This window comes from Streptosporangium sp. NPDC053982 (genome assembly GCF_055585205.1).
Genome location: NZ_JBVJKQ010000008.1, coordinates 55,638 through 112,412 on the forward strand (window position 1 = coordinate 55,638; position 56,775 = coordinate 112,412).

Genomic DNA, 56,775 nt, shown 5'->3' on the forward strand with positions numbered 1-56,775 from the left:
TATCTTAAGAACGGCGTACCGATTGTTGAACGATGTTCTCTAGGAGAACAGTGATCGGCTATCCTGAACACTGTTCACCAATGCTGGACGTCGTTCCCGCAGATCCCTGAGGAGTCCCCCGTGGCCGCAGAGCTGACCACCCCCGCTCCACCCGAGGCGGAGGCGCCCGCCTACCGCTGGCGCTGGGCCGCCCTGTTCGTGATCCTCGCCGCCGAGGTGATGGACCTTCTCGACGCGATGGTCACCAACATCGCCGCACCCACCATCCGCGCCGAGATCGGGGGCACCGCCGCCACGATCCAGTGGCTCGGCGCCGCCTACACGCTCTCCATGGCCGTCGGCCTGATCACCGGGGGACGGCTGGGCGACATCTTCGGCCGCAGGCGGATGTTCCTCATCGGCGCGGCCGGGTTCACCGCCGGCTCGCTGCTGTGCGCCGTCGCCCAGACTCCCGAACTGCTCATCGCCGCACGGGTCGTGCAGGGCCTGTTCGGCGCGGTCATGCTCCCGCAGGGGCTCGGCATGATCAAGGAGATGTTCCCGCCGAAGGAGATGGCCGCCGCGTTCGGCCTCTTCGGGCCCATCATGGGCCTGTCCTCGGTGGGCGGTCCCACCCTGGCGGGATGGCTTGTCGAGGCCGACCTCCTCGGGACGGGCTGGCGCATGATCTTCCTGATCAACCTGCCGCTCGGCCTGGCCGCCGTGCTCGCGGGACTGCGCTTCCTGCCCGAGTCGCGCTCGCCGCATCCGCTCCGGCTCGACGTGCCCGGCGTGCTGCTGGTCTCCGCCGCGAGCTTCCTGCTGGTCTACCCGCTGGTCCAGGGCAGGGAGAGCGGCTGGCCCGTCTGGGCCTTCGTCATGATGGCCGCCTCGATCGCCGTCTTCGCCGTCTTCGGCTGGTTCGAGTCCCGCAGGAGCCGCGCCGGCGGGGACCCGCTGGTCGTGCCCAGCCTCTTCCGCAAGCGGGCCTTCACCGGCGGCCTGCTGACCGGCATGGTCTTCTTCTCGTCCATGACGGGCTTCACGCTGGTGTTCAACCTCTACACCCAGATCGGGCTCGGCTACTCGGCGCTCAAGGCCGGCCTGGTCATGATCCCCTGGTCACTGGGCATGATCGCGGGTTTCGGCGCCGCCCAGGCGGTGCAGCGGTTCGGGCGCCGGGCGCTCCAGGGCGGAATCGTGATCATGACGCTCGGCACGCTGGGCGTGCTGCTCACCGTCGCCCTGGCGGGCCAGACCGTGACCGCCTGGCAGTTCGTCCCCGCCCTGGTGGTCACCGGATTCGGCATGGGCCTGCTGATGGCGCCGTTCTTCGACATCGTGCTCGCCGGGGTCGAGCAGCACGAGACCGGCTCGGCCTCCGGCACGCTGACGGCCGTCCAGCAGCTCGGCGGCTCCTTCGGCGTCGCGCTGCTCGGCACGGTCTTCTTCAACCTGCTGACCTCCGGCACCGACATGGGCACCGCGATGCGGACCGTGCTGTGGGTGGTCGCGGCCATGCTCGTGGCGACCCTCGTGACGTCCTTCCTGCTGCCGAAGCAGGCCCGCGAGGGGGAGCCCGCCGGCCACTGATCCCGATCCCGCCCGGCTCGGGCGGGACCTCAGCGAGGGGAGTCCCCCGGCGGGGACTCCCTTCCCGGCCCCCCGGCGATCTCCGGCCCCTCGGTTCCCCCGGGCGTGCCGGCGGCCCCCGGCCCCCCGATTCCCGCCAGCCTCCCGGCGATCCCCGCCGTACGGGGGCCGACACCCAGACGCAGGGCCGCCCGCAGGTCGTCGGGGGTGTCCACGTCCCGGCGGACCGAGTCGACCCCGTACAGGCACAGTTCCTTCGCGCCGCGCCGCAGGTGCCGGTCCCGGGACGGGCCGCCGAATCCCGGGGTGAACGGCACGCCGGGGCGCACGCCGTAGAAGGTCGTGCCGACCTCGACGGCGTCGGGGAGGAAGGACTGGTCGAACTCCCCGGCGGCGGCCAGCACGAGCGCCAGCTCCGCCGGGCGGAGCGCGGGAAGGTCGGCCTGGAGCGCGCCGACGGGGCCGCCGGGCGCCAGCCGTACCGCCTCCAGGCAGCCGTGCCGCAGCGCCGCGTTCAGCCCCGCCTCCGGGTCGCCGGTGACGTGGGCGCCCACCTCCGCCAGCGCCGGGGCCGCCACCGGGTCGCCCGTCACCACCACCACCCGGGCCACGGCGGCGCAGCGCAGGGCCGCCTCCACCGTGTCGCAGGCGATCGCCACGGCCAGCGCCGCCCGGTGCGGCCCGGCCGCCTCCGACAGGCGCGTCTTGGCCGCGACGAGTGTCTTGACCGGCACGACCAGGGTCCAGCCGGGGTTCTCCGCAGGAGGCATAGCCTTAGCATCCCGCCTCGACACCTCCCGCGGCCAACCGGGACACTTGGGGCCGCACCACACCTACATGGAGGAGCTATGAGACGCCCTGGATGGCCTTCCCGGTTCTGGGTCGCCCTGGCGGTCGTGATCGTCAAGCCCGTCTCGTGGCTCCTGGTCAGGAAGGACTGGCGCCGTGCCGACCGGCTGCCCAGGACCGGCGGGATCATCCTGGTCGCCAACCACCTGTCGTGGGTGGACCCCATCCTGATCTCCCACTTCCTCGTCAACAACGGCCGCTGGCCGACGATCCTGGCCAAGTCGGGTCTCTTCTCGGTGCCGCTGCTCGGGCACGCGGTGCGGTCGCTGATGGCCGTGCCGGTGTACCGGGGCAGCGCCGAGGCAGCCCGCTCGCTGGCCGAGGCCGAGCGCAGGCTCGCCGAGGGGGCGTGCGTGCTGTTCTATCCCGAGGGCACCTGCACCCGCGACCCGGACCTGTGGCCGATGGAGGGCAAGACCGGCGCGGCGCGGCTGGCCCTGGCCACCGGCGTGCCGGTCATCCCGGTGGCACACTGGGGTGCCCAGGAGATCCTTCCGTACGGTTCCAAGAAGCCCAGGCCGCTGCCGCGCAAGACGTTCCGCACGCTGACCGGGCCGCCGGTGGACCTGTCGAGGTACGAGGGGCGGCCACCGCACGCCGACGTCCTCCGCGAGGCGACCGCCGACATCATGGCGGCGATCACGGCGCTCCTCGCCGAACTGCGCGGGGAGGAGCCGCCGGGGACGCCGTACAAGAGACCTGCGCACCACTGACTTCGACGTACGGTGATGAAATGACCAAGGCGGCTGTATTCGGTACGGGCTCATGGGGCACGACCTTCGCGATGATCATGGCGAGGGCGGGCACCCGGACGACGCTCTGGGGCCGCAGGCCCGAGATCGTCGAGGCGATCGACCGCCGCCACGAGAACCCCGACTACCTCCCGGGCGTGACGCTTCCGGAGTCGCTGCACGCGACGACCGACCCGGCCGAGGCCCTCGACGGAGCCGACTTCGTGGTCCTCGCGGTGCCCTCCCAGACGCTGCGTGAGAACCTCACCCGCTGGACGCCGCACCTGCCGCCGGAGACGGTGCTGGTGAGCCTGATGAAGGGCGTCGAGCTGGGCACCACCAAGCGGATGAGCGAGGTGATCCGCGAGGTCGCCGGGGTGCCCGGGGAACGGGTCGCGGTGGTGTCCGGCCCCAACCTGGTCGGCGAGATCGTCCGGGGCCAGCCCGCGGCGACCGTCGTGGCCTGCACCGACGAGCACGCCATGGAGCGCCTCCAGGAGGCGTGCCACCTGCCGTGGTTCCGCCCCTACACCAACCCCGACGTGGTGGGCGTCGAACTCGGCGGGGCGGTGAAGAACGTCATCGCCCTCGGGGTCGGCGTCGCGGCCGGCATGGGCCTCGGCGCCAACGTCGGCGCGATGCTGATGACGCGCGGGCTGGCGGAGATCTCCCGGCTGGGCGCGGCGCTCGGCGCGGACCCGCACACCTTCGCCGGCCTCGCCGGGATGGGCGACCTGGTGGCCACCTGCACCTCCCCGCTCTCCCGCAACCGCACCTTCGGCGAGAACCTCGGCCGGGGCATGAAGATGGCCGAGGTCGTCGCCGCGACGAAGCAGACCGCCGAGGGCGTCAAGTCGTGCGAGTCGGTCCTGGCGCTGGCCAGGAAGCACGACGTGGAGATGCCGATCACCGAGGTGGTCGTGGCGATCGTCCACGACGGCATGCCGCCGGACGAGGCGGCGGTGCTGCTGATGTCCCGGACCCCCAAGCCGGAGCGGTACGGCGTCTGACGCCGCACCGCCCGCGCGCCGTTCCCGCCCGGGAGGCCCGCGCCCCGGCGCCCGCCCGCGCTCGCGTCCCGCCCCCGGTGCCTGCCCCGCCGACGCTCGCGTCACGCGCCCGTCCGGCCGCGCGGCCGGACGCCGGGGCGGCCCGGCCCGCCCACCAGCGCGTCAGATAACCGGGACGACCCGCTGGAGACGGTACATTCGGTCATCATGAGCGAGCAGCACGAAACCCGGCCCCGGGTCGCGGTCGTCTTCGGCGGCCGTAACTCCGAGCACTCCGTCTCCATCCTCGGAGCCGGGAGCGTGCTCGACGTCATCGACCGGTCCAGATACGAGGTGATCCCCGTGGGGATCGCCCAGGACGGGCGCTGGGTGCTCGTCTCCGACCGGCAGCGGTACGCGATCGAGGGCCGGGAGCTGCCGTCCGTCGACGCGGACGGCACGGCCCTGGCACTGCCCTCCGGCAGCGGCGCGCTGGTCTCCTACGAGCCGAGCCGCGTCCCGGAGGAGTTCGGCGAGGTGGATGTCGTCTTCCCGGTGATGCACGGGCCGTTCGCCGAGGACGGCACCCTCCAGGGACTGCTGGAGATGGCCGGGGTCCGCTACGTCGGCTCCGGGGTGCTGGCCAGCGCGGTCGGCATGGACAAGGGCTACATGAAGCTGGTGCTGGCCGCCGCGGGGCTGCCCGTCGGCCCCTACGTCGTGATCCGCGACCGTGACTGGCGGACCGACCGCCAGCGCGTCCTGAAGGAGGTCGAGGAGCTCGGCTGGCCGGTCTTCGTCAAGCCCGCCCGCGCCGGCTCAAGTCAGGGCATCTCCCGGGCCACCGATCTGGGCGAGCTGGAGCGGGCCGTCGAGTTCGCCCGGGAGCACGACCCCAAGGTGCTGGTGGAGGCGGCGATCCCCGGGCGCGAGATCGAGTGCGCGGTGCTGGAGTCCCCCGGGGACGAGGCGCCGAGGGCCAGCCTGGCGGGCGAGGTCGTGGTCGCCGGCGACCACGACTTCTACGACTTCGAGGCCAAGTACATCAGCGACGCCACCTCCGTGGCGGTGCCCGCCGACGTCCCCGACGACGTCGCCGAGAACCTGCGGGCGATGGCCGTGCGCGCCTTCGAGGCGCTGGACTGCGAGGGCCTGGCCAGGGTCGACTTCTTCTACACCCCGGACGGCCGGCTGCTCGTCAACGAGATCAACACCATGCCCGGCTTCACCGCGACGTCGGTCGCGCCCCGGCTGTGGGCGGCCAGCGGGCTCTCCTACCCCGAACTGGTCGACCGGCTGATCCAGCTCGCCCTGCACCGCGCCACCGGCCTGCGCTGACCCGGCCCGGGGTACGGTCCCGCCGATCCGCGCCGCCCCGCCGATCCGCGTCGTCGGCTCGCGCCGGCCCGGCCCGGGGTACGGCCCCGCGCCGCCGGCCCGCGCCGGCCCGGCCCCGTGTCATCCCCGGGAAAGTGTCCGCCGTCCCCTGGGCGGCGGGCCCACGCCCGCGATGCGGCCAGGCGCCATGTTGGCGTGCACCTGCCCGGGGCCGAGGCCGTGCCGTTCGGCGAGCCGGTCGGCGACGATCCCGGTGGTGAAGGCGTAGACGCCCTTGTGCAGCAGGTCCACCACGAGTTCGCGCCGGGGCCAGGTCCACGGCGGGGCGCCCGCGCCGGTCGCGTTCTCCAGCGTCTGGTCGTTGGTGAGCCGTACGACCCAGAACATCGCCGAGGACCACGGGCCGCGCAGCCCGGCGGTCGCCATCACGCCGCGCAACGCGCCGAGCAGGCATCCCTGCCCGAGGTGCATCGCCAGATTGAGTGGGACGGGCTGCCGGGCGGGCGCCTCCGGCAGTCCGGTCAGCCGCTCCAGCACCCGAGCCGGCACGTGGGAGTCGGGCCGGCCGGTGAGGCGCTGCTCCACCTTCTCGGCGAGGGTCATGGCGACCGCGCCGGCCGCCCCTGCCACCAGTCCTTCGAATACCGCTTTTCCCCACATTCGTGCTGGATGCCCGCTTCGGGTCGGGTTAAGCGGCCCGCGCGGGCGTCCCCGCGTGGCCGGGGACCTCTTCCCGCTCACGGCCTCCGGGCTGCGGCCTCCAGGCTTCCGGCCTCCGGGAGAACGGGCACGCGGCCCCGGCGGGTCACCCGGTCTGGGGCAGCGCCGCCTTGATCGGGGCCGCGAGGTCGACGAGAACGCTCTCGGGCACGTGCTTGCGGGAGACCGTCACCTCGACGTACGCCTCCCGGCCGATCGCGGTGAACAGCAGGGGCCGGGCCGGGTCGGAGAACCACGCCACCCCGTCGATCTCCGGCACCTCGGCGGTGGCCGACATGGACGGCGGCCTGGGCACCCCGCAGCGCAGCGCGATCTCGCCGCCGCCCCAGACCGCGACGTACGGCGACGCGGGCTCCGACTCCGTCCGCTCCGCGCCGTCGAGATCGGCGGGAAGCCGCCCGCCGAGCGCCCGGCATCCGGCGGCGGCCTCGCCCTGCGGGACGGGAGGTTCCACCCGGACCGGGCCACCGCACCCGGCCAGCGCCAGGAGCGCGCAGGCGGAGGCGGCCCAGCGGGCGGACCGGAACGGCGTCCGGCGTCTCCCCGTGACGCCCGGACCCCTCATGACGCTCGTGCTCCCCGTGCCGTCCGGGCCCCCCGAGAGCCCTGGGCCTCCGGCGACGCCCGGTTCTCCCGCGGCGCCGGAACCCCCGATGACGTTCAGACCTTCCGTGACGCTCGGCTCCCCGTGACGCTCAGATGTGGACGATGGGGCACGTGAGCGTGCGCGTGATCCCCTCGACTCCCTGGATCCTGGCCACGACGAGCTTGCCCAGCTCGTCGACGTTCCGGGCCTCGGCGCGGACGATCACATCGTAGGGCCCGGTGACGTCTTCCGCCTGCGTGACACCGGGGATTCCGGAGATCTGCCCGGCCACGCTCGCGGCCTTGCCGACCTCGGTCTGGATAAGGATGTAGGCCTGCACCATAACGTCCTCCGGGGCGATTGGATCAGTGCCGAAGGGCCACCGTACCCTGTGATGAACAGGAGGTGCGTCATCACAGTCGGAGATCTCGGCGAATTCGGGATTGTTTCACGTATTTCCGGACGCTTGCCACAGGGAGGGACGGTTTTACTCGGTCCCGGTGACGACGCGGCGCTGTTGCGGGCCCCCGACGGGCGGGTCGTCGTGACGACGGACCTCCTGATCGAGGGTAGGCACTTCCGTCGCGATTGGTCCAGTGGCTACGACATCGGCCGCAAGGCCGCCGCGCAGAACCTCTCCGACGTCGCGGCGATGGGCGCCCGCCCCACCGGCATCGTGGTCGGCCTCGGCCTGCCCGCCGGCGCGTCCACCGACTGGCTGGACGACCTCACCGACGGCTTCCGCGACGAGTGCGACCTGGTCGGCGCCAGTGTGGTCGGCGGCGACATCACCCGCTGCGACCCGGTGGTGATCGGGGTCACCGCCCTGGGAGACCTGGGCGGACGCCCGCCGGTCACCCGCTCGGGGGCGCGCCCTGGAGACATCGTCGCGGTGACGGGACGGCTCGGGCACGCCGCCGCCGGCCTGGCCCTGCTCGGCGCGGGACCGCCCGTCCCCGGGGAACTGGCCGGGCTCGTCGAGGCCCACCGCCGTCCCCTGCCGCCCTACGCCCGCGGCCCGGAGGCGGCCGCGCTCGGCGCGACGGCGATGCTCGACGTCAGTGACGGCCTGCTGCAGGACCTCGGCCACGTGGCGCGGGCCAGCGGCGTCGGCGTCGTGCTCGACCCCGGGCGCCTCCCCGTGCCCGGCACGCTGAGCCGGGCCGCGGACCTGCTCGGCGCCGACCCGCTGGAATGGGTCCTTTCCGGCGGAGACGACCACGCGCTCGCCGCGACCTTCCCGGACGGCGTAGCGTTGCCCCCGGAGTGGACCACGGTCGGCCGGGTCGTCGAGGGCGGGGGCGCACGGGTCGAGGGACGTTCGGTGGAGCACGGCGGCTGGGACCACTTCCGCGAGTGACGCGTGCCACTGGTGTGACCCCAGTGAAATTTGCCCTCAAGGGTTACTGAACTGGTATGAAGATGTGCTGTCGGAATTCCTGGTGGAAGGGGCGACATGGGCCGCCATGGTGGACATAGGGAGGACGCTCGCCGCGTACAGCGGGAACGTGACCCGGAGCTCCCCGAGGAGACCCGCAGTCTCGACACGCCGGTCGGCCGGCGCCTCCGGCCCGAGGAGTCGGCGGAGACGGTGACCGGCACGGACGAGACCGTCACCCGCACGGGCTTCCTGGGCTCGGGCTGGACGGCCACGTCCGAGATGCAGGAACCGGCCTGGCCGGAGGACCGCCGGCGGGCCGGGCGGGGGAAGAAGACCCTGCTCGCCGTCGCCGCGGTGACCGCGGTGCTGGGCGGGACCTTCGGAGGCGTCCGGCTGCTGAGCGGCTCGGAGACGGCGCCGGACGCGGCGTGCCCGCCGGGCGGCTGCCACGCGACGGCCTTCGACGAGACCGACGGGTCCGCCTCGCTCCCCCCGGAGGAGGAGAGCCCGCCCGCCGACGAACCGCCCGCCGAGGGGACGCCGGCCGCCACGGAGAGCGCGACCCCGTCCCCGGCGCCGCCCCGGATACCGCAGCACCGCTCCGGCCGCACGCCCACCGCGACGCCGCGGCCGGACGAGACCCGTGCCCCGCGCCGCGCCGAGCGTCCGCGTTCGGACGACGGGTCCGGCGACGACTCCACCGCCGGTCCGGGCGACCAGTCGCACGTCGTCGGCCCCACCACCGGTTCCCGGAACGACACACCGCAGACCCCGCAGGCCACCACCCCGCCGCCGGTCGAGCAGACCCCCGAGACGCAGTCGGCCACCGCGGAGCCGGCCGCCGCCTCCGTCCCGGGCGCGGCCCTGCGGGTCGGGTTCGGCGTCGTACGGCAGAGGCAGCAGGCCTACACCGCCCGGCTCGTGGTCGCCGCGGACGAGCGCCTGCCCCAGCTGGACCTGAGCCTTCCGGTCGGCGGCGAGGTCACCTCGGTCGAGGGGGCCGGCTGGCGGCAGGACGGCGACACCCTGGTGATCGAGTCGGCCGAGGACATGGACGCGGGGGAGAGGCTCGTCCTCACCGTCACCGCGCAGGGCCGGGCCGAGACGCCGAGGACCTGCCACAGCACGCAGGGGGAGTGCACGGTCACCTGAACCGGCCCGGCCCCGCCGGACCGTCACGCCACGCGGGGGGAGTGCGCGGCCACCCGGGCTCGACCGGGCCGTGGCGTGGTCCCGCGGGCCCGCCCGTCCTCCGGGGAGAGCGCGGTCACCCGGGCGGGACCTGGTTGGATGGCTGTATGACCGATTCGATCCCTCCCCGCGTGCTGACCGTCGCCGGGTCCGACTCCGGCGGCGGCGCGGGCATCCAGGCCGACCTGAAGACCATGCTGGCCCTCGGCGTGCACGGCATGAGCGTCATCGCCGCCGTGACGGCGCAGAACTCGCTGGGTGTGCAGGGATACTGGGAGCTTCCCCCCGAGGCGGTGCGCGCGCAGCTCGACTCGGTGCTGGGCGACATCGGGGCACAGGCCGTCAAGACGGGGATGCTCGCCTCCCCCGTGCTCGTCGAGACGGTCGCGGAGGTGCTCGCCGGGGTGGGCGTGCCGGTGGTGGTCGACCCGGTGGGGGTCTCCAAGCACGGCGATGCGCTGCTGGCGGCCGAGGCCGTGGACACGGTGCGGACCCGGCTGCTGCCGACGGCCACCGTCGTCACCCCCAACCTCTGGGAGGTGGCCCAGCTCACCGGGGTGAAGGTGGAGGAGGAGGGCGACATGCGCCGGGCCGCCGACGCGGTCCTGGAGATGGGGCCCGCCTGGGTGCTGGTCAAGGGCGGTCACCTGCCGGGCGCGCCGGTCGACCTGCTGACGGACGGCGTCCGGGAGTTCCGCTTCACCGCCGAGCGGCACGACAACCGGCACACCCACGGCACCGGATGCACGCTGGCCTCGGCCATCGCCTCCCACCTCGCCCTCGGCGAGGACGTCCCGGGGGCGGTGGGCAGGGCCAAGGAGTACGTCACGGGCGCGATCGCCCGGGGGTTCCCGCTGGGCGCGGGCATCGGCCCCGTCGACCACGGCTGGCTCTGGCGCTGACGCCCCGGCCGCCGCTCCCACCCGGACCCGCTTCCCTCGGCCCCGGCTCCGCGGCGGGCCGTGCCGGGTCCGGGTGAGGCGGGCCTGCCGCGACGGGGCCCGGCGGGCCGTGCCGGGCGGACCCGGGAAAGGCGGCAGCCCGCCGTTCCCTCGACGGGTACGACGGGCTGCGCGGGAGGTCCGACTAGCGGGCGACCTTGCCGGCCTTGATGCAGGAGGTGCACACGTTCATCCGCTTCGGCGTGCCGTTCACCACTGCGCGCACGGTCTGGATGTTGGGGTTCCAGCGGCGGCGGGTGCGGCGGTGCGAGTGGGAGATGTTGTTGCCGAAGGTCGGCTTCTTAGCGCAGACGTCGCAGACGGAAGCCACGATTCGCTCCTTAGATCGGTAGAGAGGCTCGATCCGCCTCGCTAGCGGGCGGTCATCGGGCACGCCGGGACGACCGGCTGGCCACACGAGGATATCCGATGTCCGGCCGTGCGTGCCAACAGGAGCCGTCACGCCTGGTCGAACGGAGATAATCTCCAGGACAACCGTAGCGCATCCCGGATGGGCAGCCTCCGCGATCCGCGGGGACGAGCAGGAGGGCGGGCATGTTGCAGGTTCTCGACGCGCCGGCGGTGCGACGCTGGTCCCGGCTGGCCGCGGAGACCCTGGGCAGGGCCCGGCGGGAGATCGACGCGCTGAACGTCTTCCCCGTCCCCGACGGCGACACCGGCACCAACCTGCACCTGACGATGCTCTCGGCGGCCGAGGCGCTCGACGAGCTGCCCGGCGACGCCGACACCGCGGCCACCTGGCAGGCGTTCGCCCGGGGCGCCCTGCTCGGGGCCCGCGGCAACTCCGGCGTCATCGTCAGCCAGGCGCTGCGCGGTCTCGCCGAGGTGCTGCGGACCGCCGAGGGCAGGGGAGCCGACCTCGGGCGCGGGCTGGTCAGGGCCGCCGAACTGGCCCGCGAGGCGGTGGCCAGGCCGGTGGAGGGCACGGTGCTCAGCGTGCTCACCGCCGCCGCCGGGGCCGTGCGGGGGCTGTCGGCCGACCTGACGGCGGACCTGGCCGCGGTGGCGGGGAAGGCCGCAGAGGAGGCGCGCGCGGCGCTGCGCCGTACGCCCGGACAGCTCGACGTGCTGGCCAGGAGCGGGGTCGTGGACGCCGGCGGGGCGGGCCTGGCCCTCATCCTGGAGAGCCTCGCCGCGGTGGTCACCGGCTCCCACCCCGCCCGGCTCGACATCCCCGCGCCGGCCCGCGGAGCCGTGCCCGGACCCGCCGCCGAGCCGCCGGGCGGACCCTGCTACGAGGTGATGTACCTGCTGGACGCGGGCGCGGACGCGGTCGGGCGGCTGCGCCGGGAGCTCGACGCGCTCGGCGACTCCCTGGTGGTCGTGGGCGGCGACGGCCTGTGGAACGTGCACGTCCACGTGGACGACGCGGGGGCGGCGATCGAGGCGGGCATGGCGGCGGGCCGGCCCCACCGGATCAGGGTGACCTACCTCGGCGGTCCCGGGCACACCCATCCGCCCGCCCGCAGCCGGGGCGTGGTGGCGGTGGCCGCGGGTCCCGCGCTGGGCGCGGTGTTCGGCGAGGCGGGGGCGGTGGTGGTGCGCAGGAGTCCCGGGTCCAGTCCGCCGCTGGCGGCCGTCCTCGCCGCGATCCGGGAGGCGGGCGAGGAGGTCGCGGTGCTGCCCAACGACGACGGCACGCGGGAGGTGGCGACGGCCGCCGCCGAGATCGCCCGGGAGGAGGGCCTGACCGTGGCGGTGCTGCCCACCAGGGCGTCGGTGCAGGGGCTGGCCGCGCTGGCGGTCCACGACCCGCTGCGCCGCTTCGACGACGACGTGGTCGCCATGACCGAGGCCGCCGCGCACACCCGCCACGGGCACGTCTGGGTGGCCGACCGGGAGGTCATGACGAGCGCCGGGCTGGTCGCGCCGGGGGACGTCCTGGGCGTGGTCGACGGCGACGCCGCGGTCGTCGGCGCCGACGTCGCCGGCGTCGCGATCGAGATCGTCCGCCGCATGGTGACGCCCGCCAGCGAGCTGGTGACCATGCTGGAGGGCGCCGGCGCGCCGCCCGGCCTGGCCGGCGCCGTACGCGACCACCTGGCCGCCGAGCGGCCCGACGTGGAGGTCGTCGTGTACGAGGGGGGCCAGGGCGGCTACCCGCTGCTCGTCGGCGTCGAGTGAGCCGCGCCCGATCCCGGCACGGTCGCGCGACGGCGTACGGCGCGACGGCGCGACGGGACGGCGGCGTACGGGACGGCGGCGTACGGGACGGCGGTGCGGCGTGCCGTACGGCACGGCGGGACCGGCGGGGCGGCGGCGAGCCGGTTCTGTCCGCCGGACGCGGTAGAAACGTGGGGTGACGAGCTTCGACGAGCCGCTGACGAAGGCGCTGGACCCCAAGACCTCCAAGCTGCTGGAGAGCGTTCTCGGCCTGCGCACCGTCGGTGACCTCCTGCGGCACTACCCGCGCCGCTACGCCGAGCGGGGCGAGCTGACCGACCTCGACGACCTGCAGATCGACGAGCACGTCACCGTGGTGGGCGAGGTGACCAGGCTCATGCGCAGGCCGATGCGGAACAAGGGCGGCACCTGGCTGGAGGTCGAGGTCGTCGACGGCCGCCGCAGCAAGATCTATCTCTCCTTCTTCGGCCGGGCGTCCCACATCGCCGAGACACGGCTGCGTCCCGGGCGGCGCGGCATGTTCGCCGGCAAGGTCGGCGCGTTCGGGCAGGGCGAAAAGCGCAGGTGGCAGCTCTCCCACCCCGAGTTCGAGATGTTCGACGAGACCGAGGCGGCCGCCGAGGAGTTCGCCGCGGCGCTGGTGCCGATCTACCCCGCGGGCAAGGACGTCACGCCCTGGGCGATCCGCCGGGCGCTGGGGGTCGTCCTCGACACCCTCGGCCCGCTCGACGACCCGCTCCCGGCCGACCTGCGTGCCCGCCACCGGCTGCCCGGCCTGGCCGAGGCGCTGCTGGCGATCCACCGGCCGCGCGACCACGCCGACGTCTCCCGGGCGCGCAAGCGGCTGAAGTTCGACGAGGCGTTCACGCTGCAGGCGGTGCTGGTGCAGCGCAAGATGGCGGCCGGATCCTGGCCCGCCACGCCCCGGCCGCCGCGCGGCGACGGCCTGCTGGCCGACTTCGACGCGCGCCTGCCGTTCCAGCTCACCGAGGGGCAGCGGGACGTCGGCGAGGAGATCGCCGACGACCTCGCCCGGCCCCACCCCATGCACCGGTTGCTGCAGGGCGAGGTCGGCGCGGGCAAGACCGTCGTCGCGCTGCGCGCCATGCTCCAGGTGGTCGACGCCGGCGGGCAGGCCGTGCTGCTGGCCCCCACCGAGGTGCTGGCCCAGCAGCACCACCGCTCGATCACCGCCATGCTCGGCGACCTGGCCACGGGCGGCATGTTCGGCGGCACCTCCGTCGCGCTGCTGACCGGCTCGCTGGGCGCCGCGGCCCGCCGCTCGGCCATGCTCGACGCGGCCTCGGGGGCGGCCGGCATCGTGGTCGGCACCCACGCGGTGCTCCAGGAGCGGGTGCAGTTCGCCGACCTGGGCCTGGTGGTGGTGGACGAGCAGCACCGCTTCGGCGTCGAGCAGCGCGACGCGCTGCGCGAGAAGGCCGGGGAGGGGCGGCCGCACGTGCTGGTCATGACCGCCACCCCGATCCCGCGCACGGTCGCCATGACGGTCTTCGGCGACCTCACGGTCTCCACGCTCTCCCAGCTCCCCTCCGGCCGCGCCCCGATCACCACGCACGTGGTGCCCGCCGCGGAGAAGCCGCACTTCCTCGACCGCGCCTGGACGCGGCTGCGTGAGGAGGTCGGGCTGGGCCGGCAGGCGTACATCGTCTGTCCCCGCATCGGCGACCTGGAGGGCGACGAGGGTGACCTGACGAAGGGCGACGACGAGCGGCGGCCGCCGCTGGCCGTGCTCGACGTGGCCCAGATGCTGTCGGAGGGGCCGCTCTCCGGCCTCCGTACGGCGGTGCTGCACGGCAAGCTGCCTCCCGAGGAGAAGGACGCCGTGATGCGGGCCTTCGCCCGCGGCGAGGTCGACGTCCTGGTGGCGACCACGGTCATCGAGGTCGGCGTGGACGTCCCCAACTCCTCGGTCATGGTGATCATGGATGCCGACCGGTTCGGCGTCTCCCAGCTCCACCAGCTGCGCGGCCGGGTCGGCCGGGGCGGGCTGCCGGGGCTGTGCCTGCTGGTGAGCGACGCCCCGGGCGGCACGCCCGCCCGGCAGCGGCTCGACGCGGTGGCCGCGACCCTCGACGGCTTCGAGCTGTCACGCGTCGACCTGGAGCAGCGCCGCGAGGGCGACGTGCTCGGCGTGGCGCAGTCGGGGCGCCGGTCGTCGCTGAAGATGCTCCAGCTCTTGCGTGACGAGGAGGTGATCCTCGCCGCCCGCGCGGACGCCGAGGAGATGCTTGCGGCCGACCCCGAGCTGATCGGGCACCCGGTGCTCCGTACGGAGATCGACCGGCTGCTGGCCGACGAGCGCGCCGAGTATCTGGAGAAGGCCTGACGGCGGCGTGCCCGGAAGGGCCGTGCCGGAACGGCGGCGCGGGATCGGCGGAGGCGAGGGTCCGGCGGCGCGGGGACGCGGAGGTCCCGAGGGCCCAACTGCGGGGACGGCCTCCCCCCGAATGCCGTCCCCGCTTGGGCCCACTCTCGGGTCAGGTGCCGAGAGCACCGGCGTGCGGAAGGGCTCACGACCACGCCGGTCGGCCTTCCCCTGGGACTGTCGAAGGCCGCAGGACTCATCATGCAAGGCGTGGGGGCCGGGGGGAACGACCCTTGCGGTTTCGTCGCCGCTCCTTGCCCACTCTTGACCTAGATCACCTGGCGAAACCCTTTTGACCTGCGGTTATGCGATGCGCCGCGACACGCCGGGGTGCGCCGCCGTACCGCTGCCGCGCTTTTCCGGCGACCGGTCGCCGGCCTGCCGGGAGGGGGCCGGGCGGCCGCGCGGCCGGACGCGCCGGGAGGACTGGGACAATGAGCCGGTGAGCCGAGTGATCGCGGGAAGCGCAGGGGGGCGGCGGCTGGCGGTGCCGCCGGGCCGGGGCACCCGCCCCACGAGCGACCGGGCCAGGGAGGGCATCTTCTCCACCGTGGGCTCGCTCCTCGGCCCGCTGGACGGCGCCAGGGTGCTCGACCTGTACGCCGGGTCCGGCGCGATCGGGCTGGAGGCGCTGTCACGCGGGGCCGCGCACGCGCTGCTGGTGGAGTCCGACGCCAAAGCGGTCCGGACGATCAGGGCGAACATCGCGAGCCTGGGCCTGCCCGGAGCCGAGCTCGCGGCAGACCGGGTCGAGCGGGTGCTCGCCAGGGGCGCGGCCGAGCCGTACGACCTGGTGTTCGCCGACCCGCCGTACGCGGTGGCCGACGCGGAGGTGCGGGCCGTCCTGGAGCGGCTGCGCGACCACGGCTGGCTGGCCGGGGACGCGCTGGTGGCGGTGGAGCGGGAGAGCCGGGGCGAGGCCCTTCGGTGGCCTTCGGGGTACGAAGAGGAGAGGGTCCGTCGCTATGGCGAAGCGTCCGTTTGGTACGGTCGCGCCGCCGGGAATCCATAGAGCAGGGGGTCGCGCCTTGCGTCGCGTCGTATGCCCGGGATCGTTCGATCCCGTCACCAACGGCCACCTGGACATCATCGGCCGGGCCTCCCGGCAGTACGACGAGGTCGTCGTATCCGTCCTGATCAACATCGAGAAGAAGAGCCTGTTCACGGTCGAGGAGCGCATCGAGATGCTCCGGTCCGTCACCAAGGAGTACGGCAACGTCCGGGTGGACAAGTTCCACGGCCTGCTGGTCGACTACTGCAGGCAGCAGGAGATCCCGGCGATCGTCAAGGGGCTGCGCGCGGTCAGCGACTTCGACTACGAGCTGCAGCAGGCCCAGCTCAACTACCGGATGTCCGGGGTGGAGACGCTGTTCATGGCGACCGGCCCGGAGGTGTCGTTCCTGTCGTCCAGCCGCATCAAGGAGATCGTCCGCTACGGCGGGGACGTGACCGGTCTGGTGCCGGAGCTGGTCGAGCGACGGCTGGTGGAACGGCTCAGGGGTTAGGCCCTGGTATTCTCTTGTTTTGCCTTGCACGACGGCGGTGATTCGCCATGCCTGATGAGAGTGACATGACTCTGCAGACCCTCGACCCCCGAGCCCCGTGGGTGATCTCCACCCATGATCTGGGGCGGAGGCCGGGAAGTATGCGGCAGATGTCCCTCACCCTTCCGGCACCGGCGAACCTCGGCGTCGAGATGATCGGCGTCCCCGTGGACGCCGACGTCGAGCTGGACATCCGCCTTGAGGCGGTCATGGAGGGCGTGCTCGTCACGGGCACGGCGCAGACCCCGCTGCGGGGGGAGTGCGCACGGTGCCTGGAAGAGATCACTTCGGAGACCGAAGTGGGCTTCCAGGAGCTGTTCTTCTACTCGGCGGAGGATGCCGCCGAGGACGACTCGCTTCTCGACGGTGAACTGTTCGATCTCGAACCCGTCTTCCGTGACGCGGTGGTGCTCACACTGCCGCTGAGCCCGGTCTGCAGTGAAGACTGCGAGGGGCTCTGCGCGGAGTGCGGGGTCAGGCTGGCGGACGCCGAGCCCGGTCACAAGCACGAGGTGATCGACGCCCGCTGGGCCAAGCTGCAAGGTCTGGTTCCGGAACATAACAACGATCAGGAGAGCTGACGTGGCTGTCCCCAAGCGCAAGATGTCGCGGAGCAACACTCGCTCCCGCAGGTCGCAGTGGAAGGCCGCCGCGGTTTCGCTCGTGAGCTGCCCCCAGTGCCGCTCGCCGAAGCGTCCGCACGTGGCGTGCCCGTCCTGCGGCACCTACAACCGCCGTCAGGTGATCGAGCCCTCCGCCTGATCGCGTTCTGACTGTACGGATGCCGGCCGGGTCCCCTTCGGGCCTGGCCGGCGTCTTCCGTTCCATCCGGCGCGATGGCGGCTCGCCCGCGGCTGTGGTGGACGCCGGGGTCACGGTGCCGTGCACCCTCCCGACGCCCACCACGTCTTCGGGCACTCCCGTCTCTCTTCGCCATCGCGCGTTCACCGTCGAAGAGCGAGGAGAAGACGTATGGGTGCGAGCGTCAAGCCGATGGCCGTCGAACTGGCCCGTGACGAGCTGGAGCGGGTCCTCGGGGTGCGGCTGGAGGCCGCGATCCTGGAGCGGGCCCTGACCCACCGCTCCTACGCCTACGAGAACGGCGGGCTGCCGACCAACGAGCGCCTGGAGTTCCTGGGCGACTCGGTGCTGGGCCTGGTGGTCACCGACACCCTCTACCGCAACCACCCCGACCTGCCCGAGGGGCAGCTGGCCAAGCTGCGGGCCGCGGTGGTCAACATGCGCGCCCTCGCCGACGTGGCCCGCACCCTGGAGCTCGGCAGGTTCATGCGCCTGGGCCGGGGCGAGGAGGGCACCGGGGGGCGTGACAAGTCCTCCATCCTCGCCGACACGCTGGAGGCGCTGATCGGCTCGGTGTACGTCGACAAGGGCCTCGGCGAGGCGTTCCGCGTCGTCCACCTGCTGTTCGACCCGCTCATCACGCGTTCGGCGTCGCTGGGCGCCGGGCTCGACTGGAAGACCTCCCTGCAGGAGCTGACGGCCTCCGAGTCGCTCGGCGTGCCGGACTACCACGTCGAGGAGAGCGGTCCCGACCACGCCAAGTCCTTCGCCGCGGTGGTCCGCCTCGGCGGCGAGGAGTACGGCTCGGGCTCCGGGCGTTCCAAGAAGGAGGCGGAGCAGCAGGCCGCCGAGGCCGCCTGGAACCGCATCCGCAGCGACCGCGACAGGCGCGAGGCCGGCACCGCGCCCTGAGCGCCCTGAACGTCCGGGGCGCGCCCTGAGCGTCCGGGGCGTGTCGGCCGGGCCCCACGGGTACCGTGGGCGCCTGAGCGGTCGGCGGCGCTGCGTCCCACCGTGTCTCCGCACGTCGCGCCGCCCGGCGCGGCGTCCGTGGCCAACGTCCTGAGAGAGGGGGCCGGCATGCCCGAGTTGCCGGAGGTGGAGGTCGTACGGCGCGGCCTGGAGCGCTGGGTGTCCGGCCGGGTCGTGGCCCGCGCCGAGGTGCTGCACCCCCGGGCGATCCGCCGCCACGTCCCCGGCGCGGAGGAGTTCGCCTCCCGGCTGGCGGACCGCACGGTCGGGACGGCCCAGCGGCGGGGCAAGTATCTCTGGCTGCCGCTGGACGGCTCCGACGCGGTGCTGGCCCATCTCGGGATGAGCGGCCAGCTGCTGGTGGTCGAGCCGGACTCGCCCCTGGAGAAGCACCTGCGGATCCGGATCGCCTTCGCCGACGGCGGCCCCGAGCTGCGTTTCGTGGACCAGCGGACCTTCGGGCACGTGCTGGTCACCCCGCTGGCCCGCGCCGGGGGCCGGGACGTCCCCGAGCCGATCGTCCACATCGCGGCCGACCCGTTCGAGGAGCACTTCGACGAGGACGGCTTCGCCCACCGGCTGCGCGCCCGGCGGACCGAGGTCAAGCGGGCGCTGCTCGACCAGTCGCTGATCAGCGGGGTCGGCAACATCTACGCCGACGAGGCGCTGTGGCGGGCCCGGCTGCACGGGTCGCGGCCCACCTCGGCGCTGACCCGGCCGGAGATCTCCGAACTGCTGGGCGCGGCCCGCGAGGTGATGTCCGCGGCCCTGGCCGTGGGCGGCACGTCCTTCGACAGCCTGTACGTGAACGTCAACGGCGAGAGCGGCTACTTCGAGCGGTCGCTGAACGTGTACGGCAGGCGCGACGAGCCCTGCGGGCGGTGCGGCGCGCCGATCGTCCGGGAGTCGTTCATGAACCGCTCCTCCTACAGCTGTCCCCGCTGCCAGCCGCGTCCGGGCGGGGTCGCGGCGTGAGCGCCGTCCGGCTGACCGCCTGGGTCAGGGGGGACGTCCAGGGGGTGGGTTTCCGCTGGTGGACGCGGTCCCGGGCGCTGGAGCTCGGCCTGGCCGGCTGGGCCAGGAACACCGCCGACGGCCGGGTGGAGGTCGTGGCGGAGGGTCCCCGGGAGTCCTGCGAGGAGCTGCTCACCCTGCTGCGCGGCGGCCGCACTCCGGGGCGGGTCGACGGGGTGGCGGAACGTTGGAGTGAGGCGAAAGGATCACCCGTCGGCTTCGCGGAACGTTAAACCATTTCCCTGATTCGCCAAATTAGGGTATAATTCAATGTCGAGAGTGCCCACAGGTGCATCCATAGGGAGCGTTCAGCTTGACCGTCTCTCTCGCCGGTGCGACTCTTGATAAGAACCACGCGCACCCCTCCCGCGGCAAGAAGTGCGCGAACCAGTCTGGTCACTCAGCGTGGAGGACCCTTAACATGGCGAAGGCTCTACTCGGCCACGTCGGCGGTCCTGACCCTCGGATGGTCTCGGAAATGCGCCGTCTCCAGCAGCGCATCCGTGATCTCGAGGCAGAGCTCACCCGGCTCCAGGCCCAGAACGCCGAACTCACGGGCAACCGTGATGAGGAGTTCACCCGCCTGCAGGATCGTGAGCCGGCTCTCACCTAGAGGCCGGGGCGAACACACATTGTCCAGGGACGCCTCTTGAGGCGTCCCTTGTCATGTCGCGGGCCGCACGCACCAGGCGGCCCGCCATGACGTCTCCCGTTCCGGGCCGCGTCCGACGCGGCCCTTTCCGGCGTTCCCCGCCGCGGATCACACCCGATCGGCCCGTAGCGGCGTCTTCCGTTCTGATGACGGTCGCGGGCACGTCCCCGGCCCGGCAGAGCGGAGCGGATGCCTACTTCCGTTGCGAGATCTCCGGCCGCGTGCGATGCGGCCCGTCCTGGCCTCTCCCGCTCCGGGCCGCCTCCCGCGCGTGCCCGTAGCGGTGTCTTCCGCTCACCGGCCGGCCGCGCCCCTCCCTCCCGGGGAACGGCCCGCTCTCCCGCGGGCGGACGCCGCCGAAGAACGGTAGTCTTCCCAGGCGGGAGCGGTGACCTCCCGGGCGGACGGGCGGAGAAGCCGAGCCGCCCGCGCGACGAGGGGCACCGGCACCCGCGCCCGACCCGCGCCGACGCGCGGCGTCCGGGCCGGTCATCACGCGGGAGGACGGGGGATCTCGTTGTACCTCAAGACCCTCACCCTGCGCGGTTTCAAGTCGTTCGCCTCGGCCACCACCCTGCGCTTCGAGCCGGGCATCACCGCCGTCGTCGGCCCCAACGGGTCCGGCAAGTCCAACGTGGTCGACGCCCTGGCCTGGGTCATGGGCGAGCACAGCGCCAAGTCCCTGCGCGGCGGCAAGATGGAGGACGTCATCTTCGCCGGCACCTCCTCCCGGGCCCCGTTGGGCCGGGCCGAGGTCACGCTCACCATCGACAACACCGACGGCGCGCTGCCCATCGACTACACCGAGGTCACGATCAGCCGCCTGATGTTCCGGGCCGGCCAGAGCGAGTACGCCATCAACGGCGACACCTGCCGCCTGCTCGACATCCAGGAGCTGCTGTCCGACTCCGGCATCGGCCGGGAGATGCACGTCATCGTCGGCCAGGGCCAGCTCGACCAGGTGCTGCACGCCGGCCCGGAGGACCGCCGGGCGTTCATCGAGGAGGCCGCGGGCGTCCTGAAGCACCGCAAGCGCAAGGAGAAGGCGCTGCGGAAGCTGGACGCGATGCAGGCCAACCTCACCCGGGTCCAGGACCTCACCACCGAGCTGCGCCGCCAGCTCAAGCCCCTGGGACGGCAGGCCGAGATCGCCCGCCGGGCCGCCGTCATCCAGGCCGACCTGCGCGACGCCCGGCTCCGGCTGCTCGCCGACGACGTGCTCACCCTGCGCGCCGCGCTGGAGCGGGAGGTCGCCGACGAGGCCGCGGTGCTTGCCCGCCGTACGGCGGTGGAGACCGAGCTGGAGGAGGGCCAGCGGTCCGAGGCGGAGCTGGAGGCCGCCGAGGCCGAGGCCCAGCCGAGGCTGGCCGCCGCCCAGGAGACCTACTTCGGGCTCGCCTCGCTGCGCGACCGGCTGCGCGGCCTGTCCGGGCTGGCCGCCGAGCGCCACCGGCACGCCAGTGACACCGCGGTGGAACGGCGCGGCCGCGACCCGGAGGATTACGAACGCGAGGCCGAGGAGGTCCGCGAGCAGGAACGGGTGCTGGAGGAGCTGCTCGCCGACGCCCAGGAGACGCTCGCCGCGGCCGTGGCCCGGCGCGCCGAGACCGAGTCGGCTCTCGCGACGGAGGAACGCCGGCTGGCCGCCGAGGCCAGGGCCGCCGCCGACCGGCGCGAGGGCCTGGCGGCCCTGCGGGGCCGCGTCGGGGCCGCCCGCAGCCGCGCCGAGGCCGCCGAGGCGGAGATCGGGCGTCTGGAGCGCTCCCTTGAGGAGGCGCTGCGGCGCGCCGAGACCGCCCAGGCCGAGCACGACAGCCAGGAGGGCTCCGACCCCGCCTCCGCCGACCCGGCCCTCACCGCCCTCGCCGAGGAGCTGGAGATGGCCCTCGCGGCCGTCGAGGAGTCCCGGGACGCCGTCGAGCGGGCCAGGGCGCTGGTGGACGACGCCAAGGCCGCCGTCACCGGCCCGACCTCCGCCCTGGGCACGGCGCGGGCCGCCCTCGCCGCGGCGCGCAAGGCCGAGGCGGAGTCGCAGCGGCAGGTCGCCGCGCTGGAGGCCCGCCGCGAGACGCTGGAGCTGAGCCTGGCCAGGGGGGTGGACGGCGGCGCGGCGCTGCTCGCCGCCGACCTCGCCGGTGTGCTCGGCCCGGTCGCCGCGATGCTCGCCGTACGGCAGGGCGCGGAGGCGGCCGTCGCCGCGGTGCTGGGCGCCGCCGCCGAGGCCGTCGCGGTGGAGTCGCTGCAGAGCGCGGCCGACGCGATCGACTTCCTGCGCGGCCGGGACGGCGGCCGGGCGGACCTGGTCATCACCGCCGACGGCTCCGGGGGCGGCTCCCCCCGCGACCCGGTGCCGGTCGCCGGGGCCGAGTGGGCGCTCGACCTGGTCGAGGTCCCCGCCGCCCTGAGCGCCGCCGCCGAGCACCTGCTGGGCGGCGTGCTGGTGGTCGACGACCTCGCGACCGCGCGCAAGGCGGTCGAGCAGTGGCCAGGGCTGCGCGCGGCGACCCGCGCCGGCGACCTGCTGGGCGCGCACGTCGCCCGGGGCGGTTCCGCCGACGGCGGCTCCGCGCTGCGGATGCGGGCCGCGCTGGACGAGGCCGCCGCCGACCTGGAGGAGGCCCGGCACCGGGCCGAGGAGGCCGCCGCCGCGCTGGAGGAGGCGGCCGAGGCCGAGGGCGAGGCGCAGCTCGCCGTCGAGGCGGCCCAGGCGCGGGTGGCCGAGACGCAGTCGGGCGTGCAGACCGCCCAGGCGGGGGTGAACGCGGCGCAGGCCGTACTGGACGAGCTGAGGTCCCGCCAGCGCGACGCCGACCAGCGGACCGCCGCCGCGGCCCGCCGCCTCGCCCAGCTCGACGCCGCCGCCGCCGCGGCCCGCGGCGAGTGCGAGCGGCTGGCCCGGGGCGTGGCGTCGGCCCGCGAGGCCCGCGACCGCGACGCGGCGGGCCTGGCCGAGCTGGAGGAGCGCCTCGCCGCCGCGGAGAGCGCCGAGGAGCTCACCGAGGAGCCCACCACCGAGCTGCGCGACGAGCTGGCCGAGATCTGCGCCGAGGCCCGGCAGGGGGAGATGGAGGCCCGCCTGTCCGTGCGGACGGCCGAGGAGCGGGTCAGGGGCATCGCGGGCCGCGCCGAGGAACTGGAGCGGGCCGCCGAGCAGGAGCGCGAGGAACGGGCCAGGGCGGCCGAGCTGCGGGAGCGGCGGCGCCGGCAGGCCCGCACGGCGCAGGCGGTCGTCCGGGGCGCCGAGCGGGCGCTGGCCGTGCTGGAGGTGTCGCTGGCGGCCGCCGCCGCCGAACGCGACGAGGCCGAGCAGGCGCGCGGGCGGATCGACGCCTCACTGAAGTCGATGCGCGTCCGGGTCCGCGAGCTGACGGCGGAGCTGGACAAGCTGGTCAACCGCGCCCACGGCAGCGAGGTGGCCCGGACCGAGCGGCGGCTGCGCCTGGAGCAGCTCGAAGCGCGGGCCACGGAGGAGTTCGGCGTCGAGACCGACGTCCTGGTCGCCGAGTACGGCCCCGACCAGCCGGTCCCGGCGGCCGACGGCGACCCCGTCCCCTACGTGCGCGAGGAGCAGGAGAAGCGGGCGAAGGCGGCCGAGCGGCAGATGACCCAGCTCGGCAAGGTCAACCCGCTGGCGCTGGAGGAGTTCGCGGCGCTGGAGGAGCGGCACGCGTTCCTGACCTCCCAGCTGGAGGACCTGAAGAAGACCCGCCGTGACCTGCTGCTCGTGGTCAAGGAGGTGGACGACCGGGTCGAGCAGGTCTTCGCCGCCGCCTACGAGGACGTGGCGCGGGAGTTCGAGCAGATCTTCACCCGGGTCTTCCCCGGGGGCGAGGGCAGGCTGCTGCTGACCGACCCCTCCGACATGCTCACCACCGGAGTCGAGGTCGAGGCCCGCCCGCCGGGCAAGAAGGTCAAGCGGCTGTCGCTGCTGTCGGGCGGCGAGCGGTCGCTGACCGCGGTGGCCTTCCTCGTGGCGATCTTCAAGGCCCGGCCCTCGCCGTTCTACGTGATGGACGAGGTCGAGGCCGCGCTCGACGACACCAACACCCAGCGCCTGCTGACCCTGTTCGAGGAGCTGCGGCAGACCTCCCAGCTCATCGTGATCACCCACCAGAAGCGCACGATGGAGATCGCCGACGCGCTGTACGGCGTGTCGATGCGCGGCGACGGCGTCTCCCACGTCATCAGCCAGCGGCTGCGCGAGCAGGAGGACTGACCCGGGGTCCGGTCGCGGGCGCGCGGCCGAGCGGTCGAGCCGTACGGGCGGCCGAGCCGTACGGGCGGCGGTCCGGCCGCGGGACCGACGCCCGGACGAGGGGGCACGGGGCCGGTTCGGGCCCCTCGGGGTACGGAGCATCACCCGCCGTCTGGAAAACTGTGGTCTTGTGGAACCCATCGGCATAATCGCGATCGTCGTCGCCATCCTTGTGCTGGCGGCCGGCAGCATGGTCCTGCTGCTCCGGCCGCGTGGCAAGGCGGCGCCTCCGCCGGTCGAGCCGCCCGAGGTGCGGATCCCGGAGGAGACACAGGCACCGCCCAGGGCGGCGGTGGAGGACCAGGAGGCGACGACCACCGTCCCGCCTCCGCGGACCACGCCGGCCGAGCCGATGGTCGTCCCGCCCCCGGCGGTGGAGGTCCCGCCGCCGTCCGCGGGCCGGATGGTACGGCTGCGCGCCCGGCTGGCCCGCTCGCAGAACACCTTCGGCAAGGGCCTGCTCGAACTGCTCTCCCGTGACCGTCTCGACGACGACACGTGGGACGAGATCGAGGAGACCCTGATCACCGCCGACGTCGGGATCGCCCCGACGCAGGCGATGGTCGAGGATCTGCGGACGCAGGTGAAGATCCTGGGCAGCCGCACGCCCGACGAGGCGCGCGCCCTGCTCCGCAAGGAGCTGCTCACCCAGATCGGCACCGACCTCGACCGCACCCTGCACGTCCAGCCGCACGGCGAGCGCCCGGCCGTGGTGCTGGTGGTCGGCGTCAACGGCACCGGCAAGACCACCACCACCGGCAAGCTGGCCCGCTCCCTCGTCGGCGACGGCCGCTCGGTCGTGCTCGGCGCGGCCGACACGTTCCGCGCCGCCGCCGCCGACCAGCTCCAGACCTGGGGAGACCGGGTCGGGGCCGAGGTCGTGCGCGGCCCGGAGGGCGGCGACCCCGCCTCGGTCGCCTTCGACGCCGTCGCCAGGGGCACGGCCGACAAGGCCGACGTGGTGATCGTGGACACCGCCGGCCGGCTGCACACCAAGACCGGCCTGATGGACGAGCTGGGCAAGGTCAAGCGGGTCATCGAGAAGAAGGCCACGGTCGACGAGGTCCTGCTCGTCCTCGACGCCACCACCGGCCAGAACGGCATGCGCCAGGCCCAGGTGTTCGCCGAGGTCGTGGACGTCACCGGCATCGCCCTGACCAAGCTGGACGGCACCGCCAAGGGCGGGATCATCATCTCCGTCCAGCGGGAGCTGGGCGTCCCGGTCAAGCTGGTCGGCCTGGGCGAGGGCCCGGACGACCTGGCGCCGTTCGACCCCGAGGTCTTCGTGGACGCGCTCCTCGGCGACTGATCCTGCTCACACGAGACGGCGGACGCCCCCGGGACATCCCGGGGGCGTCCGCCGTCCCAGGACCGGGCCATGGGCCATGGGCCATGGGCCGGCCGTTCCGGCCCTTGCACCCGAGGATGTCTCGCTGAGGGAACCTCGATTGAGACGGTCGACACCGCGGTCACACTTCATGGTGGCCGGCGACATCTGTCACCGCGGGTGACCGCGTCGGCGATCGGTGGGTGTTCACGTCACACGTTGTCCTCGAGGAGTTGTCGTACGCGGGTGAGGAATGCCTGGCGGACCTCTTCTGGGTGCAGTATTCGAAGTGGTCGGCCGAGGCTGAGCAGGTAGCGGGCCAGGCCGTCGGCGTCCGGCCCGCCGATGTCGATGATCGTTGCGTCATCGCCGTCCGGGTGGTGGACGCCGACCGTCGACGGCACCAGCCTGCGCGCCTCATCGGCCGGTACGGCCAGGCGGATGGTCACCCGCACCGGGTGGGGCCTCAGCGCGATGCCCGTACCGACCATCTGTGCCGGATCCGGCGGGTCGGGCAGGGCGGCGGCCTGCCCGGTGGCCGTGGCATCGATGATGCGATCGGTGCGGAAGGTGCGCCAGTCCTGCCGTGTCAGGTCGTAGGCGAGGAGATACCAGCGGCGGCCGGTGTAGATGAGCCGGTGGGGGCCCACTCGGCGGGTGGACGTCGTTCCGGTCCGGTCGCGGTAGGTCAACCGGGTGCGTTCGCCTCGCCGGCACGCGGTGGCCAGGTCGAGGAGCAGCGCGGGGGAGATCTGGCTGTCGTCGGGTCGTGCGGTGTGGGTGAACGCGGTGTCCAGCCCGCCGAGCCGGTCGGCGATCCTGGCCGGCAGCACCTGGCGTAGTTTCAGCAGCGCCGACAGGGCTGCCTGGTCGCTGCCGGAGACTCCGCTGAAGGCGGCGGTGCGCAGCCCGACAGCGACTGCGAGGGCCTCCTCCTCGTCAAGGATCAGTGGCGGAATGCTGGTTCCGGGCCCGAGGTGGTAGCCGCCCCATGGGCCCATCTCGGATTCGATGCCGTAGCCGAGTTCACGTAGCCGGGCGATGTCCCGGCGAACCGTCCGTTCGGTGATCTCCAGCTGGGCGGAAAGATCAGCGCACGTCCAGGACCGCCGCGTTGACAGCAAAGACAGCAGCCGCAGCAGCCGTGCCGAGGTGTTGACCACGGCTCACAGTCTGCTCGATGACCAGGACCGTTTCTGACCGGGTCATACCGTAACGTCACCGCGTGGCCGGGAACTCCTCGGCCGAGAAGTCCATTACGGCGATGACCTCCGCCAGGGCGCCTCAGATGACGGGCCAGGGTGGGCGCACGTAACCGATGAGGGGCAGGATCCATGGAAGCACGTATGAAGAGCGTGGCGAATCCCGATGTGATCACGGCGATTCAGCATCTCCAGAAGGCGATTCACGCCGGTGGCGTCGACCCGCTCGTGCTCGAGCTGGTCCATCTGCGGGCCAGCCAGGTCAACGGCTGCAGCCCGTGTGTGTTCGCCGGCGTCCAGTCTGCGAAGAAGCATGGCGAGACCGAGGAGCGGCTGCACAACGTGGTCGCCTGGCGCGAGGCCCCGTTCTTCACCGAGGAGGAGCGGGCGGCGCTCGCGCTGACCGAGGCCGCCACCCGGATCCAGGACGGCGCGCCGGGGGTGACCGACGAGATCTGGGATGCCGCCGCCACCTACTTCGACGAGAACCAGATGTCGGCGATCATTCTGAACATCGCACTCACCAACTTCTTCAACCGGATCAACCACACGATCCGGGAGCAGGCCGGCAAGGCCTGGTGAAGGCGGGCGGGCGCCATCCGGCCAGAGGCCGCGGTGGCGGCGTGGTGAAGGACGTGATCGGCCGGCTCCTCGCCGGCCGATCCGGCGCCGCTTCCGGCAGGTCCCCGTCCTGGGCTTCCACCTTCGGGTGACCGCCGGCAACCATCCCTTCTATGATCATCAGGGGCGCATGACGATGAGCGACGAACCACCGGAACTGACCGTCACCGATGCCCGAGCCTGGCGGGAGTGGCTCGGCAGGCACCACGACAGCTCGGCAGGGGTGTGGCTGGTCCTCGCCAAGCGAAACACGACCCGGCCCACCAGCCTGACCTATGACCAGGCGCTCGACGAAGCCCTCTGCCACGGCTGGATCGACGGTCGGCTACGACGGCGGGATGAGATCACCTTCTGCCGGCGCTTCACCCCTCGCGGAAGGCGAAGTCCCTGGTCGGCGCGGAACGTTTCCATCGTCACCCGTCTGATCGGCGAGGGCCGGATGCATCCGGCCGGAATGACCGAGGTCGAACGCGCCAAGGCCGACGGCCGCTGGGAGGCGGCCTACGCGGGACAAGCCGGCATCGAGGTGCCGGCCGACCTGGCCGCCGCACTGGCCGCGAAACCCCAGGCACAAGCCATGTTCGACATCCTCACCTCCCAGAACCGCTACGCCGTTCTCTATCGGATCACGAACGCCAAACGCGCCGAGACCCGAGCCCGCCGTATCACCCGGCTCGTTGACATGCTCGCCCGCGGCGAGGCGATCCACCCGCAAAAGCGCGCCCTCGGCGGTTGAACGCCGGCCCACCCCTCGCTCCGCCAAGCCCACGCACATGGCGGCTCGGCGTTCGGCCAGACCCGGGACCTTGCTCACTCGTGCTTCTGGATTCTCCCGGAGCCGGGAGCCACAGGTCCGGCCGCGTTCGACGAGATGGGCTTGCAACGGGGCCATGACACGGGGCGACGGCCGCCGCGCGGACGCCTCCGGGAACCATCCCGGAGGCGTCCGCATGTTCCGGCCGGGATCAGCGGGAGTAGACCTCCATCTCGTAGAGCGAGTAGCCGTAGGAGGTGGCGCGTTTCGTGCCCTTCATCCGGACGTATCTCGCGGTCGCCGGGGCGAACGTCACGTTGTCCACGCCGCCGTTCCCGGTGGTGGTGGAGAAGACGGTCGTCCAGGACGAGCCGTCGGCGGACGTCTGGATCGAGTACGCCGAGCCGTAGGCGTCCTCCCAGCGCAGCAGCACCCGGGCCACGGTCTGCGGCGAGCCCAGGTCCACCTGGAGGTACTGGTCGTCGCTGCGGGCGCTGGACCAGCGGCTCCCGGGATCGCCGTCCACGGCCTTGCTCGCCGGGTAGAGCAGGAACAGCTCCGAGCTGGACGCCTTCGCCGTACGGCCGGCCGCGAGGTTGCCGATCGGATCGCCCCGGTGCGAGGGGAACGACACGACCTGCTGGTAGGTCGGCCGGTTCTGCCAGGAGATCAGCGACTGCTTGATCCCGCCGAGCGGGGAGTGGCGGACGCTGTCGGCGCACCACTGGTCGCCCGCGCCGCAGACGTCGTCGGCGGGGTAGGTCGTCGCCGCGGGTTCGGCGAGCGCCGCCGCCAGGCTGTCCAGCAGCACCGTCCGGCAGCCCGCCACCGTGCCGTCGCCGCAGTACTTCGCGGGCAGCGGCCCGGAGACCGGTTCGCCGAGCACGGCCCGGAGGTCCTTGCTGACGTAGCCCCACCAGCCGTACTGGAACGACGAGCCCTTGTGCGCCTGGGCCTCGTTGGCCGAGCCGGGCGAGCCCGAGTCACCGTTCTGGTGGCCGGAGGGGGACTCGTTGATCTGCAGGGCGCCGGTCAGGGACCGGTAGAGGCCCTCGCCCATCCCGGGCCGGAACTCGGCCTGGACGAGCCGGGGCCACCAGGCGTCGAACGCGCGGATCGCCGCGGCGTGCGCGTACGTCCGGTTGCCCGGCGCGGTCTCGGTCCGTTTCGCCCCGGAGTCCGCCCATGCCTTCAGCCCGGCGACCGCAGAGGCGAGGGCCGGGTCGGCGGGGGCGTCGCCGATCACCCGCAGCAGGTGGGGCAGGACCTTCTTGCCGCGCAGGTCGGTGACTGCGGCCTCGGCCATGATCTTCACGGTGCCGGCCCGGTCGAGCTTGCCGGGCCCGGCCAGGGCCGCCTTGACGGGGGCGTCCAGCAGGTCCACCCGGTGGACCGGGCCGAAGCTGAAGTTGCCGTCGGCGGCGCCGTAGTCCTTGGCCTGCTTGTTGTTCCAGCTGACGAAGTAGTCCTGGTCTACGGCCTGCGGGTGGGTCGCCGGGGCGGTGTAGGTCGCGGTGCGGGCGTCGGGGTCGAAGCCGGCCCACTCGTGGGCGGCGTCGGCCGTCATCGGCAGGTTCGGGTCGGAGACCGCGGACCTGACGGGGGTGTTGCCCGACATGAAGTACGCCGAGCGGGCCGAGTTGACGTAGAACCAGTTGAACGCGAACCCGATGTCGGAGGCGGCGGCGGTGAAGCCCGCCGGGTCGCCCATCTGCGCCGGGTCGTTGAACCGCTGGAACCCGATCGCCGAGTCGGCCTCGTGCCCGTAGGTCGAGCGCAGCGAGGCGAAGGCGGTGGGCCGCCCGCCGACGGTGCCGCGCCAGGTCACCAGCCCGTACTTGGTCCGTTTGATCACCAGGTCGTAGGAGCCCGCCGCGGTGCTGTCGGCGACGGTGGGCTTCCAGGAGTTGGTCTTGCGCAGCGTCTCCATGGCCGTGCAGACGCCGCGGTAGAGGTAGTGGTCCGATGCCGTGGTCGGGGTCCCGCCGCCGGGCTCGCAGAGCTCCAGGGCGTAGGTGTCGGTGATGTCCTGGCCGCTGGAGGTGGCGCTCCAGGCGTAGTCGGTGCCCCGGCCGAGCAGCACGTACAGGTTGAGCCCGGCGAACGCCGCGCCGCGCGCCCGGATGCCGGGCCCGGACAGCTCCTCCAGCATGAGCAGCTGCGGGGCGAAGTAGCCGGTCTGCGGGCCGAACACCGCGACCGGGTGGCCGGTGGTGGACTCGGCGCCGGACACCACGACGGCGTTGGACATCCCGGGCCTGGCGTTGTCCACGGTCAGCCCGCCGAGCACGCCCTTCTCCGCCTCGCCGGAGCGGGCGGTGAGGGCCGGGCCGGTGGCCGACCCCTTCTCGTTCTGGGTGATGTCCACCGGCGCGGTCGTGGCGGCGTCGGGCAGGACGACGCCAGTGGCGCCGGGCGCGTCGCCCGAGGGGAAGCTCTGGCCGGCGTGCAGGGTGAGGGTGGTCTCGGGGTCGTTGCGCGACCGGAACGCCTCCCAGGCGCGGTCGCCGGCGGCGACGCCGTACTTGGCGCGGGCCGCGACCCGTACCAGCGCGGACTGCATCTCCGCGCCGCCGCCCCCGCCGAACAGGCCGCCGACCACCCCGGAGATCGCGATGAGGTCGGTCATGGTGAAGTCCTGGGGGCCGCCCGCGTTGGTGACGGCGTCGAGGTGGCCGGTGAGGACGTACTCGCCGGGGCAGTTGCGACCCGCCATGCAGTGATCGATGTAGGCGTTGATGCCGTCGATGTAGGACCGCACGTCGGCGTAGAGCTGCGCGCCCCGGGGGCCGGAGTCGCGCAGGCGGGTGAGCTGCGTCTGCAGGTCCGCCTCGGTGTAGGGGGAGTTGAGCCAGACGCTCTGCTCCAGCGCGCGGTTGCCGGGCGCGCCGCCGGCGAAGGGCGTCAGCTCGCCCCGGCCGACGTGCCGGATCAGGTCCATGACCCACAACCGGTCCTGCGCGCCGGCGTATCCGGCGCCGAACATGGTGCCCTCGCGGGTCGTGCCGGTGATGTGCGGGACCCCGGTGGCCCGGTCGCGGACGATTTTCACGTCGGACCGCGGGCTGACGGTGCTCTCCACCTGCCCGTCCGGTACACCGAAGGAGGCGTCGTTGAAGAACGCGGCGATCTGCTCGTCGGTCAGCCCGGTGTAGCCGGAGACGAGGTCCGCATACCGGCCGAGCTGGTCGGAGCTGTGCCGGGGCATCGTGCCCAGCGACTGGTTGGCGAGGATCTCCACCAGTGTGGCGTTGCCGTTCTCGCCGGGTGGCAGGATGTCGGCGCACTGGCCGAGGCAGTGGTCGTCGGGGGCGAGGGTGTCCGCCGACGCCGGGGCGGGGGAGGTGAGGGGGAGGGTGAGCGCGACGATCGCGAACGCCGAGGCGGCGGCGATCATCCGCCGGAGACGTGAGTGCACGGGGAACCCCCAGAACATGAGGAGCACTCGGATGTTGGGAGGAACATACGCCCGGGGGACCGGCCGATCAACAGCCCATCCGGTAACCGCGCCTGCCTCTTCCGCCCGTCCCCGCCATCGGCCGGGCCTTCACCGCCCCCCGAGCCTTCAGCGGCGCCGGGCCTTCGCCGCCCACCCGGGGCCGGGCCGGGGCGGGGCGGGCGCGCACGGCGTCCCCGCTCACTCCGTCAGCGTTCGGACGCCCCCAGCCGCGCCATCAGCCAGTCGGCCGCGGCGGGGAGCCAGTCGGGGTGGGCCTCGCCGAGCAGGTGGTCGGCGTACGGCACGAGCAGGTACTCGCCGTACGGCGCCAGGCGGGCCAGCGGCTCACCGTTGACCACGCCGGGGATGGCGTCCCGCCCGCCGTCCACCACCAGCAGCGGTACGGCGACGCGCGGGGCGAGGTCCGTCAGGTCCACGTGGCGGGCGAAGTCCCGGGCGGCCTCGATGCCGCCGGCGCGCTGGGTCAGCGTGTCGTGCACGAACGCGGGCAGCCCGTCCCAGTCGAGGCGGAAGGGGCCGCTGACGGTGACGGCGGCCCTGACCCGGGGCTCCCTGGCGGCGCTCTCGGCGGCGTAGTAGCCGCCCAGGCTGAGCCCTACCAGGCCGATCCCCTCGACGCCGAGGGCGTCGACGACGTCCCCCACCACCCGGTGGTAGTCGGGGCGGACGACGGTGGTGGCCGCGAGCGCGCCCTGACCGGGGCCGTCCATGGCGAACACCGCCGCGCCCCTGCGCAGGAACGCATCGGCGACGGCGTGGAACTCCTCCTTGGCGGAGTCCATGCCGGGCACGATGACGACGGTCGCGGCCGCGTCGGCGGGGCCGCGGAGCCGGCCGGTGAAGCCGGGGCCCTCGATCCTCCGGGCGGCGGGCTCCAGGATCTCCAGGGCGCGGCCCATGGCGGCGTCGGCCTCCGCGGCCGCCCCGGCGGCGAGCGCGCGGTCCGGATGCGGCACGAGGGCGGCGAAGTGGAACCACCTGGCGGCCGTCCGGAAGTGCTCGCCCGCCGAGACCGCGGACGCCGCCGCCCCGGCCAGGCCGAGGTGGCGCCGGCCGGTTCGGACGAAGGCGTCCGGCCAGTCGTCGAGGGACGCGAGCCCGGCCGTGACGCGACGGTACTCGTGCGGGTCGAGGCCGGCGGCGGTGGCGCGGCTGAAGTTGGCCTCGGCGAACACGGCGACGCTCATCGCGACTCCTTCGGAGTGAGGGGGGATCCGACGGTGAGGACGGCCTTGCCCCGCACCCGCCTCTCCCGCAGGTCGACCAGGAGGTCCGCGGCCTGCTCCCAGCCGGCGATCCGGCCGACCTCGGGGCGCAGCCGTCCGGCGTCCACCAGCCGGACCAGCGTGGCGAGGTCTTCGCCGTAGGGGACGCCGGCGTAGTGGAAGTGGCGGATCACGGCGTTCTCCGGCCCGGCGAGGAGATCGAAGAAGTCGAGGGTCACCGGGGTCCGGCTGGCCTGGCCGTACCAGATCAGCGTGCCGCCCGGGGCCAGCGCGGCGAGGGCGACGGGCAGGGCGGTCCCGCCGGTGGACTCCAGGACCAGCGGGAAGGGCCCGCGCGCGTCGGCGACGTCGTGCACGACCTCCGCGGCGCCCAGCTCGATCAGCCGCCGGCCGCGTTCGGGCGAGGCGGTCACCGCGGTGATCTCGGCTCCGGCCGCGGCGGCCAGTTCGGTGACGTAGTGGCCCACCCCGCCCGAGGCGCCGGTGAGCAGGATCCGCCGGCCCGTCACGGCGCCGGCCGCGCGGAGCAGACGCAGCGCGGTGATCCCGGCGAGGGGCAGGGCCGCGGCCCGGACGGAGGTGACGGAGCCGGGCAGCCCGGCGAGCGAATGGGTGGGGACCGCGACGTACTCGGCCCAGCCCCCGTACGGCGGATGCCCCACCACGCGGGTCCCGGCCACCGGGCCCGAGCCGTCGGCCGCCGCCTGCACGACCAGGCCCGCGACGTCCTTGCCCGGGACGAACCCCGGGCGCGGGTCCTCCAGCAGGAAGGTCTCTCCCCGGTTGACGGAGAACGCCTCCACCCTGACCAGGGCCTCGTCCGCGGCCGGGACGGGCTGGACGTCCTCGGCGAGGCGTACCGGGCGTTCCGGGTCGCCGGTGGGGATCAGTCTCTTCATGTCCGTCATGGAATCGGAGGCCGGGGCGCTCCGGCCAACAACCGGCGGGTGGAGGCCACAACCACCGGTTGTCGTCCGGGGTCCGTGGCGGGGGACCGCCCGGGTGACCTGGACCGGTGATCGACCCTCGGGCCAGGTCATAGGGTGTGGGCCGTGGATCTCGATCTGGCACAGGTCCGCGCGTTCGTGCTCGCCGCGGAGGAGCTGCACTTCGGCCGGGCGGCGGCGGAGCTCTCGATCTCCCAGCAGGCCCTGTCCAAGCGGATCGCCGCCCTGGAGGCCCGGCTCGGCGCGCGCCTGCTCGACCGCGGCGGACAGGGAGTACGGCTCACCGCGGCCGGGCTGCGTTTCCTCGCCCCCGCCCGGCAGGCGCTCGCCGCGGGGGACCTCGCCGTGGCCGCCGCGCGCGAGGAGCGCCGGCCGCTGCGGGTGGACGTGTGGGGCCACCTCTACGCGCCGATGCGCACGCTCTCCCGCGCCGCGGAACGCGCCGAGGGGCTGGAGCTCGAACTGGGGCACGCCCGCGACCTGCCGTCCGTGGCGGCGGCGCTGCTGCGCGGGGAGACCGACATCGGGTTCGGCAGGGTCCATCCGCCGCTGCCGGAGGGGCTCACCCACCGGCTGGTGCGGCTGGAACCCGTCGACGCGGTGGTCAGCGCCGACCATCCCCTGGCGGACGAGCCGGTCCTGCGGCCCGAGCGGCTGCGCGCCGGCGTACTGTGGACGCCGGGGCCGCTGGACCGGCTCGACTTCCTCGGCCGCTTCGCCGACCACTTCGGCGTGACCGCCCGGGAGCAGGGGCCCAACCTCGGCCTCGACCACTTCGCCGCGCGCATCGCCGCCGACCCCGGCTGCTTCTCGCTGCTGCCCGCCGACTGTCCCCTGCCGGACGTCCCCGGCGTCCGGACGATCCCGCTGGTGGATCCGACCCCGCTGTACGCCTGGTCGCTGCTGTGGCGGGGCTCCGGCGGGCACCCGCCGATCGAACCGCTGGTGGAGGCGTTCCTGGCGGAGGCGGGCCGCAACCGGTGGCTGGAGTACGACCCGCGGCGCGACTGGCTGCCCTGAGTGCGCCGTACGGGGACCTCGCGCGGGGACTTCGCACGGAGACCCCGGGGAGGGCTCAGGAAGGGCTCAGTGGCGGACGCCGACCGGGACGACCAGGGGGGTGCCCGCCACCGGGTCCTCGATGACCTTGGCCTCCAGGTCGAAGACCTCGGCCAGCAGCGGCTCGGTGAGGACCTCGTGCGGCGTCCCGGCCGCGAGCACCCGGCCGGAGCGCATGGCGACCAGCCGGTCGGCGTACCGGGCCGCGAGGTTGAGGTCGTGCAGGACCATCACCACGGTCCGGCCGTGCTCGCCGTGCAGCCGCCGCACCAGCTCCAGCACCTCGATCTGGTGGGCGAGGTCCAGGAAGGTCGTCGGCTCGTCCAGCAGCAGCAGGTCGGTGCCCTGGGCCAGGGCCATCGAGATCCACGCCCGCTGCCGCTGCCCGCCCGACAGCTCGTCCAGCGGGCGCTCGCCCAGGCCGTCCAGGCCCGTCATGGCCAGCGCCTCGCCGACCGCCGCCTCGTCGCCGGACGACCACTGCCGGTACCAGGTCTGGTGCGGGTGCCGGCCCCGGGCCACCAGGTCGGCCACGGTCAGCCCTTCGGGGGCCGTGGGCGCCTGCGGCAGCACGCCCAGGATCCGCGCGACCTCCTTGGTCGGCATCCGGTCGATGCGCTTGCCGTCCAGCAGCACCTCGCCGCCGGACGGCTTCAGCAGCCGTCCCAGCGCGCGCAGCAGCGTGGACTTGCCGCACCCGTTGGGCCCGATGATCGTGGTGACCGTCCCGGCCTCGATGCCGAGGTCGAGGCCGTCGACGATGACGCGGTCACCGTAGCCGAGCCTCACGCCGACCGCCTGCAGCCTCACGTTCGCTTCCTCTCCGTGCTCTCTGTGCTCTCCGTGGTCGTCCGTACGGTTCCCGCCGTTCACGCGCGTGCCCCCCGGCGTGCGCGGACCAGCAGGTAGATCAGGTAGGGGGCGCCCAGGACCGCAGTGACCACGCCCACCGGGAGCTCGGCGGGGGAGGCCACCGTACGGGCGGCCAGGTCGGCGGCGGTGACCAGGACGGCCCCGCACAGCGCCGAGACGATCAGCGGCGGCTGGGCGACCCCGGCCACGCGCAGCGCGATCTGCGGCGAGGCCAGGGCGACGAAGGCGATCGGACCGGCCGCGGCGGTGGCCACCGCCGCGAGCAGCACCGCGGCCAGGACCAGCAGGCCCCTGGCGAGGTTCGTCCGCACGCCCAGGCCGGTCACGGTGTCGTCGCCGAAGCGCAGCGCGCCGAGCGACCGGGTGCCGGCCAGCGCCGCCGGCACCAGTACGGCCAGCGCGATCGCGACCGGGACCACGTGCTCCCAGCCCCGGCCGTTGAGCGAGCCGCTGATCCACACCATGGCCCGGCCGCTGTCGGTGACGTCCCCCACGGTCAGCAGCCAGTACTTGACGTTGGTGAACACCGCCGAGACGCCGACGCCGACCAGGACGAGGCGGTAGCCGTCCAGGCCCCCGCGCCAGGCCAGCAGGTAGACGGCCAGCGCCCCGGCCAGCCCGCCGGCCAGGGCGACCAGCGGGACGCCCACGCTCGCCAGGGCTCCGCCCGCGCCGCCCGCCGCGCTGCCCGCGGTCACGATGATCCCGACCACGGCGACGCTGGAGCCGGTGGTGACGCCGAGGACGTCGGGGCTGGCCAGCGGGTTTCGGGCGATGGCCTGGGTGATCGCGCCGGCCAGCGCCAGCGCCGCGCCGACGAGGACGCCGGTCAGCGCGCGGGGGAGCCGCAGCTCCATCACGACGAAGTGGTCCGGCCCGCCGCCGGCGACCGCCCGGAACACCTCGGCGACGCTCATCGGGATGTCGCCGATGCGCATGTTCAGCGCCATCAGCAGCACCGCGGCGGCCAGCAGGACCAGGGACGCGGCGGCCGAGCGCAGGCGCAGCAGCCAGGAGGCCGGGCCGAGCCGCAGCGGCCGCTCGTGGGCGAGCCGTACGGGCACGGGGGTCACGGGGGTCACGGGCGGGACGTCTTCCGGACGGGGCGGAGGCTTCGGCGAGGGGGCCTGCGAGGGGCTCTGCGGGGAGGTCACAGACTCAGCGGCTTCCTGCGCCTGACCAGCGCGACGAAGAACGGCGCGCCCAGCAGGGCGAGCACGACGCCGACCTCCAGCTCGCCGGGCCGGGCCACGACCCGGCCGACCACGTCGGCGCCCAGCAGCGCCGCGGCGCCGAGCAGCCCCGAGTACGGCAGCAGCAGCCGGTGGTCGGGTCCTGACAGGGGACGCGCCAGGTGCGGCACCATCAGCCCGAGGAAGGCGAGTGCCCCGCAGGCCGCGACGGCGGCGCCGCTGAGCAGCGTGATCGCGGCGACGCCGACGGTGCGGGTCAGCGTGACGTTCTGCCCCAGGGCACGGGCCACGTCCTCGCCGAGCGCGAGGGTGTTGAGGCCCGGGGCGTTGACCAGCGCCAGGACCAGTCCGGCCGCGACGAACGGGAGCACCTGCCAGGCGACGTCGGCGCCCCGGCCGGCGATCGACCCGGCCTGCCAGAACCGGAAGACGTCCATGGCCTGCTCGTCCATCAGGACCATGGCCGAGGTGAGGGCGTAGAGGAAGGCGCTGACCGCGGTGCCGGCCAGGGCCAGCGTCACCGGCGTGGGGCCGCCCCGGCCGCCGCCGGCCATGCCGAGGGCGAAGACGCCCACGCTGGCCACCAGCGCCCCGGCCAGGCCGAACCAGATGTAGCCGTACAGGCTCGTCACGCCGAACACCATGATGGCCGCCACCATCGCGAAGGCCGCGCCCTGGGTGACGCCGAGCAGTCCGGGGTCGGCCAGGGGGTTGCGGGTGTGGCCCTGCATCAGCGCGCCCGCCACGCCGAGCGCGACCCCGGCCAGCAGGCCGAGGGCGGTCCTGGGGACGCGCAGCGAGGAGACGACGATGTCGTTCTCGGTGCCGGTGGGGCCGGTCAGCGCGTGCCAGACGTCGGCGGGCGGCACCGGCCGGGCGCCGACCATGACGCTCAGCACGGCCGCCACCGCCACGGCGCCCAGCAGCCCGGCCAGCACGAGGGGCGGGCGCGGGCGGCCCGTCCGGGGCCTGCCGGGCGCGGGCGGCCGGACGGCGGTCACCGCTGTGCTCACCCGTGCTCCTCTCGGGTCGGTTGCCGGATTTCAGGCAAGTATGTCAGGTTAGGTATGCCTAAACTAAATTAGGCATGGCTTCGGTAAAGGAAAATCTGATGAGAGTGTTGCGCACCCTGGCCGCCGGCGTCGCGGGGGCCGTGCTGGCCCTCGGGCTCGCCGCCTGCGGGTCGGGTTCGTCCACCGGCACGGCCGCCGGTCCGGGCTCGGACGCGCAGGCGTCCGGCCCGCGGGCGAGCGGTACGGCCGGCGCGGCCGCGTTCCCCCGGACGATCAAGCACGCCATGGGCGAGACCGAGATCCCGGCGCGGCCCAAGCGGGTCGTGGCACTCGACCAGAGCTTCGTGGACGCGGTGCTGACCCTGGAGACCGACGTCGTCGGCTACACCACCTACCGGTCGATCGAGGAGAAGCTGCCCGACTACCTCGCCCCGGTCCTCGGGCACGCCGGGGACGCCACGTCGGTCGGCACGCTGGAGCAGCCGAGCCTGGAGAAGATCGTCGCCCTCAAGCCGGACCTGATCGTCTCGGCGAAGGTCCGCCACGAGGCGCTCTACGACAAGCTGTCGAAGATCGCGCCGACGGTGTTCAGCGAGACCACCGGCGCCATCTGGAAGGAGAACCTCCGGCTCGTGGGGCGCACCCTGGGCAGGGAGGACCTGGCCGAGCAGCGGATCACCGCCTACCAGGACCGGGCCGCGAAGATCGGCGAGTCGATCGAGGCGAAGGAGGGCGGGATGCCCACCGTCTCGGTCGCCCGCTTCGCCGGCGAGCCGACCGTCCGCCTCTACGTGGAGAACTCCTACTCCGGCCTGGTGCTGAAGGACGTCGGCTTCCCGCGGCCGAAGGACCAGCCGACCAGCGCGGACGCCATCGCGGTGGACGTCAGCCAGGAGAACATCTCCCAGCTCGACGCCGACCACATCTTCGTCGCCGCCTACGACGACCCGTCGGTCGGGCCGATCAGGAAGAAGTTCGAGGCCAACCCGCTGTGGGACCGGCTGAAGGGCGCCAGGCATGACGTCTCCGACACCACGTGGATGAGCGCCGTCGGCATCCAGGGCGCCCACGCCATACTCGACGACCTGGCGAAGATCTTCGAGGTCGACCCGGCGAAGGCGGCCTGAGCGCGCCGGGCCGGTGGACGGCGCGTACGCCCCGGCCGGCGGAGTGCGCGCCCCGCCGCCGGCCGGGTGCGGGGCCGCAGACGCCCCGGCCGCCCGGTCCGCTCTCCTGCGTCACACCTCCGACAGGAAGGCCCGCAGGTCGCGCAGGTGGGGGGTGATGTCCAGGCCCTGCTCGGCCAGCCAGGCGTCACTGTCGTACGTCCCGCGGTAGCGCTCGCCGCCGTCGCAGAACAGCGTGACGACGCTGCCCCGCTCGCCCGCCGCGCGCATCTCGCGCAGGATCCGCACGGCCGCCGCCACGTTGGTGCCGGTGGAGCCGCCGACGTCGCGGCCGGTGACCTCCCGGACCCAGCGCATGGCCGCGACGGACAGCGCGTCGGGCACGCGGATCATGCGGTCGATGACCTCGGGCATGAAGGAGGGCTCCACCCGGGGGCGGCCGATGCCCTCGATGCGCGAGCCCGGGGCGGTGACCGCGGTGTCGCCGCTCTCCCAGGCGGGGTAGAAGGCCGACCCCTCGGGGTCGACCACGGCCAGGCGGGTGAGGTGGCGGCGGTAGCGGATGTAGCGGCCGATCGTCGAGGACGTGCCGCCGGTGCCCGCGCCGACCACGATCCAGGCCGGCTCGGGGTGGGGCTCCATCTCCATCTGCTGGAAGATGCTCTCGGCGATGTTGTTGTTGCCGCGCCAGTCGGTGGCCCGCTCGGCGTAGGTGAACTGGTCCATGAAGTGACCGCCGGTCTCGGCGGCCAGCCTGCGCGACTCCGCGTAGATCGCCTTGGGGTCGTCCACGAGGTGGCACTTGCCGCCGTAGAACTCGATCAGGGCGATCTTCTCCGGCGAGGTCGAGGCGGGCATCACCGCGATGAACGGCAGGCCGACGAGTCGGGCGAAGTACGCCTCGCTCACCGCCGTGGAGCCGCTGGACGCCTCCACGACCGTGGTGGACGGGCCGATCCATCCGCCGGCCAGGCCGTACAGGAACAGGGAGCGGGCGAGCCGGTGCTTGAGTGAACCGGTCGGGTGCACCGACTCGTCCTTCAGGTAGAGGCTCACTCCCCAGTGGGCGGGGAGGGGGAAGACGTGGAGGTGGGTGTCACAGCTCCGGTGCGCGTCGGCCTCGACGCGGCGGATGGCCTCGGCCACCCAGGAGCGGGTACGGGGATCGTGCCGATCCACCTGGTCCATCGGGGATTGCATGGGGGTAAAGGTAGCGTGAGCTGCGGCGATGTGAGTGTGGACACACTTTACGACTATTCAGAGGGAAAGATGTTACGATAACGAGACTTGTCCGGCTGTGGGGCGTGTGTCCGTCCGCCACCGATGCAGCCAGAAGCCGACCCCCTGACCAGCTGGAACTCTTAACGGCACCTTTACGGCGTGCCTGCGAGCATGCGATGGCCTGTCAGGGGAAGGGGCATCGCGCGATGTGCCGGATGTTACTGGGGGAAGGCCCGAGGGGGATTACGTGATCACGATGACCGAAGAGCAGCGCAACGACTGGTTCGAGCGAGACGTCGTTCCGGTGACCAACCAGCTCTACGCGTCCGCGATGCGTCTCACCCGCAACCCGGCGGACGCCGAGGACCTGGTCCAGGAGACCGTGGCCAAGGCGTTCAGCTCCTACCACCAGTTCCGTGAGGGCACCAACCTCAAGGCGTGGCTGCACCGCATCCTCACCAACAACTTCATCAACGAGTACCGCAAGAGGCAGCGCTCGCCCAAGCTCTCGGCCACCGAGGAGATCGAGGACTGGCAGCTCGCCGCCGCCGAGTCCCACACGTCCTCCGGGCTCAAGTCCGCCGAGACCGAGGCGCTGGAGCAGCTCCCCGACACCGCGGTGATGAACGCCCTGCGGACCCTGCCCGAGGAGTTCCGTGTGGCGGTCTACCTCGCCGACGTCGAGGGGTTCGCCTACAAGGAGATCGCCGACCGGATGGGCACCCCCATCGGCACGGTCATGTCCCGCCTGCACCGCGGCCGCCGCCAGCTGCGGACCCTGCTGTCCGACTACGCCCGCGAGGAGGGCGCGGTCCGGCTGCCGGAGCAGCGCCGCGCCGCCTGACCCTCTCCGGGCGCCGCGCCGCCTGATCCTCCGGTACGGCGCCGCGCCGCCTGATCCTCAGGGGGACGGCGCCGCGGCGATCAGCGTGACCGCGACCAGGGTGGCGCCGACCCCGGCGACCTGCACCGCGTTCAGCCGCTCGCCCAGCACCTGCCGGGCGAGCAGCAGGGTGCTCACCGGGTAGAGAGAGACCAGGACGGCGACGAGGCTGAGCATCCCGCGCTGCTGGGCGAGCAGGAACAGCACGTTGGCCGCCATGTCGAGCATCCCCGCCGTGATCACGATGCGCGGCACCCCGGGCCCCGGGCGCAGAGTCCGGCCGGTGACCGCGGCCAGCAGGGCGATCATGGTGATCGACACCGTCCTGGCCCCGGCCAGCGGCCACAGGCCGCCGTCATCGGGGGTCTGCGCCAGCAGCACGAAGAAGCCGCCGAAGCCCGCCCCGGCGACGAGCGCGGCCAGGACCGGGGTGCGCCGCGGGCCGGACTCGGCCGTGGCGGACTCGCGGCTCACCAGCACCACCGCGACCAGCGCCAGCGCCACGCCGCCCAGCGCCACCGGCTCCGGACGGTCCCCGGTGGCCACGCCGAAGATCACCGGCAGCGCCGCCGAAGTGACCGCGGTGATCGGCGCCACCACGGACATCGTCCCGGTGGCGAGCGCGCGGTAGAACAGCACCAGTCCGACGGTGCCCGACAGGCCCGCCGCCATGCCCCAGCCCAGCGCCTCCGCCGACGGGTGGCCCGGCAGGAACGGCAGCAGGACGCCGACCGTCACCAGGCCCGCGAACTGCGACAGGACGACCACCGCCATGACGACCTTCGAGCGCCGGGTCGCCAGGCCGCCGAAGAAGTCCGCGGTGCCGTACACCACCGCGCAGGCCGTCGCCAGCACCACCGCCGTCATGTCTCCTCCTGGTGCAATGAGTTGCACTATAAGTACAGCACATAAGGTGCACTGCGGTGCAACTTTGGTTCACTACAATGAACCGGTGGATCCTGAGACCATCACCGGCGCCATCGCGAACAACGTCCGTGCCCAGCGCGCGCACCGGCACATGACGCTCGACGAGCTCGCCGCGCGCTCGGGCGTCAGCCGGGGCATGCTCGTCCAGGTCGAGCAGGGGCGGACCAACCCCAGCATCAACACCCTGACCCGCATCGCCGACGCGCTCGGCGTGACGGTCGCCCGGATGGTCGAGGTCGCGGACACGCCGGTCGTCCGGGTGGTCTCCCCCGCCGACGTCGTCACCTTCCCGCACGGCGAGGGGAGCTCCGCCCGGCTGATGGTCGGCAGCGACGCCCCCGCGATCCTGGAGCTGTGGGACTGGCGCCTGGCCCCGGGCGAGCACCACGACGGCGACGCCCACCCGCCGGGCACCCGCGAGATGCTGAGCGTGCTGGAGGGGGAGCTGACCCTGTCGGTCCACGGCAGGAGCCACCTCGTCCCGGCCGACGGGGCCGTCCTGTTCAGCGCCGACCGGCCGCACCGGTACGCCAACCTCGGCGACGCCCCGCTGCGTTTCGTGATGGTCGTGACCGAGCCCCGGGGGACACCCGACCAGTAGGCCCGTCCGTGGCCGGGTCCCGGGGAACACCCGGCCGGTAGGCGTCTGTGGCCGGGCCCCGGGAGGTGCCCGGAGGGCAGGGGCCCGCAGGCCGTCCCCCGCCGGAAACGCCCGGCCAGTAGGCGTCCGTGGCCCGGAGGACAGGTGGGGCGCCGACGCGGTCCGGGTACACCGACCACGGACGCGTGTCCCCAATGGCGCGTCGATACGTTGAATTGCCAGTCGATGTCCCATCCTGGTGGGAGGAACTGGCCGAGATCGTGCGGGGAGACGCGGTCCAGGATCACCTCTCGCCCCGCCGCGATTATCGGAGGGCGGGCATGCGGCTGCGGATCGTTCCGGTGGCGCTTCTCCTGTCGGCCGGGGCGTGCGCCGCCCCCGTCCACCGCGTGCAGACCCGCGAACCGGCCCCCGCCCCGTCCGCGGCCCCCAGCCGGCGGCCGGTGGACCCCGCCGAGCTCGCCCTGAAGCTCGCCGGGATCCAGCCGGGCTGGCCCAGGCGCGGCTACCCCCTCCCGCCCCCGAAGCGGAAGATCGACTGCGGGCGGGTCAAGTGCGTGGCGCTGACCTACGACGACGGCCCCGGGCACCACACCGCGAAGCTGCTCGACATCCTCGCCAGGTACCACGCCAGGGCCACCTTCTTCCTCGTCGGGAAGATGGTCCTGGCCAACGCCGACGGCGCGCTGCGCCGCATGGTGCGTGACGGCCACGAACTGGGCAACCACACCTGGAGCCACCCGCAGCTCACCGCCATGTCCGAGGGCGCGGTCCGGGCGGAGCTGACCCGCACCCAGAAGGTCATCGAGCGCAGGACCGGCGTCCGGGCGACCCTCATGCGCCCGCCGTACGGGGCCACCGACAAGAGGGTCGCGGCCGTGGCCCGGCACATGGGGCTGGCCCAGGTCCTGTGGAGCGTGGACACCCTGGACTGGCGCGACCGCGTCACCCCGGTCGTCGCGCGGCGCGCGACCGCGATCAAGCCCGGGTCCATCGTGCTCATGCACGACATCCACCGCACCACGGTCGAGGCCGCCCCCCGGATCCTGAAGGAGCTCACCCGGCGGGGCTTCGCGTTCGTCACGGTCTCGGAGCTGTACGGCAGGCCGCTCCGCCCCGGCATGGACTACAGCGAGCGGGAACGCGACAAATGACCGTCCGCCGCTCGCAGCCGTCCGCACCGGCGGCCCGCCCGCGCCACCGGTGCGGACGGGCGCTTCACCGGCGCTCGACCTACCGGCGCTCGGCCCGCTAGCGCTCGATCACGCCGCAGGCGACGCGCCTGCCGGAGTCGCCGGCCTTGAGCGTCTCGGCGTCCGGCCCGGCCGGGTCCTTCCCGCTGCGATAGCGGTCGGGGATGTTGGCGTGGTTGTCGGACAGGGCGTGGATGACGACGGAGCTGCCGTCGGCGTCGAAGAGCTGCTGCACCCGGAAGCGGTCCGTCACCAGGGCGGCCCGGCCGGTGCCGTCCTGGCCGACCATGAGGTCCGGCAGGTCGCCGGAGTGGTACGGGTGGGCCTCCGAGTCCAGGTCGAAGTGCGGTCCCGCGCTGGCGAAGGGGCTGCCCGTCGCCGGATCGACCGACTTGGGGTCGCAGACGCCCTTGGCGTGGATGTGGAAGGCGTGCTGTCCAGGCGTCAGGTCCCTGACGACGACCACGACCCTGGGCTTGTCGGAGTCGGTCCCCGCGATGCGCAGCATGCCGACCGTCCGGCCGTCGGCGTCCTTGATGGTCGCGCCGACCTGCCCGCCGAACGGGCCCGCCGAGGGCTCGCCGGCCGGCCCGGACGGGCGCGCCGACGGCCCGTCGCCCGGCGGGCGGGGCGCGGGAGCGGCGGCTCCCACGGTCGCCGCGCCCGCCCCGAGCGCGAGGGCCAGCGTCAGATGGATTCCACGAAGCATGATCTCCCCCGAATTCGTCCGCTCCCCGCGGCGCGGGAAGCGCCCTGCGAGTCTCCTACCTCGAAGATCAGGTGACAATCACGCGGTGGGGAAAGGGAGGGGAAAGGACCGCGCCCCGCTCGCCGGGCGGGCGGCGGGCCCCATACCGGTCCGGGCGGGTCCGTCCCGGGTCCTGGCGATCCGGAGGGATCCGGAGGGGTTCTGAGGGATCCGGGGGTTCGGGAGAGGACGGCACGCCGCCCCGCCCGAGGGGGCGGGGCGGCGGAACCGGTCACCGTACCCGGTGTGGGCCGGGGGCGGGAGGGCTCAGCTGCCGCGCTTGGCGCGGGCGGCGGAACGGCCCCGGGTGGCGGCGTCAAGGACGACCTTGCGGATGCGCACCGCCTCGGGGGTGATCTCCACGCACTCGTCCTCGCGGATGAACTCCAGCGCCTGCTCCAGGGAGAGCTGCCGCGGCGGGATGACCTTCTCGGTCTCGTCCGCGGTGGAGGAGCGCATGTTGGTGAGCTTCTTCTCCTTGGTGATGTTCACGTCCATGTCGTCGGAGCGCGAGTTCTCACCGATGATCATGCCTTCGTAGACCTCGGTGGTCGGCGACACGAACAGCACGCCGCGCTCCTGGAGGTTCAGCATGGCGAACGCGGTCACCGGGCCCGAGCGGTCGGCGACCAGCGAGCCGTTGTTGCGGGTGCGCAGCTCGCCGAACCACGGCTCGTACGCCTCGAAGACGTGGTGCACCAGGCCGGTGCCCCGGGTCTCGGTCAGGAACTCGGTCCGGAAGCCGATCAGGCCGCGGGCCGGGACCACGAACTCCATCCGGATCCAGCCGGTGCCGTGGTTGGTCATGTGCTCCATGCGGCCCTTGCGGACGGCCAGGAGCTGGGTGACGGCCCCGAGGTACTCCTCAGGGCAGTCGACGGTCAGGCGCTCGACCGGCTCGTGCACCTTGCCGTCGACGACCCTGGTGACCACCTGCGGCTTGCCGACGGTCAGCTCGTAGCCCTCGCGGCGCATCTGCTCGACGAGGATGGCCAGCGCCAGCTCGCCTCGGCCCTGCACCTCCCAGGCGTCCGGGCGCTCGGTCGGCAGGACGCGCAGCGACACGTTGCCGACCAGCTCCTTGTCCAGGCGGTCCTTGACCATGCGGGCGGTGACCTTGGAACCCTTGACCTTGCCGACCAGCGGCGAGGTGTTGGTGCCGATGACCATCGAGATCGCGGGCTCGTCCACGGTGATCAGCGGCAGCGGGCGCGGGTCGTCGGGGTCGGCCAGGGTCTCGCCGATCATGATGTCCGGGATGCCGGCGATCGCGATGATGTCGCCGGGGCCGGCCTCGTCGGCGGCCCTGCGCTCCAGCGCCTCGGTCATCAGCAGCTCAGTGATCTTCACCCGCTGGATGCTGCCGTCGGTACGGCACCAGGCGACCTGCTGGCCCTTCTTGATGACGCCCTGGTGCACCCGGCACAGCGCGATCCGGCCGAGGTAGGACGAGGCGTCGAGGTTGGTGACGTGCGCCTGCAGCGGGGCGTCGGGGTCGTAGGTCGGGGCGGGGATCGTCTCCTTGATGACCTCGAACAGGGGCTCCAGGTCGTCGGAGTCGGGCATCCCGCCGTCCTCGGGACGGTTCAGCGAGGCGCGGCCGGCCTTGGCCGAGGCGTAGACGATCGGGAAGTCGATCTGCTCCTCGGTGGCGTCGAGGTCCATGAAGAGCTCGTAGACCTCGTCCACGACCTCCTTGATGCGGGCGTCGGGGCGGTCGACCTTGTTGATGCACAGGATGACCGGCATCTTCGCGGCGAACGCCTTGCGCAGCACGAACCTCGTCTGCGGCAGCGGGCCCTCGGAGGCGTCGACCAGCAGCACGACGCCGTCCACCATCGACAGGCCGCGCTCGACCTCGCCGCCGAAGTCGGCGTGGCCGGGGGTGTCGATGATGTTGAGGGTCATGCCGCCGTGCCGTACGGCGGTGTTCTTCGCGAGAATGGTGATGCCCTTCTCGCGCTCGAGGTCGTTGGAGTCCATTACACGGTCGTCGACGTCCTGGTTGGCCCGGAAGGCTCCGGACTGCCAGAGCATGGCATCCACGAGAGTGGTCTTGCCGTGGTCGACGTGCGCGATGATCGCGATGTTCCGCAGGTCGTCGCGGCTGTTCAAAGGCATGGTGGAGTCTCACTCTGTGATCGTGGAGGCTGGCCGCCGAACGTGCGGCCTTCCCATTTTAGGCGATGCCGCCAATCGCTCTCACGCCCACCGCGATGCTTCTCGGGAGTAGGGGCCCGGCCCGGTGGCCGGAAGACCGCTCCGACCGGCCGGGACTCGCGGGCGGCCGCGCCACGAACCCCCGGGAAGGAGGCGGGGAAGGGCCTTTCGGGAGGACGACGGCGACGCGGCCGGGGAGACGCCGGAAGACACCGGGGAGACGCCGGGGGACAGGGGGCCCCGCGGAAATGGTCAGCCGTCTGCATATTCCTGACCATGCGCGCCGGGACCCGAATTTCTATCGTGATCTCATGCCGACCTGGACCGATGTGGTGCTGACCGCCGCCGGACATCGCGGGGAGCGGCCCGCGGTCACCGACGCCGCCACCGGCGACGTCCTCTCCTACGCCGCGCTCGCCGGACGTGTCGGCCAGGCGACGGCGGAGCTGCGCGACCGCGGTGTCGGTCCCGGGGACCGGGTGGTCGTCCGCCTTCCCCCGGGGCCCGGTTTCCCCATCGCCGTGCACGCCGCCGCGGCGGCCGGGGCGCTGGTGGTCCCGCTCGCGGCCGATCTGGACCGCGACGTCTTCTACGAGTGCCTGTCGGCGAGTCACGCGCGGATGATGATCACCGACCGGGCGCAGGCCGAGCGGTCGATGAGGGTCGCCGGCGAGTCCCGCGTCCGGCAGATCCTCACCCTGGAGGCCCTGGAAACCCTGGAGACCCTGGAGGAGGTGGCGTCCCCCCGGCCGGACGGTCCGGGTCTCCCGTCGCGCCGCGGGCCCGTGGTCCCGCCGCAGCGCGATCCCGGCGTCCAGCCGCGGCGCGGGCCGAGTGTGCCGCCGCAGCGGGGGCCGAGCGCACCGCCGCGTCGCGGGCCTGGTCTCCCGCCCCGGCGTAGCGCGGCCGTCCGGTCGCGCGGCGGGGCCGAGGCGCCCGCGCTGACCTTCGACGGCAGGCGGGTGATCAGCCACGCCGGGGTGGTGGCCGAGCTGCTGCGGCTGGCCCCGGAGGCGATGCTCAGGGAGCGCGACCGCGTGCTCGTCGCCACCACCGAGCCGCGGGCCCAGACCGTCCTGTTCGACCTGGCGCTGATGGGCGGGGCGCACGTCGTCGCGGCCCCGGGCGCCACGCCGGGCGAGTGCCGGGCGCTCATCGAGGAGTACGGCGTCACCGTCGCCGCGGTGCCGCCGTGGGCGCTCACGCGGCCGGCCGGGAGCCGCTGGCCGCGGGTCACCGTGTCGGCGTACGGCCGGTCGACGGAGCTCGTCATCCCCCGGGGCTGACCCGGCCCCGGGATCGCGGCGCCCACCCCCGGCCGGCACCGGAGGGGCCGATCGGAGGGCCAGAGGACACCGGAGGCATCCGCGCCTCACCCCGGCTGCTGGATCCCCTGCGCCGCGGGGCCTCCCGCGTCCCGCGGCCCGTGGGATCCCGGTCGCGGGAAGGAGCCCTGACCTCACGTTCTAAGCTCGGAACATGTCTTTCGCGCCATCTTTCGCCGCGATGTTCATGACAGAGGACGACGTCCGGATCGACGCCGCGCACACGCCCTCGCGTGGCCCGGCGGACCTGGGCATCGTCGTGGCGCACGGGTTCACCGGCTCGCTCAGGGAGCTCACCACCCGGCGGATCACCCACGTGCTCAGCGAGTTCGGCGGCGTCGTGTCCTTCGACTTCCGCGGGCACGGCCGTTCCGGGGGCCTGTCGACGGTCGGCGACCTGGAGGTCCTCGACCTGGAGGCCGCCGTACGGCACGCCAGGATGATCGGGTACACCCGCGTGGCCACCGTCGGGTTCTCCATGGGCGCCGCCGTGGTCGTGCGGCACGCGGGGCTGCGCGGCGCGGCGCGCTCCGGCGGGACCGGCGGGGCGATGGTGGGCCCGGCCGGGGACGGGCTGCTGAGCGGCGCCGGCGGCGGCCTGAGCGCCGGCGCGGTGCTGAGCCCGGTCATGGACGGGCCGATGGACCCGGACGGCGGCGCGGTGGTCGCGGGCGGGGGCGGGCCGGGCCCGGACCTCGTGAACGCCGCGCTCACCGACGGGCGGGGACGGGTCGACGCCGTGATCTCGGTCAGCTCCCCGGCCCGGTGGTACTACCGCGGCACCAAGCCGATGCGGCAGGTGCACTGGGCGATCGAGCGGCGGCTGGGCCGGTGGGCCGCGCGGGTGGGCCGGGGCACCCGGATCCGCAAGGAAGGCTGGGACCCGGTGCCGCTGGCGCCCTACGAGGCCGCCGCGACGATCACGCCGACGCCGCTGCTGGTCGTGCACGGCGACGCCGACTCCTTCTTCCCGGTCGAGCACGCCCTCCAGCTGTACGGCGCCGCCCGCGACCCCAGGGAACTGTGGATCGAACCCGGGTTCGGCCACGCCGAGACGGCGGCCACGCCGGAGCTGATCCGCCGGATCGGCGCGTGGGTCAGCGCCAACACCTGATCACCGAGGGTGTTTACTCCTCTTACGAGTCTTACGGGTTCTACGGGCCGCGGGTCCTGAGGACCGCGGGCCACGAGGACCGCCGCCCACGGGTCCGACGGGTCCCACGGGCCTCACGGGTCCTGCGCGGCATCGCGCCGGAGGGAGGAGCGGGCGTCCATGCGGAGCATCTACGTGACCGGTCTGGGCCGCGGTGACGGCAGGCAGATCGTCGAGCTCGGCCTGATGGAGCTGCTCACCCGCCGGGTGGGCCGGGCCGGGGTCTTCCGGCCGATCTCCCGGGACGGCGAGGACCGGACCCTCGAACTGCTCACCGCCCGCTACAGCCCCGCGGTCTCGGCGGTCGGGATGACGGCCGCGGCCGCCGCCGAGGTCTACACCCGGCACGGCGCCGAGGAACTCGTCAGCCGGCTGGTCGGCCACTTCCACACGCTGGAGACGGAGTGCGACGCGCTGCTGGTGCTGGGCGCCTCGTTCGACACCGAGGCCCTGCCGCCCGCGACGGCGTTCAACGCGCGCCTGGCCGCGGAGTTCGGCGCGCCGGTGATCGTGGTGGTGGGCGCGCACGGCGACCGCTCCGACGAGGCCGAGATGGAGATGCGCACCGCCCACCAGGTCTTCTCCGACCTGGGCGGCACGGTGCTCGCGGTGGTCGCCAACCGGGTGCCCGAGGGGGTGACCGTACGGCCCGGCCTGCCCGTGCCCTGCTACGCCATCCCCGAGAACCCGTCGCTGTCGGCGCCGACCGTCGGCCAGGTGATGCTGGCCGTGGACGCCGAGCACGTCCAGGGCGACGACGACGGGCTGCGCCGCGACGTGTTCGGGTTCGTCTTCGGCGGCGCCATGCTGCCGCTGTTCCTGGAACACCTGGCCGACGGGGCGCTGACGATCACCCCGGGTGACCGCGCCGACCTGCTGCTCGCCTCGGCCGCGGCGGAGGCGGCGGGCACGGCCAGGCCGTCCGGCGTGGTGCTGACCCTGGGGGAGAGGCCGACCGAGGCGGTCAGGGACCTCACCGCCCGCCTCGCACCGGGACTTCCGGTGCTGTCGGCCGCCGCGGACAGTTTCACGGTCGCGACCGTGCTGGCCGGGCTGGAGGGCCGGCTCACCGCCGACAACCCCCGCAAGATCGATACGGCGCTCGGCCACTTCGAGGCCCACGTGGACACCGCCGACCTGGCCGACCGGATCGAGCTGGCCCGCTCCGAGCGGATCACGCCGATGATGTTCGAGCACACCCTGCTGGAGCGGGCCCGCGCCGACCGGCGGCACATCGTGCTCCCGGAGGGGGAGGAGGACCGCGTCCTGCGGGCCGCCGACGTCCTGCTGCGCCGCGGCATCGTGGACCTCACCCTGCTGGGGCGGGAGGAGGCGGTCAGAAGGCGCATCGGCGCCCTCGGCCTCGACCTGTCCGGCGTGACCGTCGTCGATCCGCTGACGTCCCCGCTGCGCGAGCCGTTCGCCGAGGAGTACGCGGCGCTGCGGGCGCACAAGGGGATGACCCTGGAACGGGCCCGCGACGTGGTCGGCGACGTCAACTTCTTCGGCACGATGATGCTGCACCGCGGCATGGTGGACGGCATGGTCTCCGGCGCCGCGCACACCACCGCGGCCACGATCCTGCCCGCCTTCCAGATCATCAGGACGGTCCCCGGCACCTCGATCGTCTCGTCGGTGTTCTTCATGTGCCTGGCCGACCGGGTGCTCGTCTACGGCGACTGCGCGATCAACCCCGACCCGGACGCCGGGCAGCTCGCCGACATCGCCGTCTCCTCGGCCCGTACGGCGGAGCGGTTCGGCGTCGAGCCGCGGGTGGCGATGCTGTCGTACTCCACCGGAGCCTCCGGCCGGGGCGCCGACGTGGACAAGGTCCGCGAGGCCACCGCCCTGGTGGCCCGGCGGGCGCCGGACCTGCTGGTGGAGGGGCCGATCCAGTACGACGCGGCCGTGGACCCCCGGGTCGCCGCGGCCAAGCTGCCCGGCTCCGAGGTCGCCGGGCGGGCCACCGTACTGATCTTCCCCGACCTCAACACCGGCAACAACACCTACAAGGCGGTGCAGCGCTCCGCCGGGGCCGTGGCGATCGGGCCGGTCCTGCAGGGGCTGCGCAAGCCGGTGAACGACCTGTCGCGGGGCGCGCTGGTCGCCGACATCGTCAGCACGGTCGCCATCACCGCCATCCAGGCGCAGGAGGGCGCCGGGTAGGCGCGTGGCGGGCCGTGGGCCGATGGGGACAGGCGGGGACAGGCGGGCGGAGCGGAGAGGGAAGAGGGAGCGGTGGGACGCGTACTGGTGGTCAACAGCGGATCCTCCTCGGTGAAGTACCGGCTGCTGGAGGGCGACGAGCGGCTGGCGTCCGGCACGGTGGAGCGGATCGGCGAGCCCGGCTCCCCGGTGCCCGACCACGAGGCGGCGCTGAAGCTGGTCGGCGCCGAGCTGGCCGAGCGGGGCCTGGGGATCGACTCACCGGAGCTGACCGCGGTCGGGCACCGGGTGGTGCACGGCGGCGTCACCTTCACCGAACCCACCCTGATCACCGACGAGGTGGTCAGGAAGATCGAGGAGCTGATCCCGCTCGCCCCGCTGCACAACCCGGCCGGTCTGGCCGGCATCGAGGCCGTGCGGCGGCTCCGACCGGACCTGCCGCAGGTCGCGGTCTTCGACACCGCCTTCCACGCCACGATCCCCCCGGCCGCCACGGCCTACGCGATCGACCGGGAGTTGGCCGAGCGGTGGAGGATCCGCCGCTACGGCTTCCACGGCACCTCGCACGCCTACGTCTCCCGCGAGGCGGCCCGCCTGGCGGGGACGCCGTCGGCCGGTGTGATCGTGCTGCACCTGGGCAACGGGGCCAGCGCCTCGGCGGTGTCCGGCGGGCGCTGCGTGGACACCTCGATGGGCATGACCCCGCTGGAGGGCCTGGTCATGGGCACCCGGAGCGGTGACATCGACCCGGGGGCGCTCCTCTACCTCACCCGGACCGCGGGGATGACCCCGGAGGAGATCGACACGCTGCTCAACCGGCGCTCCGGCCTGCTCGGATTGTGCGGCGACAACGACATGCGCGCGGTGCAGGAGCGGCTGACCGCCGGAGACCCGGCCGCCGAGCTGGCCATGTCGGTCTACTGCCACCGGCTGCGCAAGTACGTGGGCGCCTACTACGCGGTGCTCGGCACGGTGGACGTGATCGCGTTCACCGGCGGCGTGGGGGAGAACTCCGCGCCGGTCCGGGAACGGGCCCTGTCCGGGCTGGAGCGGCTGGGCATCGTGCTCGACCCCGGCCGCAACGCGCGCGGGGAGCGGATCGTCTCGGCAGACGGCTCCCCGGTGCGGGTGGCGGTGATCCCCACGGACGAGGAGCTGGAGATCGCCCGTCAGACCCTCGAGGTGGTCGAACGGCGCCGGTGAGGGTCCGTCCGGGACCCGCCGGAGACCTGTGAGGCGGGTCCGCCTGACCGCCTCGTCCGCCGGGCCGTGGCGGCCCGGCCCCTCCCCGGCTCCCGCTACCGGGCCGCGTCGGCCCGCCCGCCGCCGAACACCTCGGCGACGAGCCGCTGGAGCGCCTGCTGGAAGGCCGCACCCGTGGACATGGCGGCGTCGTCGACGTAGTTCAGCGCGGCGGTCAGGGTGGTGCCTCCGTCGGGCGTGCTGTACATCAGCGCCGCGTGGCCCGCCATGCCGCCGTTGTGGGTGATGACGGTGCCGCCGCCCGGCGCCTCCTGCACGAAGACCCCCAGGCCGTAGCCGGCCCTGGACTCCGGCGTGAACATCTCGGTCAGCAGCTCGGCCGGCAGGAGCCTGCCGCCCACCAGCGCGGAGATGAACGTGTGCAGGTCCCGGGGAGTGGAGATCATGTCGCCGCCGCTGGAGATCCACGAGGGGTTGTGGCGGGTGACGTCGACCGTCTCGGTTCGGCCCTCCTCCTCGTAGCGGTAGTAGGCGCGGGCGTGCGGGGCGGGGACGTCCTGCTCGGTGGTCGGCTGCAGGGTGCCCGACAGGCCGAGCGGCTCCAGGATCAGCCTCCGCATCTCCTCGGCGAGCGAGCGGCCGGTGACCTTCTCGATCAGCAGCCGGGCCAGCACGTAGTTGGTGTTGGAGTAGCTCCAGCCGGTGCCCGGCTCGAACCGCGACGGCTTCGACAGCGCCAGCTTCACCAGCTCCTCGGGCCGGTAGGTCTTGAACCGGCCCTCCACCCACTCCTTGCCGGCGGGGGTGGCGGGGATGCCCGGTGCGAACGTGCCGTCGTCGTAGTACTCGCCGGTGAAGTTGAACACCCCGCTGGTGTGCTGCAGCAGCATCCGCACCGTGATCCGGCGGTCCAGGCCGAACCCGGGCAGGTGGTCGTCCACCGCGTCGTCCAGTCCGAGCCCGCCCTCGGCCACCAGCTGCAGCACCACGGTCGCGACGAAGGTCTTGGTGTTGCTGCCGATGCGGACGTGCCCGTCGGCCGGCGGCGCTTCGGCGCCGCCCAGCTCACGTGTCCCGGCGACGGCGGCCCACTCGCCCCGCTCGTCGTGCACCCGCAGCGACACCCCGACGAAACCGGAGTCGACCATCTCCTGAATGATCTCGCGCAGTTCCGGGCGGTCCTGCTCGGCCGGGGTGAACCCGTCCTGGCCGGTGGGGATCGGGGCGGCGGTGTCGGACGTGTGCATCGTGCTCTCCCTCGTGCTTGCTGCCAGCTGTTTCGAACAACGGAAACGCTACGTTGCTTTCCATTTATACGCAACAAGATCTTTGCGTTGTAGCAGCGTTTATGCAGCTAGAATCGTGTTAATCGTTGCAGTCATCTGTCGATTAACGCAATCGTGAGGCCGTTGTTCGTTGCAACGAGTTGAAGGTGAACGCTATGGCGGAGGCGTCGGGCAACGCCGGACGGCCCCATGGGGCCGTCCACGGGGCGCGAGGGAGATCGCGATGCCGGCAGGGCGCCGCCGCACCGGATGCGGGTCCGCGGGACCGTTCCGGCGGGTCCGTAAAAAACTTTGCCGGATTCCCCGAACCAATCCCGGATGAATGACGTCTACCTAGAACGGATGGGTTGAACCCGCCGGGAGACGTCCAAGGGGTACGTGAACCCGCATGCCGGGACACGTGTGACAGGCTCCACCGCAGCGGCGGCGGTCCAGCGACGCGGGGGCGCGCTGGGCCGCCCATCCGTGCCTCCGGCCGCGCCGTACGGTCCTCCGCAGAGCCGTACGGCGCGGCCGGGTCGTTCCAGCCGGCGCCGGTTCAGCCCAGGCGGGCGATGGACTTGTACTCCAGGTAGGCCGCGAGGCCCTCCGGTCCCAGCTCCCGCCCGAGGCCGCTGCCCTTGTACCCGCCGAACGGCGAGCTGTTCTCGATCATCAGGAGGTTGACGCCGTAGGAGCCGGTGCGCACCCGGCGGGCGATCTCCATGCCGTGCTCGGCGTCGGCGGTCCACACCGTGCCGTGCAGGCCGTAGTCGCTGTCGTTGGCGATCCGGACGGCGTCGTCCTCGTTCTCGTACGGGATCACGGTCAGGACCGGTCCGAAGATCTCCTCGCGGGCGACGCGCATCTCGTTGGTGGCCCCGGCGAAGACCGTGGGGGCGACGTACCAGCCGCGGTCGCGGGGCCGCTCCAGGCCGCCGACGACGGGCTTGGCGCCCTCGTCGATGCCGATCCTGATGTAGTTCTCGACCCGCTCCCGCTGGCGTTCGGCGACCAGCGGGCCGATGCCGGTGGCGGGGTCGGCGGGGTCGCCGACCGGCATGGCGCGGACCATCCCGGCGACCGCCTCCACCACCTCGTCGTAGCGGGCCCGCGAGGCCAGGACGCGGGTCTGGGCCACGCACGCCTGGCCGTTGTTCATCAGCGTGGCGATGGACAGGAAGCCCATCGCCGAGGGCAGGTCGCAGTCGTCCAGGATGATCGCGGCGGACTTGCCGCCGAGCTCCAGGGTGCACCGCTTGAGCTGCTCGCCGCAGATCGCGGCGATGCGCCGGCCGGCCGCGGTGGAGCCGGTGAAGGCGACCTTGTCCACGCCGGGGTGGGAGACGAGGTGCTCGCCGGCCTCGCGCCCGGCGGCGACGATGTTGACGACGCCGTCGGGGATGCCGGCCTCCTTGACCATCTCGGCCAGCAGGTAGGAGTCGAGCGGCGTCTCGGGGGCGGGCTTGACCACGACCGTGCAGCCCGCGACGAGCGCCGGGGCGAGCTTGATCATGATGACGAACTGCGGGACGTTCCACGGCACCACCGCGGCGACCACGCCGACCGGCTCGCGGCGCACGGTCACCGGGCCGAAGGTGCCCGGGCGCTCCTCCTCCACGGGGAACGTGCGGCCGAGCTCGGCGTAGTACTGCAGCATGCCGAGAGGCTGCGGGGCCTGCGCCATCCGGGAGAAGGTGATGGGCGAGCCCATCTCCATCGTGATGAGCTCGGCCATCTCCTCCTGCCGGGTCGCGTAGATCTCGGCGAGCCTGCCGACGACGGCGGCGCGCTCGGCCATCGTCATGCGCGGCCAGGGGCCGTGGTCGAACGCCTGCCGGGCGGCGGCCACCGCGCGGTCCATGTCGGCGGCGGTCCCGTCGGGGACGCGGCCGACGACCTCCTCGGTGTGGGGCGAGATGACGTCGATGGTCCCGGTGCCGGCGGGGGCCACCCAGTCGCCCCCGATGAACAGCGTGTCGTGCTGGCGCATGTCGTCCTGCCTCCTGTCGCCGAGGGCCCTTCCGGTGGTGAGACGGAATCATGTTCTGCCGTCGATGGCAAGGGGGACGGGGCGGCGGTGCGCCGTCGGGGCCGAGTTCGGTCGTTCCGGTGGCGGTTTACAAGATCATCTCCTATAGTTTCGCTCCGTCCGTGCGGCTCTGGAGGTGAGCGAAGCGTGAGACCGAGCCGCCCGGCCGTGCTCGTCCTCCTGCTCGCCACCCTGCTCCTGACACCCCTCCTGTCCGCCGGGGCCGCCGCCGGCCCGGCCGCCCGCACCGCCGCCAAGCCCGACCCCGAGGCCGAGCTGCGCAGGCTGACCCGGGAGGCCGACCGGCTCGACAAGGCGTACCGCGGCCAGGTGCAGAGCCTGGAGGACATCGGCGTGCGGGCGGGCAAGGCGACCACGAGCGTCAAGAGCCTGCGCAGGTCGCTGGAGGCCGCCCGGACCGACGTCGTGCGCTTCGCCCAGACCTCCTACATGGGCGCCCCGCTGGACGGCGGTACCCTGCTGAGCTTCCAGGGGGACGTCTCGGCCGCCCTGGGCGGCGCCGCCACCATGTCCTACCTCGCCAGCCTGCGGAGCAGCCAGCTCAGCCGGATCCAGGACCTGATCAAGAAGGCCGAGAAGGCCGAGAAGACCGCCGGCGAGAGGATCGCCGCGCTGAAGGCCGACATCGCCAGGCTGAAGAAGAACCGGGTCCGGATCGAGGGGCTGCTGGCCAAGTACGGCTTCGAGACCCCCTCCGGCAGTGACGGCCTCACCCCCCGCATGGTCGGCGTGCGCAACGAGGTGCTCCGGAACTTCCCGATGCCCTACAGCTACGGCTGCCTGCGCCCCGGCGACCCCGGCGACCACGGCAGCGGCCGGGCCTGCGACTTCATGATGAGCGGCGGCGGCCGGATGCCGTCCCCCGCGGACAAGGAGCGCGGCGACCGCCTGGCCCAGTGGGTCATCGACAACGGCCCGCGCCTCGGCGTGATGTACCTCATCTGGCAGCAGCGCTACTACGACGTCCGCTCGGGCGGCGGCTGGCGGATGATGTCCGACCGGGGCGGC

General features: G+C 73.4%; 49 protein-coding genes (1 of these 49 cut by a window edge). 31 read left to right on the top strand and 18 right to left on the bottom strand.

The features are described 5' to 3' along the window. Positions 1-120: 120 nt before the first annotated feature. Complete coding sequence (locus ACZ6W9_RS15735; protein ID WP_470118270.1) at positions 121-1,572, top strand: MFS transporter; 1,452 nt, start codon at positions 121-123, stop codon at positions 1,570-1,572. Positions 1,573-1,601: 29 nt separating this feature from the next. Here the strand turns inward: ACZ6W9_RS15735 and cofC are convergent, their stop codons facing one another. Next, complete coding sequence (gene cofC / locus ACZ6W9_RS15740) at positions 1,602-2,342, bottom strand: 2-phospho-L-lactate guanylyltransferase (RefSeq protein WP_389959858.1); 741 nt, start codon at positions 2,340-2,342, stop codon at positions 1,602-1,604. A gap of 78 nt (positions 2,343-2,420) precedes the next feature. On the opposite strand from cofC, the gene ACZ6W9_RS15745 reads away from it, so the two are divergent. The 3 genes from ACZ6W9_RS15745 to ACZ6W9_RS15755 all read left to right on the top strand — a co-directional run bounded on the left by ACZ6W9_RS15745 (position 2,421) and on the right by ACZ6W9_RS15755 (position 5,479). Further along, positions 2,421-3,134 (top strand): lysophospholipid acyltransferase family protein, encoded by a 714-nt coding sequence (locus tag ACZ6W9_RS15745; RefSeq protein WP_389959861.1) that lies wholly within the window; start codon positions 2,421-2,423, stop codon positions 3,132-3,134. A gap of 20 nt (positions 3,135-3,154) precedes the next feature. Beyond that, on the top strand, positions 3,155-4,162 hold the full coding sequence (locus ACZ6W9_RS15750) for an NAD(P)H-dependent glycerol-3-phosphate dehydrogenase (protein ID WP_389959864.1): 1,008 nt from the start codon (positions 3,155-3,157) through the stop codon (positions 4,160-4,162). 207 nt (positions 4,163-4,369) lie between these two features. Beyond that, positions 4,370-5,479: a D-alanine--D-alanine ligase family protein gene (locus ACZ6W9_RS15755; RefSeq protein WP_389959867.1), complete on the top strand. Its 1,110-nt coding sequence runs from the start codon at positions 4,370-4,372 to the stop codon at positions 5,477-5,479. 120 nt (positions 5,480-5,599) lie between these two features. Here the strand turns inward: ACZ6W9_RS15755 and ACZ6W9_RS15760 are convergent, their stop codons facing one another. The 3 genes from ACZ6W9_RS15760 to ACZ6W9_RS15770 form a co-directional block, all read right to left on the bottom strand. Further along, a complete protein-coding gene (locus tag ACZ6W9_RS15760; RefSeq protein WP_389959869.1) occupies positions 5,600-6,109 on the bottom strand; it encodes a hypothetical protein in 510 nt (169 codons plus the stop codon). 175 nt (positions 6,110-6,284) lie between these two features. Continuing rightward, positions 6,285-6,764, bottom strand: a complete 480-nt coding sequence (locus ACZ6W9_RS15765) for a DUF3515 domain-containing protein (RefSeq protein WP_389959871.1) — start codon at positions 6,762-6,764, stop codon at positions 6,285-6,287. A gap of 130 nt (positions 6,765-6,894) precedes the next feature. Further along, positions 6,895-7,128 carry an Lrp/AsnC family transcriptional regulator gene (locus tag ACZ6W9_RS15770; RefSeq protein ID WP_362941532.1) on the bottom strand — a complete coding sequence of 78 codons (234 nt, stop codon included), beginning with the start codon at positions 7,126-7,128 and terminating at the stop codon, positions 6,895-6,897. 51 nt (positions 7,129-7,179) lie between these two features. Here ACZ6W9_RS15770 and ACZ6W9_RS15775 point away from each other — a divergent pair, with 51 nt between their 5' ends. The 3 genes from ACZ6W9_RS15775 (at position 7,180) to thiD (ending at position 10,259) form a co-directional block, all read left to right on the top strand. After that, on the top strand, positions 7,180-8,145 hold the full coding sequence (locus ACZ6W9_RS15775) for a thiamine-phosphate kinase (RefSeq protein ID WP_389959874.1): 966 nt from the start codon (positions 7,180-7,182) through the stop codon (positions 8,143-8,145). Positions 8,146-8,376: 231 nt separating this feature from the next. Beyond that, positions 8,377-9,318 carry a hypothetical protein gene (locus ACZ6W9_RS15780; RefSeq protein WP_389959876.1) on the top strand — a complete coding sequence of 314 codons (942 nt, stop codon included), beginning with the start codon at positions 8,377-8,379 and terminating at the stop codon, positions 9,316-9,318. Positions 9,319-9,464: 146 nt separating this feature from the next. Next, a complete protein-coding gene (gene thiD, locus ACZ6W9_RS15785; RefSeq protein ID WP_362941523.1) occupies positions 9,465-10,259 on the top strand; it encodes a bifunctional hydroxymethylpyrimidine kinase/phosphomethylpyrimidine kinase in 795 nt (264 codons plus the stop codon). Between the two features lie 184 nt (positions 10,260-10,443). On the opposite strand, the gene rpmB is transcribed toward thiD, so the two are convergent. Further along, positions 10,444-10,629, bottom strand: coding sequence for a 50S ribosomal protein L28 (rpmB, locus tag ACZ6W9_RS15790; RefSeq protein ID WP_179824804.1), 186 nt, complete (start codon positions 10,627-10,629; stop codon positions 10,444-10,446). 224 nt (positions 10,630-10,853) lie between these two features. Here rpmB and ACZ6W9_RS15795 point away from each other — a divergent pair, with 224 nt between their 5' ends. From ACZ6W9_RS15795 to ftsY, 12 genes are all read left to right on the top strand, one after another. Further along, entirely contained in the window at positions 10,854-12,443 is a 1,590-nt protein-coding gene (locus ACZ6W9_RS15795; protein WP_389959880.1) for a DAK2 domain-containing protein, read from the top strand. A 175-nt stretch (positions 12,444-12,618) separates the two neighbouring features. Continuing rightward, positions 12,619-14,790 carry an ATP-dependent DNA helicase RecG gene (gene recG, locus ACZ6W9_RS15800; protein ID WP_389959883.1) on the top strand — a complete coding sequence of 724 codons (2,172 nt, stop codon included), beginning with the start codon at positions 12,619-12,621 and terminating at the stop codon, positions 14,788-14,790. Positions 14,791-15,271: 481 nt separating this feature from the next. Next, on the top strand, positions 15,272-15,841 hold the full coding sequence (gene rsmD / locus ACZ6W9_RS15805) for a 16S rRNA (guanine(966)-N(2))-methyltransferase RsmD (protein ID WP_389959885.1): 570 nt from the start codon (positions 15,272-15,274) through the stop codon (positions 15,839-15,841). 16 nt (positions 15,842-15,857) lie between these two features. Next, positions 15,858-16,334, top strand: a complete 477-nt coding sequence (gene coaD, locus ACZ6W9_RS15810) for a pantetheine-phosphate adenylyltransferase (protein ID WP_389959887.1) — start codon at positions 15,858-15,860, stop codon at positions 16,332-16,334. Between the two features lie 65 nt (positions 16,335-16,399). After that, complete coding sequence (locus ACZ6W9_RS15815) at positions 16,400-16,954, top strand: YceD family protein (RefSeq protein ID WP_389959890.1); 555 nt, start codon at positions 16,400-16,402, stop codon at positions 16,952-16,954. 1 nt (position 16,955) lies between these two features. Beyond that, entirely contained in the window at positions 16,956-17,135 is a 180-nt protein-coding gene (gene rpmF, locus ACZ6W9_RS15820) for a 50S ribosomal protein L32 (RefSeq protein WP_179824792.1), read from the top strand. Between the two features lie 210 nt (positions 17,136-17,345). Beyond that, positions 17,346-18,086, top strand: a complete 741-nt coding sequence (gene rnc / locus ACZ6W9_RS15825) for a ribonuclease III (RefSeq protein WP_362941504.1) — start codon at positions 17,346-17,348, stop codon at positions 18,084-18,086. A 168-nt stretch (positions 18,087-18,254) separates the two neighbouring features. Next, a complete protein-coding gene (gene mutM / locus ACZ6W9_RS15830) occupies positions 18,255-19,121 on the top strand; it encodes a bifunctional DNA-formamidopyrimidine glycosylase/DNA-(apurinic or apyrimidinic site) lyase (RefSeq protein WP_389959892.1) in 867 nt (288 codons plus the stop codon). Next, positions 19,118-19,393, top strand: coding sequence for an acylphosphatase (locus tag ACZ6W9_RS15835; RefSeq protein WP_362941498.1), 276 nt, complete (start codon positions 19,118-19,120; stop codon positions 19,391-19,393). The genes mutM and ACZ6W9_RS15835 overlap by 4 nt, the downstream gene beginning before the upstream one ends. A gap of 188 nt (positions 19,394-19,581) precedes the next feature. After that, on the top strand, positions 19,582-19,773 hold the full coding sequence (locus ACZ6W9_RS15840) for a hypothetical protein (protein WP_179824786.1): 192 nt from the start codon (positions 19,582-19,584) through the stop codon (positions 19,771-19,773). 556 nt (positions 19,774-20,329) lie between these two features. Next, positions 20,330-24,028 (top strand): chromosome segregation protein SMC, encoded by a 3,699-nt coding sequence (gene smc / locus ACZ6W9_RS15845; protein WP_389959896.1) that lies wholly within the window; start codon positions 20,330-20,332, stop codon positions 24,026-24,028. A 229-nt stretch (positions 24,029-24,257) separates the two neighbouring features. Continuing rightward, positions 24,258-25,376, top strand: a complete 1,119-nt coding sequence (gene ftsY / locus ACZ6W9_RS15850; RefSeq protein WP_389960316.1) for a signal recognition particle-docking protein FtsY — start codon at positions 24,258-24,260, stop codon at positions 25,374-25,376. A gap of 230 nt (positions 25,377-25,606) precedes the next feature. Here the strand turns inward: ftsY and ACZ6W9_RS15855 are convergent, their stop codons facing one another. Beyond that, positions 25,607-26,557 (bottom strand): helix-turn-helix transcriptional regulator, encoded by a 951-nt coding sequence (locus tag ACZ6W9_RS15855; protein ID WP_470118279.1) that lies wholly within the window; start codon positions 26,555-26,557, stop codon positions 25,607-25,609. 183 nt (positions 26,558-26,740) lie between these two features. Here ACZ6W9_RS15855 and ACZ6W9_RS15860 point away from each other — a divergent pair, with 183 nt between their 5' ends. Then, positions 26,741-27,178, top strand: coding sequence for a carboxymuconolactone decarboxylase family protein (locus ACZ6W9_RS15860; protein WP_470118281.1), 438 nt, complete (start codon positions 26,741-26,743; stop codon positions 27,176-27,178). Positions 27,179-27,347: 169 nt separating this feature from the next. Further along, the gene (locus tag ACZ6W9_RS15865; RefSeq protein ID WP_389959905.1) at positions 27,348-27,953 is read left to right on the top strand and encodes a YdeI/OmpD-associated family protein; all 606 of its coding nucleotides are present in this window, start codon (positions 27,348-27,350) and stop codon (positions 27,951-27,953) included. A 229-nt stretch (positions 27,954-28,182) separates the two neighbouring features. On the opposite strand, the gene ACZ6W9_RS15870 is transcribed toward ACZ6W9_RS15865, so the two are convergent. From ACZ6W9_RS15870 to ACZ6W9_RS15880, 3 genes are all read right to left on the bottom strand, one after another. After that, a complete protein-coding gene (locus ACZ6W9_RS15870; RefSeq protein ID WP_389960318.1) occupies positions 28,183-31,407 on the bottom strand; it encodes a penicillin acylase family protein in 3,225 nt (1,074 codons plus the stop codon). 209 nt (positions 31,408-31,616) lie between these two features. Beyond that, entirely contained in the window at positions 31,617-32,618 is a 1,002-nt protein-coding gene (locus tag ACZ6W9_RS15875) for an alpha/beta hydrolase family protein (protein ID WP_470118283.1), read from the bottom strand. Continuing rightward, positions 32,615-33,556, bottom strand: coding sequence for a zinc-binding dehydrogenase (locus ACZ6W9_RS15880; RefSeq protein WP_470118285.1), 942 nt, complete (start codon positions 33,554-33,556; stop codon positions 32,615-32,617). The genes ACZ6W9_RS15875 and ACZ6W9_RS15880 overlap by 4 nt, the downstream gene beginning before the upstream one ends. Before the next feature lie 153 nt (positions 33,557-33,709). Here ACZ6W9_RS15880 and ACZ6W9_RS15885 point away from each other — a divergent pair, with 153 nt between their 5' ends. Beyond that, on the top strand, positions 33,710-34,624 hold the full coding sequence (locus ACZ6W9_RS15885) for a LysR family transcriptional regulator (RefSeq protein ID WP_389959913.1): 915 nt from the start codon (positions 33,710-33,712) through the stop codon (positions 34,622-34,624). 66 nt (positions 34,625-34,690) lie between these two features. Here the strand turns inward: ACZ6W9_RS15885 and ACZ6W9_RS15890 are convergent, their stop codons facing one another. The 3 genes from ACZ6W9_RS15890 to ACZ6W9_RS15900 all read right to left on the bottom strand — a co-directional run bounded on the left by ACZ6W9_RS15890 (position 34,691) and on the right by ACZ6W9_RS15900 (position 37,742). Continuing rightward, a complete protein-coding gene (locus tag ACZ6W9_RS15890; protein ID WP_389959916.1) occupies positions 34,691-35,473 on the bottom strand; it encodes an ABC transporter ATP-binding protein in 783 nt (260 codons plus the stop codon). A gap of 59 nt (positions 35,474-35,532) precedes the next feature. Continuing rightward, positions 35,533-36,618, bottom strand: a complete 1,086-nt coding sequence (locus tag ACZ6W9_RS15895) for a FecCD family ABC transporter permease (RefSeq protein ID WP_470118287.1) — start codon at positions 36,616-36,618, stop codon at positions 35,533-35,535. Positions 36,619-36,686: 68 nt separating this feature from the next. Then, a complete protein-coding gene (locus tag ACZ6W9_RS15900) occupies positions 36,687-37,742 on the bottom strand; it encodes a FecCD family ABC transporter permease (protein WP_389959922.1) in 1,056 nt (351 codons plus the stop codon). 98 nt (positions 37,743-37,840) lie between these two features. Here ACZ6W9_RS15900 and ACZ6W9_RS15905 point away from each other — a divergent pair, with 98 nt between their 5' ends. Continuing rightward, positions 37,841-38,869: an ABC transporter substrate-binding protein gene (locus tag ACZ6W9_RS15905; RefSeq protein WP_389959926.1), complete on the top strand. Its 1,029-nt coding sequence runs from the start codon at positions 37,841-37,843 to the stop codon at positions 38,867-38,869. A gap of 111 nt (positions 38,870-38,980) precedes the next feature. Here the strand turns inward: ACZ6W9_RS15905 and ACZ6W9_RS15910 are convergent, their stop codons facing one another. Beyond that, positions 38,981-40,069 (bottom strand): PLP-dependent cysteine synthase family protein, encoded by a 1,089-nt coding sequence (locus ACZ6W9_RS15910; protein ID WP_470118288.1) that lies wholly within the window; start codon positions 40,067-40,069, stop codon positions 38,981-38,983. Positions 40,070-40,346: 277 nt separating this feature from the next. Between ACZ6W9_RS15910 and ACZ6W9_RS15915 the strand changes: the two genes are divergently transcribed. After that, positions 40,347-40,934 carry a sigma-70 family RNA polymerase sigma factor gene (locus tag ACZ6W9_RS15915; RefSeq protein WP_389959932.1) on the top strand — a complete coding sequence of 196 codons (588 nt, stop codon included), beginning with the start codon at positions 40,347-40,349 and terminating at the stop codon, positions 40,932-40,934. 57 nt (positions 40,935-40,991) lie between these two features. Here ACZ6W9_RS15915 and ACZ6W9_RS15920 read toward each other — a convergent pair whose 3' ends face one another. Beyond that, entirely contained in the window at positions 40,992-41,840 is an 849-nt protein-coding gene (locus ACZ6W9_RS15920) for an EamA family transporter (protein WP_470118289.1), read from the bottom strand. Between the two features lie 85 nt (positions 41,841-41,925). Here ACZ6W9_RS15920 and ACZ6W9_RS15925 point away from each other — a divergent pair, with 85 nt between their 5' ends. After that, a complete protein-coding gene (locus tag ACZ6W9_RS15925) occupies positions 41,926-42,501 on the top strand; it encodes a helix-turn-helix domain-containing protein (RefSeq protein ID WP_362941434.1) in 576 nt (191 codons plus the stop codon). Between the two features lie 320 nt (positions 42,502-42,821). Next, complete coding sequence (locus tag ACZ6W9_RS15930; protein ID WP_470118291.1) at positions 42,822-43,655, top strand: polysaccharide deacetylase family protein; 834 nt, start codon at positions 42,822-42,824, stop codon at positions 43,653-43,655. Positions 43,656-43,752: 97 nt separating this feature from the next. Here ACZ6W9_RS15930 and ACZ6W9_RS15935 read toward each other — a convergent pair whose 3' ends face one another. Together ACZ6W9_RS15935 and typA are read right to left on the bottom strand one after the other, a co-directional pair. Next, complete coding sequence (locus ACZ6W9_RS15935) at positions 43,753-44,403, bottom strand: superoxide dismutase family protein (RefSeq protein WP_470118293.1); 651 nt, start codon at positions 44,401-44,403, stop codon at positions 43,753-43,755. 306 nt (positions 44,404-44,709) lie between these two features. Further along, positions 44,710-46,563: a translational GTPase TypA gene (typA, locus tag ACZ6W9_RS15940; RefSeq protein WP_389959944.1), complete on the bottom strand. Its 1,854-nt coding sequence runs from the start codon at positions 46,561-46,563 to the stop codon at positions 44,710-44,712. 350 nt (positions 46,564-46,913) lie between these two features. Here typA and ACZ6W9_RS15945 point away from each other — a divergent pair, with 350 nt between their 5' ends. From ACZ6W9_RS15945 to ACZ6W9_RS15960, 4 genes are all read left to right on the top strand, one after another. Beyond that, positions 46,914-47,888 (top strand): AMP-binding protein, encoded by a 975-nt coding sequence (locus tag ACZ6W9_RS15945; RefSeq protein WP_470118295.1) that lies wholly within the window; start codon positions 46,914-46,916, stop codon positions 47,886-47,888. 220 nt (positions 47,889-48,108) lie between these two features. Beyond that, positions 48,109-49,041 carry an alpha/beta hydrolase gene (locus ACZ6W9_RS15950; protein WP_389959947.1) on the top strand — a complete coding sequence of 311 codons (933 nt, stop codon included), beginning with the start codon at positions 48,109-48,111 and terminating at the stop codon, positions 49,039-49,041. Between the two features lie 159 nt (positions 49,042-49,200). Further along, positions 49,201-51,246, top strand: a complete 2,046-nt coding sequence (gene pta, locus ACZ6W9_RS15955; protein ID WP_389959950.1) for a phosphate acetyltransferase — start codon at positions 49,201-49,203, stop codon at positions 51,244-51,246. Positions 51,247-51,318: 72 nt separating this feature from the next. Beyond that, positions 51,319-52,449, top strand: a complete 1,131-nt coding sequence (locus ACZ6W9_RS15960) for an acetate/propionate family kinase (protein ID WP_389959952.1) — start codon at positions 51,319-51,321, stop codon at positions 52,447-52,449. A gap of 95 nt (positions 52,450-52,544) precedes the next feature. On the opposite strand, the gene ACZ6W9_RS15965 is transcribed toward ACZ6W9_RS15960, so the two are convergent. Together ACZ6W9_RS15965 and ACZ6W9_RS15970 are read right to left on the bottom strand one after the other, a co-directional pair. After that, positions 52,545-53,696 carry a serine hydrolase domain-containing protein gene (locus ACZ6W9_RS15965; RefSeq protein ID WP_389959955.1) on the bottom strand — a complete coding sequence of 384 codons (1,152 nt, stop codon included), beginning with the start codon at positions 53,694-53,696 and terminating at the stop codon, positions 52,545-52,547. A gap of 577 nt (positions 53,697-54,273) precedes the next feature. Then, a complete protein-coding gene (locus ACZ6W9_RS15970) occupies positions 54,274-55,707 on the bottom strand; it encodes an aldehyde dehydrogenase (RefSeq protein ID WP_389959957.1) in 1,434 nt (477 codons plus the stop codon). Between the two features lie 186 nt (positions 55,708-55,893). On the opposite strand from ACZ6W9_RS15970, the gene ACZ6W9_RS15975 reads away from it, so the two are divergent. Further along, positions 55,894-56,775: the 5' portion of a VldE C-terminal domain-containing protein gene (locus tag ACZ6W9_RS15975; RefSeq protein ID WP_470118299.1), read on the top strand. The gene runs 45 nt beyond the window's last position; 882 of the gene's 927 nt are visible here — the first part of the coding sequence; it begins with the start codon at positions 55,894-55,896; the stop codon falls past the right edge of the window.

What these genes read in the sequence shown, in the direction of transcription:
- ACZ6W9_RS15965 (WP_389959955.1), bottom strand. Translation starts at nt 53,696, where the DNA reads ATGCACACGTCCGACACCGCCGCCCCGATCCCCACCGGCCAGGACGGG.
- ACZ6W9_RS15770 (WP_362941532.1), bottom strand. Translation starts at nt 7,128, where the DNA reads ATGGTGCAGGCCTACATCCTTATCCAGACCGAGGTCGGCAAGGCCGCG.
- ACZ6W9_RS15865 (WP_389959905.1), top strand. Translation starts at nt 27,348, where the DNA reads ATGACGATGAGCGACGAACCACCGGAACTGACCGTCACCGATGCCCGA.
- ACZ6W9_RS15950 (WP_389959947.1), top strand. Translation starts at nt 48,109, where the DNA reads ATGTTCATGACAGAGGACGACGTCCGGATCGACGCCGCGCACACGCCC.
- mutM (WP_389959892.1), top strand. Translation starts at nt 18,255, where the DNA reads ATGCCCGAGTTGCCGGAGGTGGAGGTCGTACGGCGCGGCCTGGAGCGC.
- ACZ6W9_RS15915 (WP_389959932.1), top strand. Translation starts at nt 40,347, where the DNA reads ATGACCGAAGAGCAGCGCAACGACTGGTTCGAGCGAGACGTCGTTCCG.
- ACZ6W9_RS15920 (WP_470118289.1), bottom strand. Translation starts at nt 41,840, where the DNA reads ATGACGGCGGTGGTGCTGGCGACGGCCTGCGCGGTGGTGTACGGCACC.
- ACZ6W9_RS15970 (WP_389959957.1), bottom strand. Translation starts at nt 55,707, where the DNA reads ATGCGCCAGCACGACACGCTGTTCATCGGGGGCGACTGGGTGGCCCCC.
- ACZ6W9_RS15875 (WP_470118283.1), bottom strand. Translation starts at nt 32,618, where the DNA reads ATGAGCGTCGCCGTGTTCGCCGAGGCCAACTTCAGCCGCGCCACCGCC.
- ACZ6W9_RS15815 (WP_389959890.1), top strand. Translation starts at nt 16,400, where the DNA reads ATGACTCTGCAGACCCTCGACCCCCGAGCCCCGTGGGTGATCTCCACC.
- ACZ6W9_RS15880 (WP_470118285.1), bottom strand. Translation starts at nt 33,556, where the DNA reads ATGAAGAGACTGATCCCCACCGGCGACCCGGAACGCCCGGTACGCCTC.
- ACZ6W9_RS15905 (WP_389959926.1), top strand. Translation starts at nt 37,841, where the DNA reads ATGAGAGTGTTGCGCACCCTGGCCGCCGGCGTCGCGGGGGCCGTGCTG.
- rnc (WP_362941504.1), top strand. Translation starts at nt 17,346, where the DNA reads ATGGGTGCGAGCGTCAAGCCGATGGCCGTCGAACTGGCCCGTGACGAG.
- thiD (WP_362941523.1), top strand. Translation starts at nt 9,465, where the DNA reads ATGACCGATTCGATCCCTCCCCGCGTGCTGACCGTCGCCGGGTCCGAC.
- ACZ6W9_RS15755 (WP_389959867.1), top strand. Translation starts at nt 4,370, where the DNA reads ATGAGCGAGCAGCACGAAACCCGGCCCCGGGTCGCGGTCGTCTTCGGC.
- typA (WP_389959944.1), bottom strand. Translation starts at nt 46,563, where the DNA reads ATGCCTTTGAACAGCCGCGACGACCTGCGGAACATCGCGATCATCGCG.
- ftsY (WP_389960316.1), top strand. Translation starts at nt 24,258, where the DNA reads ATGGTCCTGCTGCTCCGGCCGCGTGGCAAGGCGGCGCCTCCGCCGGTC.
- ACZ6W9_RS15840 (WP_179824786.1), top strand. Translation starts at nt 19,582, where the DNA reads ATGGCGAAGGCTCTACTCGGCCACGTCGGCGGTCCTGACCCTCGGATG.
- ACZ6W9_RS15795 (WP_389959880.1), top strand. Translation starts at nt 10,854, where the DNA reads ATGTTGCAGGTTCTCGACGCGCCGGCGGTGCGACGCTGGTCCCGGCTG.
- ACZ6W9_RS15750 (WP_389959864.1), top strand. Translation starts at nt 3,155, where the DNA reads ATGACCAAGGCGGCTGTATTCGGTACGGGCTCATGGGGCACGACCTTC.
- ACZ6W9_RS15775 (WP_389959874.1), top strand. Translation starts at nt 7,180, where the DNA reads ATGAACAGGAGGTGCGTCATCACAGTCGGAGATCTCGGCGAATTCGGG.
- pta (WP_389959950.1), top strand. Translation starts at nt 49,201, where the DNA reads ATGCGGAGCATCTACGTGACCGGTCTGGGCCGCGGTGACGGCAGGCAG.
- ACZ6W9_RS15870 (WP_389960318.1), bottom strand. Translation starts at nt 31,407, where the DNA reads ATGTTCTGGGGGTTCCCCGTGCACTCACGTCTCCGGCGGATGATCGCC.
- ACZ6W9_RS15860 (WP_470118281.1), top strand. Translation starts at nt 26,741, where the DNA reads ATGAAGAGCGTGGCGAATCCCGATGTGATCACGGCGATTCAGCATCTC.
- ACZ6W9_RS15935 (WP_470118293.1), bottom strand. Translation starts at nt 44,403, where the DNA reads ATGCTTCGTGGAATCCATCTGACGCTGGCCCTCGCGCTCGGGGCGGGC.
- ACZ6W9_RS15930 (WP_470118291.1), top strand. Translation starts at nt 42,822, where the DNA reads ATGCGGCTGCGGATCGTTCCGGTGGCGCTTCTCCTGTCGGCCGGGGCG.
- ACZ6W9_RS15745 (WP_389959861.1), top strand. Translation starts at nt 2,421, where the DNA reads ATGAGACGCCCTGGATGGCCTTCCCGGTTCTGGGTCGCCCTGGCGGTC.
- ACZ6W9_RS15765 (WP_389959871.1), bottom strand. Translation starts at nt 6,764, where the DNA reads ATGAGGGGTCCGGGCGTCACGGGGAGACGCCGGACGCCGTTCCGGTCC.
- cofC (WP_389959858.1), bottom strand. Translation starts at nt 2,342, where the DNA reads ATGCCTCCTGCGGAGAACCCCGGCTGGACCCTGGTCGTGCCGGTCAAG.
- ACZ6W9_RS15945 (WP_470118295.1), top strand. Translation starts at nt 46,914, where the DNA reads ATGCCGACCTGGACCGATGTGGTGCTGACCGCCGCCGGACATCGCGGG.
- ACZ6W9_RS15910 (WP_470118288.1), bottom strand. Translation starts at nt 40,069, where the DNA reads ATGCAATCCCCGATGGACCAGGTGGATCGGCACGATCCCCGTACCCGC.